This window comes from Devosia sp. ZW T5_3, from assembly GCF_044987315.1.
Classification (GTDB): Bacteria; Pseudomonadota; Alphaproteobacteria; order Rhizobiales; family Devosiaceae; genus Devosia.
Genome location: NZ_JBJDRE010000020.1, coordinates 1 through 57,671, shown reverse-complemented (window position 1 = coordinate 57,671; position 57,671 = coordinate 1). Strand labels below are relative to the sequence as shown.

At 63.6% G+C, this 57,671-nt stretch carries 49 protein-coding genes (1 of these 49 running past the window's edge); 17 read left to right on the top strand and 32 right to left on the bottom strand.

What is annotated here, in order from left to right:
• Nucleotides 1-184, top strand: partial view of a DUF2865 domain-containing protein gene (locus ACI3KW_RS20505; RefSeq protein WP_404849650.1) — the 3' portion only. It extends 962 nt beyond the left edge of the window; 184 of the gene's 1,146 nt are visible here — the last part of the coding sequence; the start codon falls outside the window, past its left edge; it ends in the stop codon at nt 182-184.
• On the opposite strand, the gene gltX is transcribed toward ACI3KW_RS20505, so the two are convergent.
• From gltX to rpiA, 7 genes are all read right to left on the bottom strand, one after another.
• Nucleotides 129-1,454, bottom strand: a complete 1,326-nt coding sequence (gene gltX / locus ACI3KW_RS20500) for a glutamate--tRNA ligase (protein ID WP_262168841.1) — start codon at nt 1,452-1,454, stop codon at nt 129-131. The genes ACI3KW_RS20505 and gltX overlap by 56 nt on opposite strands.
• On the bottom strand, nt 1,451-3,118 hold the full coding sequence (locus tag ACI3KW_RS20495) for an NAD+ synthase (protein ID WP_404849649.1): 1,668 nt from the start codon (nt 3,116-3,118) through the stop codon (nt 1,451-1,453). Before ACI3KW_RS20495 ends, gltX begins: the two co-directional genes overlap by 4 nt.
• A 124-nt stretch (nt 3,119-3,242) precedes the next feature.
• Entirely contained in the window at nt 3,243-4,154 is a 912-nt protein-coding gene (locus ACI3KW_RS20490; protein WP_262168843.1) for a hypothetical protein, read from the bottom strand.
• A 115-nt stretch (nt 4,155-4,269) separates the two neighbouring features.
• Nucleotides 4,270-5,646, bottom strand: a complete 1,377-nt coding sequence (locus ACI3KW_RS20485; protein ID WP_113123887.1) for a class II 3-deoxy-7-phosphoheptulonate synthase — start codon at nt 5,644-5,646, stop codon at nt 4,270-4,272.
• A gap of 730 nt (nt 5,647-6,376) precedes the next feature.
• Complete coding sequence (gene gor, locus ACI3KW_RS20480; RefSeq protein WP_404849623.1) at nt 6,377-7,756, bottom strand: glutathione-disulfide reductase; 1,380 nt, start codon at nt 7,754-7,756, stop codon at nt 6,377-6,379.
• Between the two features lie 113 nt (nt 7,757-7,869).
• Entirely contained in the window at nt 7,870-8,397 is a 528-nt protein-coding gene (locus ACI3KW_RS20475) for a DUF2059 domain-containing protein (protein WP_162740392.1), read from the bottom strand.
• Between the two features lie 22 nt (nt 8,398-8,419).
• On the bottom strand, nt 8,420-9,112 hold the full coding sequence (gene rpiA, locus ACI3KW_RS20470) for a ribose-5-phosphate isomerase RpiA (RefSeq protein WP_404849622.1): 693 nt from the start codon (nt 9,110-9,112) through the stop codon (nt 8,420-8,422).
• Nucleotides 9,113-9,366: 254 nt separating this feature from the next.
• On the opposite strand from rpiA, the gene ACI3KW_RS20465 reads away from it, so the two are divergent.
• Together ACI3KW_RS20465 and moaA are read left to right on the top strand one after the other, a co-directional pair.
• Nucleotides 9,367-9,960 carry a L,D-transpeptidase gene (locus ACI3KW_RS20465; RefSeq protein ID WP_262168851.1) on the top strand — a complete coding sequence of 198 codons (594 nt, stop codon included), beginning with the start codon at nt 9,367-9,369 and terminating at the stop codon, nt 9,958-9,960.
• 94 nt (nt 9,961-10,054) lie between these two features.
• Complete coding sequence (gene moaA / locus ACI3KW_RS20460) at nt 10,055-11,068, top strand: GTP 3',8-cyclase MoaA (RefSeq protein WP_404849621.1); 1,014 nt, start codon at nt 10,055-10,057, stop codon at nt 11,066-11,068.
• Nucleotides 11,069-11,071: 3 nt separating this feature from the next.
• Here the strand turns inward: moaA and ACI3KW_RS20455 are convergent, their stop codons facing one another.
• The 3 genes from ACI3KW_RS20455 to ACI3KW_RS20445 all read right to left on the bottom strand — a co-directional run bounded on the left by ACI3KW_RS20455 (nt 11,072) and on the right by ACI3KW_RS20445 (nt 12,627).
• The gene (locus ACI3KW_RS20455) at nt 11,072-11,473 is read right to left on the bottom strand and encodes a VOC family protein (protein ID WP_113123036.1); all 402 of its coding nucleotides are present in this window, start codon (nt 11,471-11,473) and stop codon (nt 11,072-11,074) included.
• 4 nt (nt 11,474-11,477) lie between these two features.
• A complete protein-coding gene (locus ACI3KW_RS20450; RefSeq protein WP_035097566.1) occupies nt 11,478-11,957 on the bottom strand; it encodes an Lrp/AsnC family transcriptional regulator in 480 nt (159 codons plus the stop codon).
• A 127-nt stretch (nt 11,958-12,084) separates the two neighbouring features.
• On the bottom strand, nt 12,085-12,627 hold the full coding sequence (locus tag ACI3KW_RS20445) for a thermonuclease family protein (RefSeq protein ID WP_404849620.1): 543 nt from the start codon (nt 12,625-12,627) through the stop codon (nt 12,085-12,087).
• 119 nt (nt 12,628-12,746) lie between these two features.
• Here ACI3KW_RS20445 and ACI3KW_RS20440 point away from each other — a divergent pair, with 119 nt between their 5' ends.
• Nucleotides 12,747-14,276, top strand: coding sequence for a sensor histidine kinase (locus tag ACI3KW_RS20440; protein WP_404849619.1), 1,530 nt, complete (start codon nt 12,747-12,749; stop codon nt 14,274-14,276).
• Here ACI3KW_RS20440 and ACI3KW_RS20435 read toward each other — a convergent pair.
• Together ACI3KW_RS20435 and cobT are read right to left on the bottom strand one after the other, a co-directional pair.
• Nucleotides 14,273-14,581: a HigA family addiction module antitoxin gene (locus ACI3KW_RS20435; protein ID WP_404849618.1), complete on the bottom strand. Its 309-nt coding sequence runs from the start codon at nt 14,579-14,581 to the stop codon at nt 14,273-14,275. The two genes, ACI3KW_RS20440 and ACI3KW_RS20435, sit on opposite strands and share 4 nt — an antisense overlap.
• Before the next feature lie 132 nt (nt 14,582-14,713).
• Nucleotides 14,714-15,736, bottom strand: coding sequence for a nicotinate-nucleotide--dimethylbenzimidazole phosphoribosyltransferase (cobT, locus tag ACI3KW_RS20430; RefSeq protein ID WP_404849617.1), 1,023 nt, complete (start codon nt 15,734-15,736; stop codon nt 14,714-14,716).
• A gap of 65 nt (nt 15,737-15,801) precedes the next feature.
• Here cobT and ACI3KW_RS20425 point away from each other — a divergent pair, with 65 nt between their 5' ends.
• Entirely contained in the window at nt 15,802-16,662 is an 861-nt protein-coding gene (locus tag ACI3KW_RS20425; protein WP_404849616.1) for an adenosylcobinamide-GDP ribazoletransferase, read from the top strand.
• A gap of 65 nt (nt 16,663-16,727) precedes the next feature.
• Nucleotides 16,728-17,414: a TIGR02281 family clan AA aspartic protease gene (locus ACI3KW_RS20420; RefSeq protein WP_404849615.1), complete on the top strand. Its 687-nt coding sequence runs from the start codon at nt 16,728-16,730 to the stop codon at nt 17,412-17,414.
• Here ACI3KW_RS20420 and dusA read toward each other — a convergent pair.
• Nucleotides 17,411-18,445: a tRNA dihydrouridine(20/20a) synthase DusA gene (gene dusA, locus ACI3KW_RS20415; RefSeq protein WP_404849614.1), complete on the bottom strand. Its 1,035-nt coding sequence runs from the start codon at nt 18,443-18,445 to the stop codon at nt 17,411-17,413. The genes ACI3KW_RS20420 and dusA overlap by 4 nt on opposite strands.
• 58 nt (nt 18,446-18,503) lie before the next feature.
• Nucleotides 18,504-19,316 (bottom strand): class I SAM-dependent methyltransferase, encoded by an 813-nt coding sequence (locus ACI3KW_RS20410; RefSeq protein WP_404849613.1) that lies wholly within the window; start codon nt 19,314-19,316, stop codon nt 18,504-18,506.
• Between the two features lie 156 nt (nt 19,317-19,472).
• Between ACI3KW_RS20410 and ACI3KW_RS20405 the strand changes: the two genes are divergently transcribed.
• From ACI3KW_RS20405 to ACI3KW_RS20385, 5 genes are all read left to right on the top strand, one after another.
• A complete protein-coding gene (locus ACI3KW_RS20405) occupies nt 19,473-19,922 on the top strand; it encodes a universal stress protein (RefSeq protein WP_404849612.1) in 450 nt (149 codons plus the stop codon).
• Nucleotides 19,923-20,006: 84 nt separating this feature from the next.
• Nucleotides 20,007-21,365, top strand: coding sequence for an FGGY-family carbohydrate kinase (locus ACI3KW_RS20400; protein ID WP_404849611.1), 1,359 nt, complete (start codon nt 20,007-20,009; stop codon nt 21,363-21,365).
• A gap of 81 nt (nt 21,366-21,446) precedes the next feature.
• Nucleotides 21,447-22,733 (top strand): NAD(P)/FAD-dependent oxidoreductase, encoded by a 1,287-nt coding sequence (locus tag ACI3KW_RS20395; protein WP_404849610.1) that lies wholly within the window; start codon nt 21,447-21,449, stop codon nt 22,731-22,733.
• Between the two features lie 51 nt (nt 22,734-22,784).
• On the top strand, nt 22,785-23,015 hold the full coding sequence (locus ACI3KW_RS20390; protein WP_404849609.1) for a type II toxin-antitoxin system CcdA family antitoxin: 231 nt from the start codon (nt 22,785-22,787) through the stop codon (nt 23,013-23,015).
• Complete coding sequence (locus ACI3KW_RS20385; RefSeq protein WP_404849608.1) at nt 23,015-23,311, top strand: CcdB family protein; 297 nt, start codon at nt 23,015-23,017, stop codon at nt 23,309-23,311. The genes ACI3KW_RS20390 and ACI3KW_RS20385 overlap by 1 nt, the downstream gene beginning before the upstream one ends.
• Here ACI3KW_RS20385 and ACI3KW_RS20380 read toward each other — a convergent pair.
• Nucleotides 23,308-24,222, bottom strand: coding sequence for a DMT family transporter (locus ACI3KW_RS20380; protein ID WP_404849607.1), 915 nt, complete (start codon nt 24,220-24,222; stop codon nt 23,308-23,310). The genes ACI3KW_RS20385 and ACI3KW_RS20380 overlap by 4 nt on opposite strands.
• Before the next feature lie 128 nt (nt 24,223-24,350).
• Entirely contained in the window at nt 24,351-26,867 is a 2,517-nt protein-coding gene (locus ACI3KW_RS20375) for a glycosyl hydrolase 2 galactose-binding domain-containing protein (protein WP_404849606.1), read from the bottom strand.
• A gap of 217 nt (nt 26,868-27,084) precedes the next feature.
• Between ACI3KW_RS20375 and ACI3KW_RS20370 the strand changes: the two genes are divergently transcribed.
• Complete coding sequence (locus tag ACI3KW_RS20370; RefSeq protein WP_404849605.1) at nt 27,085-29,055, top strand: putative bifunctional diguanylate cyclase/phosphodiesterase; 1,971 nt, start codon at nt 27,085-27,087, stop codon at nt 29,053-29,055.
• A 31-nt stretch (nt 29,056-29,086) separates the two neighbouring features.
• Here the strand turns inward: ACI3KW_RS20370 and ACI3KW_RS20365 are convergent, their stop codons facing one another.
• A complete protein-coding gene (locus tag ACI3KW_RS20365; protein ID WP_404849604.1) occupies nt 29,087-30,937 on the bottom strand; it encodes an ABC transporter ATP-binding protein in 1,851 nt (616 codons plus the stop codon).
• Nucleotides 30,938-31,260: 323 nt separating this feature from the next.
• Between ACI3KW_RS20365 and pepN the strand changes: the two genes are divergently transcribed.
• The 3 genes from pepN (at nt 31,261) to ACI3KW_RS20350 (ending at nt 35,918) form a co-directional block, all read left to right on the top strand.
• Nucleotides 31,261-33,900 (top strand): aminopeptidase N, encoded by a 2,640-nt coding sequence (gene pepN / locus ACI3KW_RS20360; protein ID WP_404849603.1) that lies wholly within the window; start codon nt 31,261-31,263, stop codon nt 33,898-33,900.
• Nucleotides 33,901-34,080: 180 nt separating this feature from the next.
• Nucleotides 34,081-35,739, top strand: coding sequence for an ATP-binding protein (locus tag ACI3KW_RS20355; RefSeq protein WP_404849602.1), 1,659 nt, complete (start codon nt 34,081-34,083; stop codon nt 35,737-35,739).
• A 32-nt stretch (nt 35,740-35,771) separates the two neighbouring features.
• Entirely contained in the window at nt 35,772-35,918 is a 147-nt protein-coding gene (locus ACI3KW_RS20350; RefSeq protein ID WP_404849601.1) for a hypothetical protein, read from the top strand.
• On the opposite strand, the gene ACI3KW_RS20345 is transcribed toward ACI3KW_RS20350, so the two are convergent.
• The 8 genes from ACI3KW_RS20345 to ccmI form a co-directional block, all read right to left on the bottom strand.
• Nucleotides 35,919-38,801: a bifunctional [glutamine synthetase] adenylyltransferase/[glutamine synthetase]-adenylyl-L-tyrosine phosphorylase gene (locus tag ACI3KW_RS20345; RefSeq protein WP_404849600.1), complete on the bottom strand. Its 2,883-nt coding sequence runs from the start codon at nt 38,799-38,801 to the stop codon at nt 35,919-35,921.
• A 236-nt stretch (nt 38,802-39,037) separates the two neighbouring features.
• Nucleotides 39,038-40,447 (bottom strand): ATP-binding protein, encoded by a 1,410-nt coding sequence (locus tag ACI3KW_RS20340; RefSeq protein ID WP_404849599.1) that lies wholly within the window; start codon nt 40,445-40,447, stop codon nt 39,038-39,040.
• Nucleotides 40,448-40,450: 3 nt separating this feature from the next.
• On the bottom strand, nt 40,451-41,122 hold the full coding sequence (locus ACI3KW_RS20335) for a response regulator transcription factor (protein ID WP_113123044.1): 672 nt from the start codon (nt 41,120-41,122) through the stop codon (nt 40,451-40,453).
• Between the two features lie 60 nt (nt 41,123-41,182).
• Nucleotides 41,183-42,727 carry a Do family serine endopeptidase gene (locus ACI3KW_RS20330; protein ID WP_404849598.1) on the bottom strand — a complete coding sequence of 515 codons (1,545 nt, stop codon included), beginning with the start codon at nt 42,725-42,727 and terminating at the stop codon, nt 41,183-41,185.
• A 167-nt stretch (nt 42,728-42,894) separates the two neighbouring features.
• A complete protein-coding gene (locus ACI3KW_RS20325; protein ID WP_404849597.1) occupies nt 42,895-43,365 on the bottom strand; it encodes a cytochrome c-type biogenesis protein CcmH in 471 nt (156 codons plus the stop codon).
• Nucleotides 43,362-45,335 (bottom strand): heme lyase CcmF/NrfE family subunit, encoded by a 1,974-nt coding sequence (locus ACI3KW_RS20320; protein WP_404849596.1) that lies wholly within the window; start codon nt 45,333-45,335, stop codon nt 43,362-43,364. Before ACI3KW_RS20320 ends, ACI3KW_RS20325 begins: the two co-directional genes overlap by 4 nt.
• A complete protein-coding gene (gene ccmE, locus ACI3KW_RS20315) occupies nt 45,335-45,811 on the bottom strand; it encodes a cytochrome c maturation protein CcmE (RefSeq protein WP_404849595.1) in 477 nt (158 codons plus the stop codon). Before ccmE ends, ACI3KW_RS20320 begins: the two co-directional genes overlap by 1 nt.
• On the bottom strand, nt 45,808-46,926 hold the full coding sequence (ccmI, locus tag ACI3KW_RS20310) for a c-type cytochrome biogenesis protein CcmI (protein ID WP_404849594.1): 1,119 nt from the start codon (nt 46,924-46,926) through the stop codon (nt 45,808-45,810). The genes ccmE and ccmI overlap by 4 nt, the downstream gene beginning before the upstream one ends.
• A gap of 93 nt (nt 46,927-47,019) precedes the next feature.
• Between ccmI and ACI3KW_RS20305 the strand changes: the two genes are divergently transcribed.
• Nucleotides 47,020-48,090, top strand: coding sequence for a hypothetical protein (locus tag ACI3KW_RS20305; protein WP_404849593.1), 1,071 nt, complete (start codon nt 47,020-47,022; stop codon nt 48,088-48,090).
• The gene (locus ACI3KW_RS20300; protein ID WP_404849592.1) at nt 48,087-50,054 is read left to right on the top strand and encodes an FAD-dependent oxidoreductase; all 1,968 of its coding nucleotides are present in this window, start codon (nt 48,087-48,089) and stop codon (nt 50,052-50,054) included. The genes ACI3KW_RS20305 and ACI3KW_RS20300 overlap by 4 nt, the downstream gene beginning before the upstream one ends.
• Here ACI3KW_RS20300 and ACI3KW_RS20295 read toward each other — a convergent pair.
• The 7 genes from ACI3KW_RS20295 to ACI3KW_RS20265 all read right to left on the bottom strand — a co-directional run.
• Complete coding sequence (locus ACI3KW_RS20295) at nt 50,051-51,229, bottom strand: hypothetical protein (RefSeq protein WP_404849591.1); 1,179 nt, start codon at nt 51,227-51,229, stop codon at nt 50,051-50,053. The two genes, ACI3KW_RS20300 and ACI3KW_RS20295, sit on opposite strands and share 4 nt — an antisense overlap.
• An 89-nt stretch (nt 51,230-51,318) precedes the next feature.
• Nucleotides 51,319-51,801, bottom strand: coding sequence for a hypothetical protein (locus ACI3KW_RS20290; protein WP_113123005.1), 483 nt, complete (start codon nt 51,799-51,801; stop codon nt 51,319-51,321).
• A gap of 57 nt (nt 51,802-51,858) precedes the next feature.
• Nucleotides 51,859-53,250 carry a sensor histidine kinase gene (locus ACI3KW_RS20285; protein WP_404849590.1) on the bottom strand — a complete coding sequence of 464 codons (1,392 nt, stop codon included), beginning with the start codon at nt 53,248-53,250 and terminating at the stop codon, nt 51,859-51,861.
• A 3-nt stretch (nt 53,251-53,253) separates the two neighbouring features.
• A complete protein-coding gene (locus tag ACI3KW_RS20280) occupies nt 53,254-53,913 on the bottom strand; it encodes a response regulator transcription factor (protein WP_113123003.1) in 660 nt (219 codons plus the stop codon).
• A 22-nt stretch (nt 53,914-53,935) separates the two neighbouring features.
• Complete coding sequence (locus ACI3KW_RS20275) at nt 53,936-54,229, bottom strand: hypothetical protein (RefSeq protein ID WP_113123002.1); 294 nt, start codon at nt 54,227-54,229, stop codon at nt 53,936-53,938.
• A 67-nt stretch (nt 54,230-54,296) separates the two neighbouring features.
• Nucleotides 54,297-55,052, bottom strand: a complete 756-nt coding sequence (locus ACI3KW_RS20270; protein WP_404849589.1) for a glycoside hydrolase family 108 protein — start codon at nt 55,050-55,052, stop codon at nt 54,297-54,299.
• The coding region (locus tag ACI3KW_RS20265; protein WP_404849588.1) for a glycoside hydrolase/phage tail family protein at nt 55,045-57,671 on the bottom strand (2,627 nt) is incomplete at its 5' end. The genes ACI3KW_RS20265 and ACI3KW_RS20270, both read right to left, overlap by 8 nt.

The window sequence follows — 57,671 nt, the reverse complement described above, 5'->3', positions numbered from 1 at the left end:
CGCGAGCCTGGTCGATGTGCCCTTGCCCCGGCCGCGGCCTGCGGGCCCGGGCGAAACCGTGGCGCGTGTCGTCGCGCCACCGCCGGGTGAGTCTCAGCTGCGGCTGGTGCAGTTCGGCGACAAGGTGGTCAGGGTAGTCGGTCCAGACACGCCGTACGCCCAACCAGCGGGAGCAGGCTCTTAAGCTCGGGGCCATCGTGACGGCCGGTTAGCGCCAGCCGCAGCGGCAGGAAGAGCGGCTTGCCCTTGCGGCCGGTGGCGGCTTTGAGCGCATTGGTCCACTCGCCCCAGGTTTCGAGCGACCACGGCTCGGGCGGCAGCAGCGCCTTGGCGAGCGCCAGGAAATCGCGATCTTCATCGGCAATGATAGGCTCGACCGGGCCGAGCACCAGCTTGGACCATTCGACGATATCATTGAACTTGTGCAGATTATCGCGCAGCAGCAGCCAGATGGCCTCGCCTTCCAGGCCCAGGCTGGTGAGGCGCGGCAAAGCGGCCTCGTAGGGCATGGCGTGCAGCAGGCGAGCGTTGAGATTGTCGAGTTCGACCGGATCGAAGCGCGCGGCGCCATGCGAGATCATGGAGAAATCGAGCTTGGCGGCGATATCGTCCAGCGAGGCATAGGGTTCGATGGGCAGGCTGGTGCCGGTGAGGCTCGCCATGATGGCAATGGCGAGGGGCTCGTAGCCTTCAGCGCGGAAATCGGACAGCGACTGGGAGCCGAGGCGTTTGGAGAAGCCCTGCCCTTCGGCGTCGGTCAAAAGGTTATGGTGGCCGAAAATCGGCACGGGGCCGCCCAGGGCCTCGAAGATTTCAATCTGGGTGCCGGTGTTGGAAACGTGGTCCTCGCCGCGGATGACATGGGTGATGGCAAGGTCGATATCATCGACCACGGAGGGGAGGGTATAGAGATAGGAGCCGTCTTCGCGCACCAGAACGGGATCGGACATGGAGGCGGTGTTGACGGTCTGGCTGCCCTTGATGAGGTCTTCGAACTGCACCGGGCGGCCATCGAGCTTGAAGCGCCAATGGGGCCTGCGGCCTTCGGCTTCGAGCTTGGCACGATCCTCTTCGGTCAGCTTGAGGGCGGCGCGATCGTAGATCGGCGGCTTGCCCATGGCGCGGGCGCGGGCGCGGCGGCGGCCCAACTCGTCTTCGGTTTCGTAACAGGGATAGAGCCGGCCGGCGGCGATGAGGCGGTCGCGGGCGGCGTCATAGAGCGCGGTGCGGTCGGACTGGCGGACCAGCAGATCCGGCGTAATGCCGAGCCAGGCCAGATCGGCCTCTATGCCATCGGCAAATTCACGGGTGGAGCGGGCCGTATCGGTATCGTCCATGCGCAGCACATAGCGGCCGCCATGGCGCTTGGCGAAGAACCAGTTGAGCATGGCCGGGCGGGCATTGCCCAGGTGAATACGGCCAGTGGGCGATGGCGCCCAGCGCACGATGGTCATCCGATGGTCCGGTCCTTGTAGCCGTTGGTAATGGGATATTTGCGGCCCAGCCCAAACGCCTTGGGCGTGAGCTTGGGACCGGGAGCCGCCTGGCGGCGCTTGTATTCGGCGATATTGAGCAGCCGCTCGATGCGCTGCACCAGAGCCTCGTCATGGCCCAGGGCGACGATCTCAGCGATCGACTTTTCTTCCTCGACCATGGCGGTGAGGATGGCGTCGAGCACCGGATAGGGCGGCAGGCTATCCTGATCGGTCTGGTTGGGGCGCAGCTCGGCCGACGGGGCCTTGGCGATGATGTTTTGCGGGATGACTTCGCCCGCGGGGCCAAGGCAATCGCCGGGGACATGGGCATTGCGCCAGGCGGCCAGGCGATAGACCTCCATTTTGAACATGTCCTTGAGCGGATTGTAGCCGCCGTTCATGTCGCCATAGATGGTGGCGTAGCCGACGCCCATTTCCGACTTGTTGCCGGTGGTGAGGAGCATGGAGCCTAGCTTGTTGGAGACGGCCATGAGGACGACGCCGCGCATGCGGGACTGGATGTTTTCCTCAGCCAGATCGGCGGGGCGATTGCCGAAGACTGGGGCAAGCTGCTCAAGCGCGGCATCGACGGGATCGCCGATGGAGACGATGTCGTAGCGCACGCCGAGGCGGGTGGCGCAGTCCTTGGCGTCCTTGAGGCTATCCTCGGAGGTGTAGCGATAGGGCAGCATAATGGTGTGGACGTTTTCGGCGCCGAAGGCGTCCACGGCCATGGCGGCAACCACGGCGCTGTCAATGCCGCCCGACAGGCCGAGCACGACCTGCTTGAAGCCGTTCTTGTGCACGTAGTCACGCAGGCCGAGCACGCAGGCGAGCCAGGGGGCTTCGTCGGTGGTGGTGAGTTCGGTGACGTGGCCATTGGTGCAGGTCCAGCCGTCTTGGCCGTCGACCCAGTCGGAGACGATGAAATCGGTGGCAAAGGATTTGCCTTGGAACACGAGCTTGTCGCCCGGCTCGATGGCAAAGGATGCACCGTCGAACACCAATTCGTCCTGGCCCCCCACCTGATTGAGATAGAGCAGCGGCACCCGATCCTCGGCCACGCGGGCGCGGACCAGTTCCTTGCGAACATGCTGCTTATTGGTCCAATAGGGCGAACCATTGGGGCAAAGCAGGATTTCGGCGCCGCGCTGGACGAGGTGATCGCAGACCCAGGGGTGCCAGATATCTTCGCAGATCGGGATGCCGACCGAGACGCCCTTGATTGTCACCGGTTCCTGCAGCACGCCGGGGACGAAATAGCGCCGTTCGTAAAAGACATCGTCATTGGGCAATTCGCGCTTGAGGCGCGTGGCGATGATCTCGCCATTTTCGGCGACGACGACGCTGTTGTGCAGGCCCGTCTGGTCGCGCCAGACGGTGGGGAGGATCAGCGCGACACCGGTGCCGGCGGTGTCGGCAACCAGATCGCGGGCGGCCTGCATGGCGTCATCGACGAATTTGGGCTTGAACAGCAAATCGTCGGGGAAATAGCCGGTGAGGAACAGCTCGGAGAGCAGCAAGATATCGGCTTTGGCGGCAGCTGCATCGCTCAGCGCCTGGCGGGCGAGCGCGAGATTGCCGGCGATGTCGCCGACCTTGGGATTGAGCTGGGCAAGCGCAATTCTGAGGCGGTCTGTCACGATGATGCTGGCCCGTGTGCTGGGAAAGAAGGTGACGCAGCGGCGCAAACCGCGCGCGGGCAAGACTTATCCGCTCACCCCGGCAAGGGCAAGCGGATCAAAGGTTGCAGATTGATGGCAGAGGCTAGAAGCGGCCGGTCAACTCGGCGAGGGCGCCGTAACGCAACAGGGAGAAACCGTTGAGGTTCTGATCGCTGTAGATGTAGCTATCCGGCGTGGATGCCTCCCACCATTTCTGACGGGAACTGCTTGGCCCGTCGAGCAGCCAGGCGCGGCCGCCGACGCGGATCGTCAGATTCTCGGTGGGGTGAAAGCCGAGCATGATCTGACCACTGGCGCCGTAGAGGGCGCCGCTGGTTTCGGTGCGGGTGCGGTTAACGGTGACGCCCTGAATGACGGTATCGGCCATTGGAATTTCGCTACTGGCGCCGTAGCCATAAGCATAGGGGATGGCTGCGACTTCGGCGTCGATATCGAACATTTCGTTGATATCGGCGTGGGCTGTTACGCCCAGGCGTAGGGAATGAATATTGAGACCATCGTCGTTCAGCACGTCGTAGCGGTTCCGGTCAGGCGATTCCCGATTGTATTGGTAGCCGACCAGAGCGCCGAGGCGGAAGGTTTCGTTGCCAAACGGGGTATAGCCGAAATCGGCGCCGGCATAACCGATCTGGCCGCCTTCGAATGGAGAAGGGACGCCAACATTGGTTTCGTAGTCGCCGGTTGTGTAGACGGCATAACCGGCCTGACCCTTCACAAAGGTGGATGTGTAGTCATCGTCGATCCGGAAGTGGCCTTCCAGAATATGACTGCGATCCTTGGTATCGTAGGAGGTGCCGCCGACATTGGCGTTCTGCTCGCCCAGCGAATACCAGTAGCGCAGGCCCGCTTCCATGCGGAGGGGGTTGTCTTCGCTCTGTCCCCATTCGTTGCCGTAGGAGGGCCGCATGTCCGGGAACATTGAATCGGCGCCCAGAGCGGGCATGGCCGTGCCGAGAGCCAATATCGCGGCGATGCTGGACAGGGAGCGGTTCATGACAATCTCCAGAACGTGGACCCTTTCTGGGTCGTTCAGGAAATTTATGGGTCATTAGGGTTAATGTTCCGCTAAACGGCGGATCGGGGTTTGGGCGGGGGCTAGCGCCCCTGCCCTATTCGCCGGCGATGCGGGTTTCGCGGGGTGGTTTTTGGGCGTGGACTTCTTCGGCGACGAGGAAGGCCAGTTCCAGGGCCTGGCTGGCGTTGAGGCGGGGGTCGCAATAGGTGTGGTAGCGATCCGAGAGGGAGGCTTCGGTGACGGCCGAGACGCCGCCGACGCATTCGGTGACGTCGTCGCCGGTCATTTCGATATGCACGCCGCCGGCATAGGTGCCCATGTCGCGGTGGATTTCGAAGAAGCTCTTCACTTCCGACAGCACACGCTCGAAGGGGCGAGTCTTGTAGCCGGTCGAGGCCTTGATGGTGTTGCCATGCATCGGATCGGAGCACCAGACGACGGTGCGGCCGGCGCGCTGCACGGTTTCAATCAGGCGCGGCAGGTGATCGTGGATCTTGTCGGAGCCGAAACGGGCGATCAGGGTGATGCGACCGGCCTCATCGGTGGGATTGAGGCGATCGAGCAGGCGTAGCAGGTCTTCGCTGCTCAGGGTCGGGCCGCATTTGATGCCGATGGGGTTCTTGATGCCGGCGAAATATTCGACATGGGCCGCATCGGGCTGGCGGGTGCGGTCGCCAATCCACAGCATGTGGCCGGAAGTGGCGTACCAGTCATTGGTAATGGAATCGCGGCGGGTCAGGGCTTCTTCATAGCCGAGCAGCAGGGCTTCGTGGCTGGTGAAGAAGCTGGTCTGGCGCAGGGCCGGCGTGTTGTCGGGATTGAGGCCGAGCGCGGCCATGAAGGTGATGGCATCGTCGATCTTGCGCGCGACTTCCTCGTAGCGCGGATACCAATTGGAGCCCTTCATGAACCCGACGGTCCATTCGTGGATGCGGGTGAGTTCGGCATAGCCGCCCATGGAGAAGGCACGCAGCAGATTGAGCGTGGCGGCCGACTGGCGGTAGGCCTGCAGCATGCGATCGGGATCGGGAACGCGGGAGGCTTCGGTGAACTCGATGGAATTGATGATGTCACCGCGATAGCTCGGGAGTTCCACGCCATCAATGGTTTCGGTATCGGCCGAACGCGGCTTGGCAAATTGGCCGGCGACGCGGCCGACCTTGACCACGGGCTTACTGGCGCCATGGGTCAGCACCACGGCCATTTGCAGGAAGACGCGGAAGAAATCGCGGATGTGATCGGCGCCATGCTCGGCAAAGCTCTCGGCGCAATCGCCGCCCTGCAGCAGGAAGGCCTCGCCACGGGCCACTGCGGCGAGCTTGGATTTGAGATCGCGCGCTTCGCCGGCAAAGACCAATGGAGGGAACGTGCCCAATTGACGCTCGGCCTCGGCCAGCGCGGCGCTGTCTGGATAGGCAGGCACCTGCGAGATGGGCTTGTCGCGCCAGCTATTGGGGGTCCAGGTGGTCATGTCGGGTCTCGCTCGCGCGGGTTACGGTTTGTTGCGGGCGGAATACCAAGGGCGGCGGGCCGGGACAAGGATATTCGCGGTCGGCTTTAGTATAGGGCGCACGGAAGCGCCGCCTGTGCTGCGGTTGTCGGGTAGACGGACGGACCCCGAGACCAGATTCGCCTCGTGAGTAAATAAATATGAGGCGCAACTTGCCTCGGGGCGCCGGGCCTTGGTCGGAAGGCAGCATCGCGACCCCAGCAGGTGACCGTAGCCCTCCCGCCCGCTGATCCGTCTGCGCATCCCGGAGCAAGGCGCGACCCCCAACTCCCCCGGCTGGCATCCGGACGCCGGTCGCTGCAGCGCCGCCCGTGTTCCGGATGATGGACGGATGATGCCACGGGATTTCGGCAGGGGGATAAGATGGATAAGGCGGAGGGTGGTGCGTGTGGCTCCATCATTTCCTCCCCATCATGGGGAGTGTTTACTTTGGACGCCTTCAAGAACGCGGTGTCATCCCGGCGCAGGCCGGGACCCATCCTGAGCTGTCCAAACTCGCCGCCAGATCGCCTGATAAGCACCATTCCGCCGCCCCGCTCACACGCCTTGCGGCCGCCGTAGCATCTCGGGATGGGCCCCGGCCTGCGCCGGGGTGACACTGTGGTGGGGCGAGTCCCGAGTAAACACCGTCCCCATCATGGGGAGCGATCAAGGTGGTGCGGGGCCGAGTGTCCGAAGCCGGGGCGTTACTTCAGCCGCCGACCTTCTGCCCATCCCGATAGACGTAGCTGGGGGCCTTGAAGGTCACCAATTCCTCGGCGGCGGAGGGATGGAGCGCGATGGCGCGGTCGAAATCGGCTTTGGTGGCGGTCATGCCCATGGGGATGGCGATGAGCTGGATCATTTCGGCGGCGCCCGGTCCCAGGATATGGCAGCCCAGCACCTTGCCGCCGTCCTTTTCGGTGATGAGCTTGAGCACCATGCGCTCCGTGCGGGTAGAGAGCGTGTTCATCATCGGGCGGAAGCGGGCGAGGTAGATATCGATATCGCCATGGGTCGCGGCTTCAGCCTCGGTGAGACCGATGACGCCGATTTCGGGCTCGGAAAAGACGGCCGTAGGGATCTGGGAGTGATCGACGGCGAGTTTGTTGTTGTTGAACACGGTTTCGGCGAAATACCAGCCTTCGCGGATGGCGACCGGAGTCAGCGCGGCGCGGCCGGTGACGTCGCCCACTGCGTAAATGGAGGGGCACGAGGTCTGCGAATAGGCGTCGACGGCGATGGCGCCGGCCGGGGTCAGCTTGACGCCGGCGGTTTCGAGGCCGAGGCCGCGCACATTTGGGTTGCGGCCAGTGGCGAACATGACCGCGCCATAGGGGGCGGTGACGCCGTCGCTGAAGGTGGCGGCAATGTCGTCGCCATGCCTGGCCAGCGACTTGATGGTGGTCTGGTAGATCAGCTTGATGCCGCGATCGATCAGGCCAGCCTCAAGGCCACGCCGCATGTCATCATCGAACCCGCGCAGGATGCAGTCGCCGCGATAGATGATGGTGGTATCGACGCCCAGGCCGGCAAAGATGGTGGCGAATTCGACCGCGATGTAGCCGCCGCCCTCGATGAGGATGGAATGGGGCAGTGCCGGCAGATCGAAAGCCTCGTTGGAGGTGATGCCCAATTGATGGCCGGGGATGGGCGGCACGAATGGAGCCGCGCCGGTGGCAACAAGGATGTATTTGGCGGTCAGGTCACGGTCGCCCGCTACGAGATGGACACTATTGGGACCGGTGACCAGCGCCCGATCTCTAATGATCTCGACGCCGGGCTTTTCGAGGTTCGACGTATAGGCGTGTTCGAGCCGGGTGATTTCCTTTTCCTTGGCGGCGACCAGGGTCGGCCAATCAAAGGAGGCGTCGACCTGCCAGCCAAAGCTGGAGGCGACATCGAACAGGTCGTTGAAGCGGCTGGCATAGACATAGAGCTTTTTGGGCACGCAGCCGCGAATGACGCAGGTGCCCCCGACACGGAATTCCTCAACCACTGCAACCTTGGCGCCGTAGGTGGCGGCCATGCGGGCGGCCCGCACGCCCCCTGAGCCAGCGCCAATGACAACGAGATCGTAAGTGTCGGACATGCTGGCTCCGCTGGCTGGTTATATCGGTCGATACCGATGAATATCGGATGGCGCTTCGCATAAAAAAAGACCCCGCACAAGGCGGGGTCCAATTCGGTCGTCGATAAGTGAGCCTAGAGCTGCACGCCCTGGGCGCGCAGTTCGGCGCGGACCTTGGCATAAAATTCCTGCTGCAGCGTATTGGTGAACACGGTCAGCACGCGCTGGATATCGGTATTCACCTCGGCATTGGCCTGGGACAGCTTCGAGCCGGTGGGCGATTCATAGAAGGTGACGATTTCCTGCAGTTCGGCCGCAGTGAAGCGCACGGCATAGACGCGAGCGAACTGATCGAGCAACTCGCTCTTGCGGCCCTTATATTCCTCGAGCGTCTTGGTGATGGCGGCATCGGTCTGCTCGCTCAGCTCGGGATTCTGCTGCACGATCTGGCGCATGGTATCGATCGCGGTCTGCACCAGCGTGATCTCATAGATGGCTGCGCGATCGGTCAGATCGATATATTTGCGCGCCAGCGCCAATTGTTCGGGCGCCACTTCCTGCGCAAAGGCCGGAACCGACAGGCCGAGCATGGAAACGCTCAAAGCAACTGCCACCAGCGCCTTGGAGCGCTTCAACACACCGGTCATCATCGAAATATCCATCCTGTTCGAATCCACCCTCATTTCATACCTGGATGGTTCTTACGCCATCCGGCATCGCGACATAAGCCTTCTTGCACATCTGGAGGAACAGTCCGTGCTGCACGACGCCGGCAATGTCCAGCAAATCCCGTGACAACGCTTCTGGCTGCGAAATGCGGCCAAAAAATGCATCAAGGATCAAGTGGCCGCCATCGGTGACATAGGGTGCGCCATCCTTGGTTTGCCGCAGTTTGAGGCCGCCTTGGGCACCATGGGCTGCCATCACCTCGGCAATGGTGCGCTGGGTGGCACCCAGGCCAAAGCGATTGACCTCGATGGGCAGCGGAAACTTGCCGAGCGTGTCGACCAGCTTGGAGCCGTCGGCAATCACGATCATGACATCGGAGGCCGCCGCGACGATCTTTTCGCGCAGCAATGCGCCCCCTGCCCCCTTGATGAGGTTGAGCGCCGGATCGATCTCGTCGGCGCCATCGACGGTGATGTCGAGCCGGTCGAGGGTTTCGAGGTTCGAGAGGGGAATGCCCAGGCCCTCGGCCTGCCGCGCCGTGACCTCGGAGGTGGGCACGCAGATGCAGTCGAAACCTGCGGCGACCTTGGCGCCGAGCAGATCGACGAAATGCCAGGCCGTCGAGCCGGTGCCCAGGCCCAGCCGCATGCCGGGCCGCACCTCAGTCAGCGCCATGGCTGCGGCCTGGCGCTTGAGATCATCATTCATGGCAGGGCTCTCCTCGTCATTGGCCGCCCAAATGCCGGGCGGACGCGGGCAAGTCAATGCACCGAAAGGAGTGGGATCACGGAACGGTGAGCCATTTTTGTAACTCCCTGGCAACACAATTTAGTGAACATGTCTGGAGTGTGGCGGAAACGGGGCAAGCGCCCTTCCTGCTGTTTTGTAAACCGCGTAAGCAAATCGTCATTGATCCGATGGGCGAATCGCCAGCCCATCTATTTTCAGAGGCCAGTCGTCAGATGTCCAAATTCAGAACAGCCGCGGCAATCGGGCTGTCGATACTTTTGTCGGTGTCATTGACCATGCCCAGCATGGCCGCTCGCGTCTACAATGCCGATACCAATACCTGGGAAGAGCCCAGCGTCGTTAAAACGCGCAATCGCGGCGGCAGCCCAATCAAGCGGGAAACGATCGAATATGCGAGCAATTACAAGCCGGGGACCATCGTGATCGAAACCGGTGAGCGCCGGCTGTATCTGGTGCTCGAAGACGGCAAGGCGATCCGCTATGGCGTGGGCGTGGGCCGCGATGGCTTCACCTGGTCGGGCCAGCACCGCATTACCCGCAAGGCCGAATGGCCGGGCTGGACGCCGCCGCCGCAGATGCGCAAGCGCGTGCCGGACCTGCCCGCCTATATGCCCGGTGGCCCGGACAATCCGCTGGGCGCCCGCGCGCTTTATATCGGCTCGACGCTGTATCGCGTACATGGCACGTCCGAGCCTTGGTCGATCGGTCAGGCGGTTTCCTCGGGCTGCATCCGCCTGACCAACGAAGACGTGACCGATCTTTATGAGCGCGTTCGCGTCGGTGCACTGATCGTCGTCAAGCACTAGCGGCGACTGAATTGTCATGAAGCCGTCTCTTCGGAGGCGGCTTTTTTGTTTGGGTGGCTTTGAAAGCACCTCGGAACCAACTAGATTTGTCGCCATGACGACTAATCCAGCACCGGCCCGCCCGCTCGTCGACCGTTTCGGCCGGCATATAACCTATCTCCGGATTTCGGTGACGGATCGGTGCGATTTTCGTTGCGTCTATTGCATGGCCGAGGACATGCAATTTCTCCCCAAAAAGGAGATTCTGAGCTTTGCCGAGATCGAGACCATTGCCACCGCTTTCGTGACGCGCGGGGTGACGCGGTTGCGGTTGACCGGCGGCGAACCTCTGGTGCGGCGCGACATTATCGAATTGGTGCGCAGCCTGGGCCGGCATATCGGGCATGGGCTGAATGAGCTGACCATGACCACCAATGGCAGCCAATTGGCCAAGCATGCCGAGGCGCTGGTGGAAGCGGGCATGCGGCGGATCAATGTGTCGCTCGATACGCTGGATGCGGAGCGTTTTCGCGCGATCACGCGGCGCGGGCGGATCGAGGATGTGCTGGGCGGGATCGACGCGGCGCAGGCGGCCGGCCTCAAAATCAAGATCAATATGGTGGCGATGCGCGGCGTCAATGACGACGAAATCGAGCCAATGATGGCCTGGGCGCATGGGCGCGGCATGGGGCTGACGCTGATCGAGGGCATGCCGCTGGGCGAAGTGGGCATTGACCGGGTCGACAGTTACCTGCCGCTGCGCGAACTGCGTGATCGGCTCGCCAAACGCTATACGCTGGAAAAGCTGGATCACCGCACCGGGGGCCCTGCCCGCTATGCGCGGGTAGCCGAGACCGGTGGCATATTGGGCTTTATCACCCCGATGAGCCACAATTTCTGCGAAAGCTGCAATCGCGTGCGGTTGACGGCGACCGGGCAATTGTTCCTGTGCCTGGGGCAGGAGGACCAGGTGAGCCTGCGCGATGCGTTACGCGAAGGTGGCGCTGAAGCACTGGACGCGGCACTCGACCAGGCCATGCTGATTAAGCCCAAGGGGCATGATTTCGTGATCGACCGCGCGCGGCCGGAACCGGCGCTGGGGCGGCATATGAGCGTGACGGGGGGGTAGCGCTCAACGCCCCTCTATGCGCTCGGCCAATTCCACCACGATGCCGTCGGGGTCGCGGCAGAAGGCGACGCGTTTGAACATTTCGGTGTTGTGGGCGGCGCGCGGGTATTCGACGATTTCGGTGCCGGTGGCTTCGAGCTCGGCGATCAGCGCATCCACATCGGTGACGGCCAGGGTGAGGTGGCGCATGCCGGCCTCGAGCGGGGGCACGTCGCGCGAGCGGGCGATGTGGCCGTTGGGGGCGAAGACTTCGAGCATGCCGCCGCCGGCATCGAGAAAGGCCATTTCGCCACGTGGCTGCTGCTTGCGCAGCACGAGCTTGAGGCCGAGCTGGCCGCAATAGAAGGCGATCGTCCGATCAAGATCGGACGAGGTGACGCCGATATGTTCAAAACCGACCAGCATGGATCTACTTGTCGTCGTCGACGACGATGGCGAAGTCGAGCGGTAGCGCCGTGGTGTATTTGATCTGCCCCATGGCGAAGGCCGAGCTGACATCGGTCAGGTTGATCTTGGAAATCAGGCGCTTGTAAAAGGTGTCATAGGCGCCGATATCGGGCACGACCACGCGCATCAGGTAATCGACATCGCCGCTCATACGATAGAATTCCACGACTTCGGGGAATTCGTCGATGACGCCGGCGAATTTGCGCATCCAGCCTTCATTGTGTTCGTTGGTCTTGACCGAGACGAACACGGTGACGCCGACATTGACCTTGGCCGGATCGAGCACGGCGACGCGGCGCTGGATGACGCCATCTTCTTCCATCTTCTGGATACGGCGCCAGCATGGGGTGGTCGAAAGGCCCACCTTGCGGCCGATTTCGGCCACCGGCATGGTCGCATCCTTTTGCAGAAGCGTGAGAATTTTCCGGTCGATCTTGTCCAATGCCATAAACGCCCCCGCGAAATGAGATTTCCAGGACAACGCCATTCCGTCCTGAATTTGGCAGATTAACTGCCACACCCGGCAGTCAAACGCAATAATCTTCCTCTTTTAAAGATGATCGTAATGATCATGTTTGTGGCCACAGGCTGCCGAGCCAACCAAATAAACTGCTGGGGCGTGGATGATCGTCGCGCCAATGACGCGGTGTGTCGAAACCGCCGGCCCAAATCCCCTTGCTGGCTGAGCGGGCGGACTGTTCCTCGCCCCAATAGCGGCCAGATGAAATCGCCAGCCCCTCGGCGACCATGGTCGCGGCAATATCCTTGCCGCCGACAGTGCAGACGGCCAGCAGGCGCCCATATTGGTCGTGATCTTCAGGGCGGCAATCGACCTTGCCGGACTTGAGCAATTGGGCCATCCGGTCGCGAGCCGTGCGGCCGCAGGGCCATTGCCTGCCGTTACGATCATCGCAAGTCTGGGCATATTCGGGAGCATCGATGCCGAGAAGGCGCACGCGCTCGTCGCCCAGGCGGAAGCTATCGCCATCGCTGGCACGGGCATTGCCGGCAATGGGCGGCGGCGCGGGATCGAGCCAAGCCGCGACGGCCGCGGCACCACCCAACAGGATGATCGCCAGCACGGCTCCGAAGCGCCCGCGGAAGGGTCGCATCCAACGTTTATATGAAGCCAGGATTTCACCACCCGTTAACTACGCGCCGCTAGTGTTTTGACCGTGAGCGTAGCGAATGCGTTTCTGGTTCGCATCATTTAGTAACGAGTAAAAGTTTCATGCCGCTTCAGTCGGCTGTCATCGACGCTGACGTTCGCTCGCAAATGGGGCGCGACGGCAAGCGCACGGCGCAAAAAACCGTTCTCGACGCGCGGCAACGCTTGATGTCGAGTTCGGGTACACGCGCGTCCTATGATTTCGAGCTGCTGCACGATTATGCGCAATCGCGCATCTCGGCGGCTTTGCCGATGGCCGCCATCGTGGTCATTCTCTCCGTTGTTGCCAGCCTCTGGGTTCCGGTGGTTTTCACCACGCTATGGGCCGCAGCGGTGTTGCTGGGCCTATTGATCGTGGTGATGGTGGCGAGCCGGTTCCGGCGCAGCGATCCGGCCAAGTTCAACGCCACCAACTGGACCACCACGTTCATCGCCGGCGAGATGATCTATGGCCTGTCCTGGTCGCTGCTGGCGCTATTTACGCTGGTGGCACCGGCCGAGACGCTGACGCCGGTGATGTTCGCCATGGTGCTGGTCAGCGTGGCTGCCAATGCGGTGACCACCAATACCCTGCCCCCTGCGACGCTGATGAGCACGCTGCCGGTGACGCTGACGGTGTCGGCAAACCTGATCGCAGTGGGCGGCACGCTCAATTATACGCTGGCGGCGGTGGCAATCTGCGGTGAGGTTTTCTTCGTTTACCTGGCGCGGCAATTGCACAAATCAGAGCTGGAAACGATCACGCACCAGGCCGAAAAGGACGCGCTGATCAACGAGCTCGAGGAAGCCCGACAGATGTCGGATGAGGCACGGCGCCATGCCGAGCAGGCCAATATCGCCAAATCGCAATTCCTGGCCACGATGAGCCATGAATTGCGCACCCCGCTCAACGCGATCATCGGGTTTTCCGAAGTGCTGAAATCGGAGCTGCTGGGGACCCATCAGGTGCCGCAGTACAAGGAATATGCCGGCGATATCCACGCCAGCGGGCAGCACCTGCTCAACCTCATCAATGAATTGCTCGACCTCAGCCGGATCGAGGCGGGCAAGTACGACCTCAATGAAGAGGCCGTGTCGCTGGTCGATATTGCCGAGGATTGCCGGCGCATGATGGAGTTGCGCGCCAAATCCAAGGGCATCGAGCTGGCCTATAATGTCGGCAATAACCTGCCCAAGCTATGGGGCGACGAGCGCGCCATCCGCCAGGTGGTGCTAAACCTGTTGAGCAATGCCATCAAGTTCACGCCGCAAAACGGCAAGGTGACGCTGGTAGTGACGCGTAGCGGCGATGGTGGCCAGCTGGTGTCGGTCAAGGACAATGGACCGGGCATTCCCGAGGACGAAATCGCCACGGTGCTGTCCTCATTCGGCCAGGGCTCGCTGGCGCAAAAGACCGCCGAACAGGGCGCTGGCCTGGGCCTGCCGATCGTGCAGAAGATCATGGAACTGCATCAGGGCAGGTTCGACCTGTTCTCCAAGCTGCGCTTCGGCACCGAGGTGATCGCCACCTTCCCCCGTGCGCGGGTGATGGATGCGCTGGCTCCGGTGGTGGAGAAGAAGAACCGGCTGGAGATTTACTCCGAGGCTGGTTAGGCGGCGTTGACGAGCGGGTGGGCGCGTTCGACCCGCTTGCGCTCATGCGGATCGTGCATCGCGTTCCACAGATCGGAGCGGCGCTGCACATTCAGCCAGAAATCGGGACTATTGCCGAAGACGCGCGCCAGAATGAGCGCCGTCGGAGCGGTAACGGAGCGTCGGTCGTTGCAAAGCTCGTTAACGTGCCTGCGCGGCACGCCCATTGCGTCAACCAACGCGGCCTGAGTCAGGCCCAACGGACCCAGGAATTCCTCAGTCAATATCTCGCCGATTGTCGCCGGCTTGCGCGCTGTCATCAACATGGCTCATTCACCCTGTTACCAACGGTGTCCTTCCGGCGAAGGGCGGAATCCATCCTGAGATGACAGCTTAGCCTAAAATCTCAGGATGGGCCCCGGCCTTCGCCGGGGCGACACCGAGTTTTAGTTGCCAGCCTAACTAGCCTTGCCGCTGACTTCAGCGCTTTCGAAGGTGGCCATGTTGTTGTGCAGGTGCAGGGCGGTCTTGGCCAGCACTGCAGCGAGGGCGGCGCCGCTCCCCTCCCCTAGCCGCATGCCGAGGTCGAGCAGGCCTTTTTGGCCCATGGCAGCGAGGGCGCGGACGTGGCCGGATTCGGCGGAGATGTGGGCGAAGAGGCAGTGATCGATGGCGGCCGGGTTGATCGCGTGAGCGATTGCCGCCGCCGAGGTGGCGACGAAGCCATCGACGATGACCGGGACCTTCTGGTGGCGGGCGGCGAGCAAGGCGCCGAGCATGGCGGCGATTTCGCGGCCGCCGAGGCGGGCGAGGATGGCCAGGGGATGGTCGAGCTCGTCCTTGTGCAGGGCCAGGGCGCGATCGACAGCGTCGGCCTTGCGGGTGAGGCCGGCATCGTCGATGCCGGTGCCACGGCCGACCCAATCGGCGCCGGTGCCGCCATAAAGGGCGGCGAAGATGGCGGCGGCCACGGTGGTGTTGCCGATGCCCATTTCGCCGATGCAGATCAGGTCGGGCTTACCGGCAATGGCTTCCATGCCATAGGCAATGGTGGCGGCGCACATGCGATCGTCGAGCGCTGCTTCCTGGGTGATGTCGCCGGTGGGCAGTTCCAGCGCCAGCTCGAACACACGCAGATTGATTTCATGCAGCGCGCAAATCTGGGAGATGGCGGCCCCGCCATTGGTGAAATTGGCGACCATTTGCGCGGTGACTTCGCGCGGGAAGGCGGAGACGCCCTGATCGGTGACGCCGTGATTACCGGCGAAAATGGTGACCATGGGATTGTCGAGGCGCGGCTTGGCGCGACCCTGCCAGCGGGCGAGGAATTCGACCAGAGTTTCGAGCTGGCCGAGCGAGCCGGCGGGCTTGGTGAGCTGGGAATCGCGCGCGCGCACTGCGGCGACGGCCGCTTCGTCGCCATCGGGAACGATGGTCAAAAGTTCGAGGACATCGGCATAGGCAGGGTTGAGGGCGGGCATGACAGGTCCGGCGGCAGGGTGCTAGGAAGGTGCGGACTTGTTGCGCAGAACGGGATGAAAAGCAATTGAACGGCGACGAGCCAGTCCAAGACCCCTCCCCCAGCATTGACGCCGCCGCGCGTGAGGCCAGCGTGCCGCATGAGCCGGCGGCGGGTATCGGGCTGAAGGACGATTTCATCATGGCGCTGCGATTTTTCTCGCGGCTGCCGACGGGGGATTCGCCGCATCAGAAGCCCGATCTGGGGCGGATTGCCATGGCGCTGCCGCTGGCGAGCGTGGCGATCGGCATTGGGCCGGTGGCGCTGCTGATTGGTGGGGTGCTGGTTGGGCTGCCGGCCTATTTTGCGGCGGCGCTGGCGGTTGGGGCCATGGTGCTGGCGAGTGGTGCGATGGCCGAGGATGCGCTGGCGGATGCGACCGATGGCCTGTTTGGCGGGCACATGCCCGAGCGGCGGCTCGAGATCATGAAGGACAGCCGGCACGGCACTTATGGGGTGGCGGCGCTGTGCCTGTTTCTCGTGCTGCGGGTGATGGCGGTGGGATCGATGGCGGAGACCGGCCCGCTGGCGGCGGGGGCGGCTTGGCTGGCGGCAAGCATTGTCGGGCGGTCGGCGGCGCTGTGGGTGGCGGTGGCACTGGCCCCGGCGCGGCGGGATGGGGCTTCGGCGACGGCGGGGCGATTGAGCTGGCGCAATTTTGCGGTGGGCATGGTGTTTGCCGCGGTGTTGCTGTTCGTGTTGGGCGGGCCGGCGTCGAGCATAGCGGGGCTGGTGCTAGCCATTGTGCTGAGCGTGGGGACCGCCTTGGGCTGGACGGCTTTGTGCAAGCGGCTGGTTGGCGGGCAGAGCGGCGACCTGATCGGGGCGCTGGCGGCGCTGATCGAGATTGCGGCGTTCACGGGACTTTTGGTTTTCGCACGCGGCTGAGGCCTTGAAATTACCGCATGAAATGACTTTATCGGCTTGAACGCACGAAAAGGGATGGCACAGGCATGATCTTTATCGGCATCGCCATCCTGATCGTGGCCGCCATCACCCTGATGATCAATGCCGATGCGGGCACCCTGGTGGGACTGAGCCAGGAGCAGACGGCGCGGCTCGTGCCATTGGTGGTCATTCTCATCGTCATCGCGGCGGGCGTGTTCTCGCGGCGAAGGAAATTTTCCGAATTGTTTGGCGGCGTGCTGCTGTGGGCGGGCATTTTTGGCGTCGCCATGCTGAGCTATGCCTATCGCGATGAGCTTACGGGCATTGCAGGCCGGGTGGCCGGGGAACTTCAGCCGGGCGTGGCGCTGGTGGATGCCGAGCGGGGCACGGCGACATTCCGGCGCGGTATTGGCGGGCATTTCGAGATCGCCGCGACGATCAACGGACATAGGACGCCGATGATCTTCGATACGGGCGCGAGCGCGGTGGTGTTGACGCTGGCCGATGCGCGGGAGGCCGGTATCGATACGGCCAATCTGCGCTTCACCATTCCCGTTTCGACAGCCAATGGCATGGGCCAGGCGGCGCGGGTGAAGCTAGACCAGCTTGAGGTTGGCGGCATCGTGCGCCAGGGCGTAGTCGCTTTCGTCACCGAAGAAGCGGCGCTGGAAACCAGCCTATTGGGCATGACGTTTCTGGAAACGCTCAGCCGCTACAGTGTGACGCAGAACTCGCTGGAATTGGTCGACTAGCTGGCGACCGCGAGAGCGGGACGATCCACCGCTTCATAGGCGCGCAGGATGACCGAGGCGTCGGCGCCGGGCTTGCAGGCATCCACACTCAGAATCTGGCGGAACTGGCGGGCGCCGGGCAGGCCGTTGGCGAGGCCGAGCATGTGGCGGGTGATGTTGTTGACGCGGGTGCCATTGCCGGCTTCGCGCCGGGCATAGTCGGCCATAGCCTGCATGATGGCTTCGAGCGTGACCGGCGGAGTGGTTGCGCCGAAGAAGCGGCTATCGACCTGCGCCAGCAGCATGGGATTGTGATAGGCGGCGCGGCCCAGCATGACGCCATCCATATGGGCGAGTTCGGCCTCGGCGGTTTCCAGCGTTTCGATGCCGCCATTGATCATGACGGGCAGCGGGGCCAGACGCGGGCGCAGGCGGTGCACGCGATCATAATCGAGCGGCGGGATGGTGCGGTTTTCCTTGGGGCTGAGGCCCTTGAGCCAGGCCTTGCGGGCGTGGACATAGAGAGCGTCGACGCCCGCCGCGACCATGGTGTCGGCGAAGCGATCAAGGCTTTCCTCGGTGTCCTGATCATCGATGCCGATGCGGCATTTGACCGTTACCGGGCGATCGGTGGCGTCGCGCATGGCGCGGACGCATTCGGCCACGAGGTCCGGCTCGGCCATGAGGCAGGCGCCGAACCGGCCCGACTGGACGCGATCGGAGGGGCAGCCGACATTGAGATTGATCTCGACATAGCCGGCTTTATGGGCAAGGCGCGTAGCGGCGGCGAGTTCGACCGGATCGGAGCCGCCCAGCTGCAGGGCGACGGGCTGCTCGAGCGGGTCGAAGCGCAAATGGCGCTGCGCATCGCCATGCACGATGGCGGCGCTGGTGACCATTTCGGTGAACAGCAGAGCATGGCGCGACAGCTGGCGATGGAGGAACCGGCAATGCCGATCCGTCCAGTCCATCATCGGCGCCACGGAAAATTTTCTGTCTAACCTGTTCATCGCACTATGCTTTTCGATCCACAGCCGCGACAGGCGTCGCATATGGGGCTCAGTTGCCGCCTTGATATAGGGTTTTCGTGGGAGGGAAATAGCCCAACGTTCAGGCCAGGGCCACGATTATGTGTGCCTGGATCTGTGCGGCGACCGCACCGCTGCCATGCCTGGCCGCCAGCGCGGCAGCGACTATGTCGGTTACGGAGGCCAGTTCACCCGGCTTTCTGGCCTCGATTTCGTTGCGCAGCAACGTGCCCTGGCAATAGGCGATGGCGGGAATGCGCGGGGAGGATGCGCGGCTTTGTTCGGCTCTGGTTTCGATGGCGATATCGGTGAAACCGGCGGCCTCCAGCTCGCGGCGGATCAGGGCTTTGTCGTGATAGCCATGCGGCGTGCGGGCCAGGAAGCGCGGCGGATCATTGGGGAAGATTTCGGCCAGGGCGTTCGTCACGTCATTGGCAAAGATGTTTTGCTCGATGCGGTCCCAGACGTTGAAGATGAAATGCCCGCCGGGCTTGAGGACGCGTCTTGCTTGCTGATAGCCCGCGACGCGGTCGGGAAAGAACATGGCGCCGAACTGGCAACAGACCAGATCGAAGGCCGCATCTTCAAAGGGGAGCACCAGGGCATCGGCCTGGCGCCAGGTGATCCGGGGGTCGGCAGGTTGTTGCGAGGCGGCGTAGTCGACCATTGGCTGGTTGAGGTCGGTGACGAGATAGCTGGCGCCCGGGGGCAGGACCGGCGCCAAAGCGCGCGTGACAACGCCGCTGCCGGCGGCGGTTTCGAGGACGGCACTGGGCGACAAGGAGGCGGCGCGCCGCGCCATATCGGCGGCGTATGCCTCAAAAATCAGCGGCACCATGTAGCGGTCGTAGTTTTCCGGGATCGAGCCGGCAAAGACCTTGTCAGTTTCCAGCACGACCGATCACCCGTTACCCGTTTGATGGCTCGCTTGAAGTCCCGGTGACGATAGCGCCGATCGGGTGGCGGGGCAATGATCCGGTCGGATTGGGCTGGATCAAGCGAGCCAGATAAGCATTATGCTAATAGCCGCCAGGCACCAGGAGAACGTGAGATGTATCAGCGCATTGTCGTCGCCATCGATGGGTCGGAACTGTCCGACAAGGCCTTTCGTCACGCGCTGGGGCTGGCGGGCCAGCTCAAGGCCAAGTTGATCGCGGTGACTGTGAGCGATCCGTCGCTGATCCTCACCTCGGGCACGGAGATGATGCAGGTCAATACTACGACCGTGATCAATGAATTGAACCGCGCCAAGGAAGAAGGCGCCGCCCGAATTCTGGGTGCGGCGAAGGAAGCGGCGGCCGCAGCGGGGCAGCCGATCGAGGCATTGCATGTGCCCGATAGCGAGACGGCGGACGGCATTTTGGAGACGGCCAAAAGGCAGGGCGCGGACCTGATCGTGATGGGTTCGCATGGCAGGCGCGGGCTGGGGCGGCTCTTGCTCGGCAGCCAGGCGGCGGAGGTGCTGGCGCATTCGAACATTCCGGTTCTGGTCGTCAAATAACGCAGACCTGCACTAACATGTTAGCGCTGGCGCAAGACGCGGAATTGCAGTATTGCCGCTGCAAATTCAAGCGAGCGCCAGACCATGACCACGCCCCGTTTCATCGCCGTCATCGATATCGGCAAGACCAATGCCAAGGTGGTGTTGATCGACCGCGACGATGCGCGACAGATCGGGGCGCGCAGCACGCCCAATACGGTCAAGCGGGACGGGCTTTATCCGCATGCCGATGTGGAGCGGCTGTGGGCGTTCATTCTGCAGAGCCTTGGCGAATTGCATGCCGAACACGGCATTGATGGCATTTCGATCACCACGCATGGCGCGACCGCCGCGCTGATCGGGGATGATGGGCTGGCCCTGCCCGTGCTCGATTATGAGCACGGTGCGCCGGGTGATGTGGCTGGCTATGCCGAGGCGCGGCCCGATTTCAGCGAGACCTTGTCGCCGCGCCTGCCGAATGGGCTCAACCTTGGGGCGCAGATTTTCTGGCAGAGCCGGACTTTTCCGGAGCAATTTGCGCAGGTGCGGCAGATTCTGACCTATCCGCAATATTATGCCTGGCGGCTGACCGGGGTGGCGGCGAGCGAAGTGACGTCGCTGGGCTGCCACACGGATTTGTGGGCGCCGGACAAGGCGGATTTTTCCTCCCTGGTGAGCAATGAGGGCTGGCGGGGGCTGTTCCCGGTGGTGAAGCCGGCTGCGTCGGTTTTGGGAAATCTGCTGCCGGAACTGGCGGCGGCGACGGGGCTGCCGGTGACGACGCCGGTGACCTGCGGCATTCACGATTCCAATGCGTCACTCGTGCCGCATCTGGGGACGCGGCAGGCGCCGTTCACCATTTTGTCCACGGGCACCTGGGCCATTGCCATGACGGTGGGCGGGGATACCGGGCGGCTGGATTCCGAGCGGGACAGCCTGGCTAATGTGGACGCCTTTGGCCGCCCGGTGCCGACGGCGCGGTTCATGGGCGGACGGGAATTCGACATGTTGGTGCCGGGGGCGGTCGAGCCTTCCGAGGCTGATATTGCCAAGATCATCGTAGCGGAAATTCAGGCGTTGCCGAGCTTTACGCCCGGTGTGGGGCCCTACCCCCATCATGAGGGGCGCTGGACGCATAATCCGGCTGGCTTGAGCATTGGCGAGCGCAGTGCGGCGGTGGCGCTGTATCTGGCGCTGGTGACGCGGCAATGCCTCGATTTGAGCGGGCTGGGGCGCGAAATCGTCATCGAAGGGCCGCTGGCGCGCAACACGCTGTTCGGGCGGGCGCTGTCGACGCTGGCAGGTGTGCCGGTGACGGCATCGGGTGACGCGACCGGGACAAGCCTTGGCGCGGCCATGCTGTTTGGCGGGCAGGCCGGAACGGCAAAGGCAGGCGTGGTGCTGGAACCACTCGCGGCAGACGGCTTTGATGCTTATGCCAGGAGTTGGCTCGCCAAACTCTAAGCACACGAGCCTTGCAGCAAGCGCTGTTGTGAAGCGGACCTTGTGTGCTTAGCTCAACAGCAGCACACAAGGAGACTTGATATGACCGCCGCCAAGCACCGAATTGTCATTATCGGCGGCGGCTTTGGCGGCTTGTCGGCGGCGCAAACACTGGCCGGCGCCGATGTGGACGTGACGCTGATCGACCGGCGCAATCACCATCTGTTCCAGCCCCTGCTCTATCAGGTGGCGACAGCCTCGCTCAGCACCTCGGAAATCGCCTGGCCGATCCGCAGCATTCTGCGCAAGCGGGATGATGTGCGAACGCTGCTCGCCACGGTGACCGGTGTCGATACCGCAGCCAAGACGGTTGCGATCGAGGACGGAGAGCCTGTTCCCTATGACAGCCTGATCATCGCCACCGGCGCGCGGCATGCCTATTTCGGGCATGACGAATGGGAGCAATTCGCGCCCGGGCTCAAGACGCTGGAAGACGCCACGACCATTCGGCGCAAGCTGTTGCTGGCGTTCGAGGCGGCGGAGCGGGAGAGTGATCCGGCCAAGCGACAAGCCTTGATGACCTTCGTTATCATTGGGGCCGGGCCGACTGGCGTAGAACTGGCTGGCGCCATTATCGAGCTGGCCAAGATCAGCCTCAAAGACAATTTCCGCGTGATTGAGCCGGAAAAAGCGCGCGTAGTCCTGATCGAGGGCGGCCAGAAGGTGTTGGCCAACTTCAAGCCGGAGCTGTCGGAATACACGCTGGGCGCGCTGCGGAGGCTGGGCGTTGAAGTGGAGCTGGGCGCGGCGGTGACCAGTGTCGATGCCAATGGCGTGGTTTATGGCGACAAGCGGATCGAGGCCAATACGATCATCTGGGCCGCCGGTGTGCAGGCGTCGCCGGCCGCCAAGTGGCTGGGCGTCGAGCCGGATCGGGCCGGGCGAGTGCGGGTCGAGCCGGATATGAGCGTGCCGGGGCTGCCGGAGGTGTTTGTGGTGGGCGACACCGCGAGCATTGCCATGCCCGATGGCAAGCCGGTGCCCGGCGTGGGCGACGCGGCCAAGCAGAGCGGGCGGCATGCGGCCAATGTCATCAAGGCGCGGCTGGCGGGTGACAATAGCGCCAAGCCGTTCCGCTACAAGCATGCGGGCGACATCGCCACGATCGGCAAGCGGGCGGCAGTGATCGATTTTGGCTGGATCCGGCTCAAGGGTTGGATCGCCTGGTGGGTATGGGGGCTGGCCCATATCTATTTCCTGATCGACACCAAGAACCGGCTGTTTGTAGCGATGAGCTGGCTGTGGATCTACCTCAGCGGCCAGCGCAGCGCCCGGCTGATCACGCAGGGCGGTGCGACCAAAAAGGCGCCGATCGAGGAAATAAAATAGCTTGTATGCGCATTAACATGCGCATATTCTACGCGAAAGACGGAGGCAGACATGGCCAATGCGGTTCGGCGGGCAACCAATGTGACGATCGACCAGACGCTGCTGGATGAAGCCAAGGGGCTGGGGCTCAACATCTCGCGGGCGGCAGAAACTGGCATTGAGACGGCTGTCCGTGCGGAGAAGGAACGGCTTTGGCAGGTTGAGAATACCGAGGCTATTCAAAGCTCCAACGATTATGTCGAGAAGTATGGGCTCCCACTCGCCAAATACCGCGTCTTTTGATGGCGCGGTTTGACATCTGCCGAGACACCGATGGGCAGACCTATCTTGATGTGCAGGCAAGCGTGCTATCCGGCCTCAATACGCGGCTGCTGGTGCCGCTCATGCCGCCAGATCAAGCACCAAGCCCAGCGCGCCGGCTCAATCCCATATTCGTTGTCGATGGCGAGCGGCTGGTTATGGTGACGCAGTATCTCGCTGCGGTTCCTACTTCTGAGCTTGGACCATCAATGGGCTCGCTCGTCGGATATGCCGACGAGATCAGCGCCGCACTCGATATGGCATTTTACGGCTTCTAGCCCTCCTCCGCCACCGGCGTGACCGGCTTGGCCAGTTGGCGTTCGCGGAGCCAGAGGTAGAAGCCGCTGAGGATCACGACGGGGGCGCCGAGATAGAACCAGAGGTCGGGCGGTTGCTGGAAAACCAGCCAGCTGATGATGGCGACGAAGACAATCTGGACATAGGCGAAGGGCGCCAGCGTCGAGGCCGGAGCGAAGCGGTGGGCGACGGTGATGAATTGATGGCTGGTGAAGCCGATCACGCCGATGCCGATAAAGACCAGCCATTGCAGCGGGTTGACTGGCCATTGCCAGGTGAAGAAGGCGAAGGGCAGGAGCACGATGGTCGCCAGGGCGGCGCCATAGAATTGCTGGGTCGCCACCGAATCCACGCCCGCCAGCTTGCGGGTCAGCAGGGCGTAAAGCCCGTAGAAGCAGGCGCCGCCCAGGGAGAGCAGCGTGGCAGGGTGGAAGGTTTCGCTGCCCGGACGCACGATGATCAGGACGCCGAGAAAGCCGACGGCAATCGCGGTCCAGCGGCGCCAGCCGACATGCTCGCGCAGCAGGAAGACCGAGAGCGCGCAGATAATCAGCGGCGTGGTGAAGGTGATGGCGCCGGTGACGGTCAGCGGCAGGTACCGCACGGCGGTGAAATTGCACAGCGTCGAGCCGATCAGGGCGCCGGAGCGGAGAATTTCGATCTTGAGATTGCGGGTGCGCCACAGCGCGGCGCCCTGGCGCGGCAGGTTGATCGCCGTGACGATACCAAGATGGATGACATAGCGCGCGAACATGATCTGCAGCGCCGGCAGGCCGATCAGGCCAAGCCACTTGGCCGAGCTGTCGAGACAGGTGAACAGGAAATAGGCACAGAACACGAGCCCAATACCCAGCAGGCGGCGCTCCTCAATGGGCGCGATATTCGTCGACATGGCAGGTCCAGATGGCGGCGCGGGGAGTGCGCGGCTGCCGCCCAGCGTTGGAAGATCGGTGGGGCGATGTCAATGTCGGCGGAGGATATTTCGCCCGGCCGGATGGTCCGGCCGGGCGCTTTGTGGTTTTAGAACGTATCGGCCAGCGTGCGCAGCTTGAGGCTGGCCGACAGGGCTGTCACCGAGGCGGTAGCGCCATGGCGCGGGGTGAAGGTGAGTTCGGTCTTGCGGCCGGGCAGCAGCGTCAGGGCGTTGTCGGAGAAATAGCCGGGCAGATCGACGGAGGCAGTGACGAAGAGTGCCGGCTTGTCGGTCGCAAGCGTCAGCAGCGGAGCGCCGTCGCGCTCCGACCATTCGGCGGTGACAGTGGGCGTGACCAGCTCGTAAGCCTTGTAGGGCTTGGGGAAATAGTCGTTTTCGCCGAGCAGCTTGCCCGACGCGTCCTTCCAGGAGAAGAACAGGAACTCGTCTTCGGCCAGATCGGCAAAATCCACGCTGGCGAGAGCGAGGGCGGCGTCTGGGCCGATTGCGGCATTGGTGGATGACACGACGCGATCGCCGCCGCCGATTTTGACGGCGCGAATTTCAAGCGCGACGCTGACCGGGCGGGCGGTATCGTTGATGCCCTTGAAGACGATGCGGTCGGGCGGCGCGCCTTCGACGGGGGTGCCGCGCGAATTCTTGAGCACTACGTCGTGCTCGGGCACGGCGACGACATTGACCGGCAGGAAGAAGCGCTTGGCCATATATTGCAGCAGTTTCCACTGCCCGCCGTAATCGAGGCTCGACCAGGAGGCGACCGGCCAGATGTCGTTGATCTGCCAATAGAGCGTGCCCATGCAACGCGGCTTGGTGGAGCGCCAATATTCGATGGCGGTCTTGATGGCGAGGCCCTGCTGGATTTGGCTCAAAAACACCATCTGATCGAAATCGCGCGGGAAGCGGAAATAGCGCGTCATGGTTTCGAGAATGCGGGCATTGCCGCCAGCATTGCGCTGGTGGTTTTCCATCACCGGGGAGGACGGATTGCGGTCCTTGGGCTCGGTGAAGGTCTCGATGACATTCATCGAGGTGAAGGACTGGAAGCCGAACTCAGACGCGAAGCGCGGATTGACGGTGCGATAAGCCTCAAAGCTCTTGGCCGAGTGCCAGACGTCCCAATAATGGGTGTCGCCACGGGTATCGGCATGCCAGCCGTCTGAGAAATCGAGGTAGCCCATGGAGGGCGAAGACGGCCAGAAGCGGCGGATGGGGTCTTCGTCCTCGACGATATTGCCGAGCATGGAATTGAGGCGGTCGTAATTGGCGACGTAGCGCTCAGGCGCGGCCTTGGTTTCCTCGTACCAGCCGAGGGAGCCGATCACTTCATTGTCGCCGCACCACAGGGCGATGGCGGCGTGGTGCGAGAGGCGGCGGATCTGCTGGGTGATTTCGGTGCGGACATTGTCGAGGAATGGGCGATCCGAGGGATAGCTCATGCAGGCGAACATGAAATCGTGCCAGAGCAGGATGCCGAGTTCGTCGCAGAGATCGTAGAAATAGTCGGGCTCATACTGGCCGCCGCCCCAGATGCGGAGCATGTTCATATTGGCGGCCTTGGCGCTATCGAGCAGGTCGCGAATGACGGCGGGGGTGATGCGGGATGGGATGGCGTCGGCCGGAATCCAATTGGCACCCATCATGGTGATGTCGCGGCCATTGATGCGGCATTTGAACGTGTGGTCGATCTCGTCTTTTTCGATGACCCATTCGAGCTTGCGCAGGCCGATCTTGCGGGTGGTCTTTTCGCCTTCGAGATTGGTCACGAGCTCATAAAGCGGCTGGGCGCCCTGCCCGGCTGGCCACCACAGTTTGGGATTGTGGATGGTCAGGTTGTGGGTGACGACATTGTCGCCTTTGTTGACCACGACCTTGTCGGTGATGGTCTGGCCATCGATGGAATGTTCGATCTCGACCTCTCCGTGGGCGAAGGCGAAGAGGTGGGTCTTGATGGCGAGTTCGACCGAGTGTTGGCCATGGGCCTGATCGACCTGCACGCTATCCTGGCGAGCGAGGCGCGATTTGCGCAGGCTCATGGTGCCATAGACGCCGATGGGCATGAGGCAGATGCCCCAATCCCAACCCGCATGGCACGCGGCCTTGCGGACGAAATTCATGTGGATGCCCTTCAGCCCGTTGGTCTGGTAATTCTTGGTGAAGGGGATCGGGAATGGGTGCGCGTCGGCACGGGCCTTGGCGACATCGGGGGTGATGTCGAATTCGATGCGCAATGTGTTCTCGCCAACACGGACCTTGCCGGTGACGTCGATATCGTTGCGGACGAAAGAATTCTGGGTTTTGGCGATGATCTCGCCATTGAGCAGGATGGTGGCGATGCAATCGACTTCGGCCAGGGTCAGCGTCAGATAGCCCTCGATATCGGCCGCCGTTGCGGTAAAATCGCGTTCGACATTCCAGGCCGTTTCACCGACCCACATGACGGTTTTTTCGTTTTCGCCGTAATAGGGATCGGGCAGGCGATCGGCTGCCAGCAGGGCCGAATGCACATCGCCGGGCAGCGTGATCGGCACCGCGATATCGCTGGTCGGTGAGGACAGGTTGAAGACGCCGCCCAGATCGAGGGCGGAATAGGCCGGTGCTGACATTGAGATCTCCTCCAAGACGCCGCGAGCGGGCATCTGTCCTTGCGAAGTGCTTATGCAATCGATTTCGGAAACGGTTTTTAGCCTGTTCGGACCGAATCGCCAATGGGCGAAAGCAGATTTTTGCAACGTTGCGGAAGCCGGCAACTAGGTCAGCACGGGTTACCGATGTATTAGGGGTTGATTGCGTAATATGCCCCGACGAGGGGGCTCGTAGACCATGTCGCTATTTGACAGATTGGCCGGGCGCTATGCCCCGCGGCCGAAAGACCAGGAGCTTGCGCTGGCCCAGGCGCGCTCCTTCATCCGCCAGGCTCCCGTGCTTTATGCCATCCTCGTGGCCAACAGCATTCTGCTGGCCGTAACGCAGAGCGCGGCGCCGGCCCTGTTGCGCTATGGCGTGCCCTGCCTGCTCATACTGGCGTGCCTTGCGCGGCTGGGCATGTGGTGGAGCAAGCGGCATAGCGATCTGACGGGCGAGCAAGCCGCTGCCTTGCTCACCAGCACGACCTATGTGGCCATTTCGCTGTCGCTGGCGTTCTCGGCCTGGGCGCTGGCGCTGTTTCCGCATGGCGATGCCTTTCAGCAGGCGCATGTGGTGTTCTACATGGCCATTACCAGCATTTGCTGTCTGTTCTGCCTCAGCTATCTGCGGGTCGCAGCGGCTTTGTCGGCATTGGGCGTGCTGTTGCCGTTCTTTGGTTTTTTCGCCTTTAGCGGCAATCCGGTACTGGTGGTGCTGGCGATCAATCTGCTGCTGATCACCCTGGCCTTGCTGGTGGTGGTGGCGGGCAATTCGCGTGATTTCGCAGCTCTTGTCGCTTCCCGTTCGGAGACGGCGCGGCAGCAGGATGAGGCGCAAAACCTCTATGCGGAAAACGAGCGGCTGGCGCATCTGGATAGCCTGACCGGATTGCCCAACAGGCACACTTTTCACCGCGAATTGCAGGCGCGGCTGGATGCGGCTGCCGCCGCTGGCAAACGGCTGAGCGTGGCGCGGCTCGATCTCGACAAGTTCAAATCGGTCAACGAGATTTTCGGCCACGCCGCGGGTGATCGTGTGCTGCAGGAAGTCGCCAACCGCACCCGCGCGCTGGGCGCGTATGTGGCCCGGCTCGACAATGCCCAGTTCGGATTGATTTGCGACGAACCGCGTACCGAGACGCAGGCTGCCGCCTGGGGCGAGACATTGTGCGCAGTGGTGCGGCGCCCTTTCGTCTTTGCCGAGGCGAGCTTGCATGTCACGGCGTCGGCCGGGGTGGCGCTGTCGCAACCCGGAGACCGGGCCGAAATCCTGTTCGATCGAGCCGACTATGTGACCTCGGTCGCCAAGCGGGAGGCGCGGGGGGGCGCCGTGGTGTTCTCCGCGCGGCACGAGGAGGAAATCAGCCGGGTGCGCGCCATGGAGCACGCCCTGCACACGGCCGACCTCGATGAGGAAATCTATGTGCTGTTCCAGCCGCAATTCGATATCTCGCTCGACCGCGTCACCGGTTACGAAGTGCTGGCGCGCTGGCGCAGTCCGGTATTGGGTGAGGTATCGCCAGCCGATTTCATTCCGATGGCCGAGCATTCCGGCATCGTGCCCAAGATCACGCAGGCCGTGGTGCGCAAGGCCCTGGCGGTGATCGACCAATTGCCGCCGCCGATGCGGCTCTCGGTCAACCTCTCGGCGCATGACGTCAGCTCGATGACGGCTATCGAGGGCATCGTGTCGCTGATCGGGAAGGCGGGAACGCCCTGCCGGATCGATTTTGAAATCACCGAAACGGCGGTGATGGGCGATATGCAACAGGCCAATGCGGCGCTGCTGGCGCTGTTGGCGCTGGGCTCGCGGATTGCGCTGGATGATTTCGGCACCGGCCATTCGAGCCTGACGCATGTGCAGAAACTGCCGCTGGACCGCATCAAGATCGACCGCAGCTTCGTGGCCGTGGTCAATAGCGACGCGACCAGTCGCGCCATTATCAAGACCACGATCGATCTGTGCCGCAATCTGGGTGTGTCCTGCGTGTTCGAAGGGATCGAGACGGAGGAACAGCTTGAGGCCTTGCTGGGCTTGGGCGGCTCGGTGATGCAGGGCTATCTGTTTGGCCGGCCGATGACCCAGCAGATGATGCTGGAAAAGCTATCGAGCCCGCAGCCGGGCTGGCAGGCCAGCCGCAATCGCCTGTTCGGCGCCGGAAAGTAAACGGGCCCCGCGATGGCAGGGCCCGTCTGGATTATTGCGCCGCTTCTTCGGGCTGGTCGGCGTCGATGAAGCCGCCCGACTGGCGGTGCCAGAGGCTGGCATAGATGCCACCGGTTTCGAGCAATTGGGCATGGGTACCCTGCTCGACCACGACGCCCTTATCGAGCACGACCAGACGGTCCATCATGGCGATGGTGGAGAGACGGTGGGCGATGGCGATCACCGTCTTGCCCTTCATCAGCAATTGCAGCTGCCCTTGAATCGCTGCCTCGACCTCGCTGTCGAGGGCGGAGGTGGCTTCGTCGAGCACCAGGATCGGCGCATTCTTGAGCAGAACGCGGGCGATGGCGATACGCTGGCGCTGTCCGCCCGAGAGCTTGACGCCCCGCTCGCCGACATGGGCATCGAACCCCCTGCGACCCTGCAGGTCGCTCAGCCCCTCGATGAAGCTTGTGGCCTCGGCAAGGTCGGCGGCTTCGCGCATCATCTCCTCGGTCGCGTCGGGGCGGCCATAGACGATGTTGTCGCGCACCGAGCGGTGCAGCAGGGAGGTGTCCTGCGTCACCACACCGATATTGGCGCGCAGGCTATCCTGCGTGACCTTGGCAATGTCCTGCCCATCCACGAAGATATGGCCATCGGCGCGATCGTAGAAACGGAGCAGCAGGTTGACGATGGTCGACTTGCCCGCGCCGGAGCGGCCGACCAGGCCGATCTTTTCGCCCGGGCGGATATGCAGGTTGAGATGGTCGATCACGCCGGTTTTCTTGCCGTAGTGGAACGAGACATTCTCGAACTTGATATCGCCCTTGACGGGGCCGATGGGCTGGGCGCCCGGAGCATCGGAGACGACGCGGGGAAGCGAGAACGACGCAATGCCATCCTTGACCGTGCCGATATTTTCGAACAGGGCCGACATTTCCCACATCACCCATTGGCTCATGCCCTGGAAGCGCATGACGAGGCCCAGCGAGACGGCCAGCGCGCCCGGGCTCATCAGCCCCTGCATCCACAGCCAGATGCCGGTTGCCCCTACCGCAAAGAGCAGCAGCGCATTGGACCACAGCACCAGCATGTTGAGCACGGTGAACAGCCGCATCTGCCGGTAGACGGTGTCCAAGAACTCGTCCATCGCCTCCTTGGCATAGCCCTCCTCGCGATTGGAATGGCTGAAGAGCTTGACCGTGGCGATATTGGTGTAGCTGTCGACGATACGGCCGGTCATCATCGAGCGCGCATCGGCCTGCGCCTGGGAAATCTTGCCCATGCGGGGGATGAAATAGAACATCATCGAGACATAGGCGGCGAGCCAGACCAGGAACGGAATGGCCAGCCGCCAATCGGCCGAAGCCGCCAGGATCACCGCGCCGGTGAAGTAGACGACGACATAGACCAGCATGTCGAGCAGCTTCATGACCACTTCGCGCACCGCGAGCGAGGTCTGCATCAGCTTGGCGCCAATGCGGCCGGCAAACTCATCCTGGAAATAGCTCATCGACTGGCGGATGAGGTAACGATGGCTCATCCAGCGGATGCGCTGCGGGAAATTGCCCAGCAGGGTCTGGTGCATGGTCAGCGTCGACACCAGCGCGAATGCTGGCAGGACGAAGATGACCATCGCGCCCATAAGGGCGAGCTTCCAGCCGTCGGTCTGCAGGAAGGTGTCGGGATTTGCCCCGGCCAGCCAGTTCACCACATCGCCGATAAAGCCGAAGATGATGATTTCGCCGATGGCCACGGCCGCGGCGGCAAACGCCATCAGCGCCAGCCACTTCTTGGCGCCCTGGCTGTAATAGAGGCAGAACGCCAGCAAGCCCTTGGGCGGCTCGGTTGGTTCCGTCGAGGGGTAGGCTTCCAGGCGCCGTTCAAACCAACGCAACATTGTTATTCACCATAGTTTCTGGCCCGCGGGCCCAGCGTTCATGGCCAGAGCCTCTAAGACCTCAAGCATGGTTGAGGTCAAGGCAGAACTGACCGATGGCGCGTAAAGCCGGACGGGAAATTTGGATACCGCGCTCGATACGCCCGCAATTGGCCAGAGGAGCAGCGTGTCGCGGCTTGTAGTGCCTTCGTCCCCATGCCGTCCACTTGGCGAGAAGAAAGAACCGATGCAGTCGCGAGCCCGTTAAGATACACCAAAGAACCGAGTCTGCTGTAGCCGGGCAGACACACTTATTTTCAGACTGTCAGTGACTGGATGTAGCCATGCGCACGGAAACCGAGCACACGATCTATCTCAAGGATTATGCCCCCAGCCCCTACAAAATCACGGCGGTCGATCTCGATTTCCGCATTCTGGCCGACACGACCCGGGTGCGTGCGCTGCTGACTATCGAGCCGCAAGCCGAGACGGTACCGGGCACACCGTTGGTGCTGGACGGGGATGGGCTCAAGCTCAGTTCGGTTGCTATCGATGGCGCGCCGCTGGCGCTTGTTGCCTATGCGGCCGATGACGATGGCCTGACCATTATCGAGCCGCCGCTACGCCGCTTCGTGCTGGAAACCGAAGTCACGCTCAAGCCTGAGGGCAATCTCAAGCTGATGGGGCTCTACCGCTCGAGCGGCACCTGGTGCACGCAATGCGAGCCCGAAGGGTTTCGGCGCATCACCTATTATCTCGACCGACCCGACAATCTGGCCACCTTCAAAGTCACCATGACAGCGCCGCGCGACCTGGCGCCGGTGCTGCTGGCCAATGGCAATCTGGTGGGTCAGGGCGATGCGGGCGACGGCATGCATTTTGCGGTGTGGGAAGATCCGTTCCCCAAGCCGGCTTATCTCTTCGCGCTGGTGGCAGGGGATCTCGGCTCGATTACCGACAGCTTCACCACCGCCTCGGGCCGCAAGGTGGACCTGGCGATCTATTGCGAGCATGGCAAGGAAGAGCAATGCCATTGGGCCATGGACAGCCTCAAGCGCTCGATGGCCTGGGACGAAAAGCGCTTCGGGCGCGAATATGACCTCGACATCTTCAACATCGTCGCCGTCTCCGATTTCAACTTCGGCGCGATGGAAAACAAGGGCCTCAATATCTTCAACGACAAGCTGGTCTTCGCCCAGCCGGCAACGGCGACCGATGCCGATTATGAGAATATCGAGCGCGTCATCGCACATGAATATTTCCACAATTGGACTGGCAACAGAATCACTTGCCGGGACTGGTTCCAGCTCTGCCTCAAGGAAGGGCTGACGGTTTATCGCGACCAGGAATTCACCAGCGACGAGCGCAGCCGGGCGGTGAAGCGCATTTCGGATGTGGTGACGTTGCGCTCGGCGCAGTTCCCCGAGGATGGCGGCCCGCTGGCCCACCCGGCGCGGCCGGACCAGTATCGCGAGATCAACAACTTCTATACGCCGACCGTCTACGAAAAGGGCGCCGAGATCGTCCGCATGCTGGCGACGCTGCTGGGCGAAGCCGGTTTCCGCAAGGGGATGGACCTCTATTTCGAGCGCCACGACGGCGACGCGACCACGATCGAGGCTTTCCTTGCCGTGTTTGCCGAAGCCAATGACGTAGACCTTGAGCAGTTCAAGACCTGGTATCTGCAGGCCGGCACGCCGCGCCTGACCATGAGCGACAGCTATGATGCAGTCAGCCAGACCTATACGCTCAAGCTGGGCCAGGAGACGCTGCCGACGCCGGGCCAGCCAACCAAGCAGGCGCTGGTGCTGCCCATCAAGTTCGGGCTGATCGGCCCCAATGGCAGCCCGATGGGCTGGAGCGCGGTGAGCGGCGGCGAGGTGCGGGACGACATGATCGTGTTGCGCGAGGCCAGCGCCGAGATCACCTTCAAGGGCATTGCCAACAAGCCGGTGCCCTCGCTGCTGCGCGAGTTTTCGGCGCCGGTGAACCTCGACACCAATCTGACGCAGGACGACCGCCTGTTCCTCGCCCAGCACGACAGCGATCCCTATGGCCGCTGGCAGGCTTTGCAGGATGTGGCGACCGCGCTGGCGGTGGACGCAGCGACGGGCAAGCCTTGGTCGGATGCGGCGGTTGCAGGCTTGAGCCGGGCCATGGCCGACACGCTGGCCAACAAGGACCTCGACGACGCGTTCAAGGCGCTGGCCCTCGGCCTGCCGGGCGAGGCGTTGATTGGGCGGACCATCGGCAAGGACATTGACCCGGCCCGCATTCATGAGGTCCGCAATGTCTTGACCAAGGCGGTGTTTGGCCCGCTGGGCCGGGAACTGTTGATTGCCTATACCAACCTGTCGAGCACCCTGCCCTATCAGCCGGACGCTGCGAGCACCGGCCGGCGCGCACTGCGCAATCGGGTTCTGGCGCTCTTGGTCGGTAGCGAGGCGGCGGGTGCATCGGCCCTGGCCGCCACACAATATAGCGAAGCGACCAATATGACCGACCGCTATGCGGCGCTAACCATTTTGGGCAGCGCCTGGACGGCGGAAGCGCCGACCGTGCTGGCCGATTTCCGCACCCGCTTCACCGCCAATCCGCTGGTGTTCGACAAGTGGCTGATGGTGTCGGCGCTGGCGCAGGATAAGGGTGTGCTGGAGCGCATCAAGGCAATCCTGGCGGCGCCCGACTTCCCCAAGTCCAATCCCAATCGGCTGCGCTCGCTGCTCGGCTCATTCGTGATGAGCAATCCAGCGCAGTTTACCCGTCCTGATGGCGCGGCGTTCCGCTTCATTACTGACGTCGTGGCCGATATCGACACCCGCAATCCGCAGGTCGCGGCACGGGTGCTGACCGGCTTCCGTATCTGGCAAATGCTGGAGCCGCAGCGTCGCGAAGCAGCCCGTTCCGCGCTTACCGCGCTGCAGGCGGGCGGCAAGCTCAGCCGCAACACGGCCGATATCCTGGCGCGCATGCTGGCGGAGTAACGCAAGCGGAAAATAGAAGAATTTTTCTTCTGCCGCTAAGTGATTCAAACGACTCTCGAATTTGCCCAACGGCGTCCAGGCCCCCATTGGGGGGTCTGGACAAGGCACCCCGGCTTGATTCATGCTTTGTTAAGGGCAAATCGGGTTAGGGCAAACCCATATCATTTACAGGAGCATTCCATGCGGTCGGCGGAGCAATCCGGCGCCGGCGCCGAAGGATTCGGCGCGGGCCAAGTACAGTCCGAGTTTGACCGCCCCAAGGGCCGCGTGGCCGCTCCCTCTTCTCTGGCCGCTCGTTTCCGGGTCTCTCCCATCACGGCTGCCGTGGCGCTGACCTCGCTGCTCGCGGCGACCCTGTTTTTCATCTATGACAGCGCTCGCACCCTCGATGACGTGCAGCGCGAGCTGGCCATGATCGGCACCGCCATCGCCGCTGACATTGCCGACGTTTCCCCGGAATCCGCAGAAGTGGCGCTCAAGGACTCGGCGGGCCGTTATGCCAGCATCATCAAGGCCAGCCTGACCGGCGCTGACGCCGCCGCACCGACCCTGTTCGGCCAGGCCGTGCCCCTGGGCTCGCATGGCACGCTGGCTCTCGAAGCCGCGCAAATGCCGGCTTTGACGGGCATGGCCACCCGCAGCGGCGTTGCCTTCGGGCTGGCCGCACTCATCACCCTGCTCGTTGCATTCAGGCGCCGTCGAGCAGGCATGCCTGACCTGCTACAGCGCCAGAATTACCAGACGCTGGCCGCCGCCATCCCCATGGGCGTGGCCTGCTGGACCCGGATGGGCGAGCTGATCGTCTGCAATGATCGCTATCGCGACCGGTTGAACCTGGCAGGCGTCAAGGTCAGCTATCATGATGCGGTCAAACGCCTGATCGCTCGGGGCTATATGAAACCGATCAGCGAGGACGAGCATAGCCGCCTGCTCGAGCTGCATGGCGAAGACGGCTCATGCCTGCTGATCGACGAACGCCCGCTGGACGACGGCGCGTTCATGACGCTGGTCAGCGACATTACCGAACGCAAGCGCACCGATACCCTGCTCGCCGCGATCCGCGAGGAGCAACGCCATCTGGCCCGGCGCTATCACGAGGAAAAGCTGCGGGCCGAGGCCGCCAGCCACGCCAAGACCAATTTCCTCGCCCATCTCAGCCACGATATTCGCACGCCGCTCAACCACATTATCGGCTTTGCCGAGCTGATGCGGCACCAGACCTATGGGCCGCTGGGCGATGCGCGGTATGCCGATTATGTCAATTCAATCAAAAGCTCGGGCGAGCATCTGCTGGCTTCGTTCGCCACCATTCTTGATCTGGCGGAGCTTGAGGGTGGCCGTAAGGAATTGCGCAGCGAGCCCGTCTCGGTCGACGCCCTGCTCGATAGCGTGGTGCAGCGCTTCCGCGGCCAGGCACAGCGCGCCGGCGTGAGTTTTGCCCTGCGCCAAGGCTGCGGCGCCATCGTCACCGGCGACCGGCTTGGGCTGCAGCGCATGGTCGGCAATATCGTTGAGAACGCTATCCGCTTCACCCCGGCGCGGGGCCGGATCACCCTCGCCGCCTTCGCCGCCACCGATGGCGTGGTGATCGAAATCACCGACACCGGCATCGGCATGGATGAGGAGCGGCTGGCTTCGCTGTCGCAGCCCTTCGCGCTTGGCGATGCCACCTTTACGCGCGATGGCGTGGGTCCCGGACTGGGCATTTCGATTGCGCGCGCCATTGCCGAACTGAGCGGGGGGCGGCTGGCGATTGATTCCAGCCCCTCGCTGGGGACCACTGTGGCGATATCGCTGCCGGCGCAGCTCGCCAGCCAGGCGCTGGAGGTCGCGGCCTGATGCTCAACCGGGATTGGCATAAGACCCACCGCATGCCTGAGCACCCGACGCTCGACCAAAGAGTGGACTGGCATCTGGCGCATGCCATTGCCTGTGGCTGCCGGGAAATGCCCGACACGATCAAGCGCGAGATCGAAAAGCGTGGCCTTGCCGTTCCGGAGCGGAACCGGCCGAACTAGCTACAGCCCCTTGGCCTTTTCATACCAGGCATCGGCCGCTGCCTGCACTTCAGCACGCATGGCTGCCAAATCCAGTTCCAGCCGCCCGAAATCGGGGTAATGGGTCAGGCCCGCCAGCAATTCCTTGAAGGCTGCGGTCCACGCCTCCTCCTTGAACGGGCTGACCAGGGCCGAGCTCATCACCTGCAACACGGTGGAATAGACCTCGTGGATTTCGGCCAGCCGCATGCCCTGCGGCACCAGCCCCGTCTGACCGAGCCGGGCGAGGACTTGCGCCGTCAAAGCCTGCGGCAGCGCCACGGTCGCCCCAGCAACCAATTGGGCGGATTGGGCGATGAATTCGAGATCGACCAGGCCACCCTTGGCGAGCTTGAGATCGAAGGCATGGCGGGCAGGACGCTCCTTGGCCATCAGCGCCCGCATGGCGACGACATCGGCAATCGTTGTGGCGGCGTCGCGCGGCTGGGCCATGACCTGCCCAACGGCGGCATCGACCTGAGAACCAAAATCGCCATCGGCGGCGATCACGCGGGCGCGGCTGAGCGCCAGATGCTCCCAGGTCCAGGCATTGTCGCGATGATAGGCGCGGAAACCAGCAATAGCCGTGGCGAGCGGGCCGGCATTGCCGGAGGGCCGCAGCCGCATATCGGCCTCATAGAGCACGCCTTCGGCGGTGGGCGCGGTGATGGCGCTGACAAGGCGCTGGGTGAGGCGAGTATAGTAATGATTGGTGCTCAGCGGCTTGTCGCCGGTGGATTCCCCGTCGGGCGCATCATAGAGCAGGATGAAATCGAGATCGGAGGTCACCGTCATTTCACGGCTGGCCATTTTGCCGAAGGCGAGCAGGGCCACGCGGCCGCCCGGCATGGCGCCATGGCGGCGTTCGAATTCGGTGCGCACGCTGCCGAACAGGCGATTGAGCAGGGTTTCCGCAAGGGCGGTGAACTGCTCCCCCGCCCCGCTGGCGCTGACCGTGCCCGAGAGCAGGCCTGCCGCGATGAGGAATTTCTGCTCCTGCCCGATAATGCGTGCACGGTCGATGATTTCCTCATAGGAGCGCGCTTCGGCCAGGAACGCGTCGACCTTGGCGACCAGCACGTCGCGATGGGTCACGTCATTGGCGAAGGCGGGGTCGATCAGGCCATCCATGACATGGGCGCGGTGGATCACCGCTTCGGCCATGCGCGGCGCCGAGGCCAGCAGCTGCACCAGTAGCGTGCGCAGATGCGGATGGCTGCGCAGCAGCGCGAAGAGCTGGACGCCGGTCGGTAGGCGCGAGAGGAAATTGTCAAAGCGCGCCAGCGCTTCGTCGGCATTGCCGGCGTTGCCCAGGGTCACCAACAGGGCCGGCAGCAATTCGGTGAGGTGGGCGCGGGCGGCAGAGGCGCGGGTCGCAGGGTAGCTGCCATAATGCCATTTGCGCACGGTTTCGATAGCCTGATGCGGATCGGCAAAGCCCATGGCGGCCAGGGTTTCGAGCGTGCCCGGATCGTCATCGCTGCCGGTAAAGACCAGATTGCCTTCGCCGCTGCCCAGGGTTTCGCCCTCGGTGAAGAGTTCGGAGTAATAGCCGACGACGCGCTCTAAAGCCGCGCGATAGCCGTTTTCAAACTGGATCAGGTCGGGCTCGCCCATCAGGCGGCCGATGATAGCGACCTCATCGGCAGTGGCGGGCATGACATGGGTCTGCTCGTCGCGCAGCATCTGCAGGCGATTTTCCACGGCGCGCAGGTACCAATAGGTCTGGGTCAGCTCGGTCGACGCCTTGGGCGTGATCCAATTGGCGTCAGCCAGCGCAGCGAGGGCGTGCGCGGTCGGCTTAACGCGCAAAGCCTTGTCGCGGCCGCCGGCGATCAATTGCTGGGTCTGGGTGAAGAATTCGATCTCGCGAATGCCGCCACGCCCCAGCTTGACGTTGTGGCCCTCGACGCGGATATCGCCGACATTCTTGGCGATATTGATCTGACGCTTCATGGCCTGGATATCGGCAATGGTCGCGAAATCCAGATGCTTGCGCCAGACATAGGGCGCCAATTCCTTGAGGAAGGCTTCGCCCACCTGCTTGTCGCCGGCGCAGGCGCGCGCCTTGATCCAGGCGGCGCGCTCCCAATTCTGGCCGCGGCTTTCGTAATAGGCCAAAGCGGCGTCGAAGGAGATGGCGACGGGCGTCGAGCCCGGATCGGGGCGCAGGCGCAGATCGGTGCGGAAGACATAGCCATGCTCGCGCCGCTCCTCCATCAGCCCGACCAGCTTCTGGATCATGCGAGAGTAGACCTTCGTCGCCTCCGCCGGATTGGCAAGCACACCCTTGTCGGGGTCGTAGAAGACGACGATGTCGATATCGGAGGAATAGTTCAGCTCCTGCCCGCCATGCTTGCCCAGGGCGAAGATAGCGAGGCCTGACTGTGCCGCGGTGGCCCGCTCCGGCGGGATGGCCAACAGCCCTTTGGTGCTGGCCTGACGCATCAGGAAATCCAGCGCTGCATCGAGGGCGGCGTCGGCAAGGTCGGACAGTGCAGCGGTGGCTTGTGCCGTGGTCCAGACGCCGCCGGTTTCGGCCACTGCTGCCAGCAGGGCCGTACGGCCCTTGGCGATGCGCAGGACGGGTGAGAGCGCGGCCTCGTCAGCGGCCTCACGGCCCGCCGTTTCGACGGCGGCGGTGATATCGGCAAAGGCGCCATCGGCGGTGTCGGAGAGGGCTCCGGCCAGCCAATCGGCATTGGTCTGTGCCAGGTCGAGCAGATAGGGCGCTGATTCAAGTAACGGCCCCAGCGTCTTGGCAGCGTTGGCAATTATGCCGCGTTGGTCGGCCGGGAGCTCAGCGAGCCAGGCATCAAAACGGGGATGAGCGATCGGCGGCAGGGAGCGGAGCGAAATGACCATGAAAAAGGGATAGCTTGGGGACGTGACGCGAGCAAGCCGTGGGCGCTTCTTCCTTCTCCCCTTGAGGGAGAAGGTGCCCGAAGGTTCACCGAATTCGCGTTTGCGAATTCGGTTGGGATGAGGGGGTGTTGCTGCAAGCATCCAAGCATGGGCGGGCGCAGAACCCCTCACCCTGTCATTTCTGCTGAACGCAGAAATGCCGTCCCTCTCCCTCAAGGGGCGAGGGGAAGAAAGGGCTAGGCGCCTGGTAGATCGATCACGGCGCGGACGCCAGGGGCATTGTCTTCGATCCGGAAGGTCCCGCCATGCAGCCGCGTCACCGCGTCCACCAGCGAGAGCCCCAAGCCGGACCCCGTTTCGGAGCGGCTTTTTTCCAGCCGGACGAAGCGTTCCAGCACCCGTTTGCGGTCTTCCTCGGGAATGCCGGGGCCATTGTCGGCCACTTCGATCAGCACGCGTCCGCCATCGGTGCGCAGGCCCACATTGATGCGGCCCGTGCCTTCGCCTTCGGGCTTGGCGTATTTGACGGCATTTTCGAGCAGGTTGACCATAGCCTGGCCGATCAGTTCGCGATTGGCCCGCAGGTGGACGCCTTCGGCAATAGCGGTTTCGACCACAATGCCCTCGTCCTCGGCTACCGGGCCGTAAAGCTCGGCTACATCGGCCACGACGGCGCTGATATCGACATCGCTGAAGGCGCCGGAAGGGGCGCCGGCTTCGGCGCGGGCGATCATCAGCAGGGCATTGAAGGTCTGGATCAGGCGGTCGCTCTCGGCGATGGTGGTTTCGAGCGCGGCCTGTCGCGACTGGTCGCTGGCGCCGTCGCGCAGCGCCGACTCGGCCTGGTTGCGCAGGCGCGTCAGGGGCGTCTTGAGGTCGTGGGCGACATTGTCGGTCACTTCCTTGAGGCCCTGCAGCAGGGCTTCGATGCGATCAAGCATGGCGTTGAGATTGGTGGCGAGGCCGTCGAACTCGTCCTGCCGCTTAGTGATCGGAATGCGTTCGGAGAGATTGCCCGACATGATCTTGGTGGAGGTGTCGCGGATGGTGTCGATGCGACGCAGCACGCGGCGCGCGGTGACCCCGCCGGCAATCAGCGAGAACAGGATAATGCCCAGCACGCCGAACATGAAGCTCTGGATGATGATGGCCGAATAGCCGCGCCGCTCCACCACGTCGCGCCCCACCACGAGGCGCAGGCCATTGCTCAATTCCACCGAGCGAACCAGGGCATAGCCCGACCGTGGCGGGCGGATATCGGGCAGGCCGGATTCGGCGAGCGGATTGGACCGCTCATAGGCAAAGCTGTAGACGCCGGGCGTGATCAGCACTTCGGGCGGCACATCGGTCATGTTGCCCAGTAGATACTGCCCGGTTGCGTCGCCCAGATAATAGACGCCGGGGCCGGGCTGGCGGGAGATCCGCTCCACCGCGAAGGCCAGGGCGCGAATGCTCTGATTGGCATCCATGCGCTGGAACAGCCGTACTTCGCGGTCGATGTCATCGCTTTGCTGGCGCTGAATCTGCACGCTGGACTGCCAGCCGATAAAGGCCAGCAGCATAATGGCAAAGATGACGAAGATCAGGATGAACGTCGCCGTCAGCCGGACCGTCGATGTGCGCCAGAGTTGGACGAAGCGGTTCAATATCTACTCGCGGATCATGTAGCCGGCGCCGCGCACGGTATGCAGCAGCGGGGAGGCATGGCCCTTGTCGATCTTGGAGCGCAGGCGCGACATGTGCACGTCGATGACATTGGTCTGGGGGTCGAAGTGATAGTCCCAGACGTTCTCGAGCAGCATGGTGCGCGTCACCACCTTGCCGGCATTCTTCATCAGATATTCGAGCAGGCGGAATTCACGCGGTTGGAGCAGGATGGTCTCGCCATCGCGCTCGACCTTGCGGGAGAGCCGATCCAGTTGCAGGCCGGCAACCTCATAGCTGGTGGCCGCTTCGGCGGGGCTGGAGCGGCGCGCCAGCACTTCGATGCGGGCCAGCAATTCGGTAAAGGCATAGGGCTTGGTCAGATAATCGTCGCCGCCGGCGCGCAGGCCGGTCACGCGGTCGTCGACTTCGCCAAGGGCCGAGAGAATGAGAACGGGAGTCTTGTCGTCTTCGGCGCGCAGGCTCTCGACGATGGACAGGCCATCGCGGCGCGGCAGCATGCGGTCGACGATCAGCACGTCATAGTCCATGCCCGAGGCCATGGCATAACCGGTTTCGCCATCAGCGGCGTGGTGGGTGATGTGTCCGGCTTCATCGAGCGCCTGGATGAGATAGCTCGCGGCCTCGCGATCATCTTCGATGAGCAAAATCTTCACCGCACACTCCATCCAGATTGAGAAGACGGCCCCGGACTAAACTCCGGGGCCGGATTTGGCTTAGTTGCCGAGCGGCAGGCCGATGAAGCGGGCTTCGCCATCGCGGCTGGCCTTGACCAGGGCGGTATTGAGCCCACGGGCCTTGACCGCGTCCAGCGCCGATTCAAATTCCTGCACCGAGGATACCGGCTTGTTGTCGACTTCGAGGATGGAGTCGCCAACGGCGAGGCCCTTGGAGGCAGCCTGGCTATCGGCATCGACGTCCTGGATCAGCAGACCGCCCGAGCCGTCAGAGTTCGGCACCAGGGTGATGCCAACGCTGGACGGTGTGGGCGCAACCGGAGCCGGCGGCGTCGGGGTGTTCTGCTCGTTCTGGGCGACCTCTTCGTTCAGCTTGCCCAGCTTGACCGACAGCTTGGTTTCCTTGCCGTCGCGCCAGATGGTCAGCTCGACAGTGGAATCCGGTGCCTTGTTGGCAATGGTGCGGCTGAGGCCGAGCGCATCGTCGATCGGGGTGCCGTCAACGGCGGTGATGATATCACCGGACTTGACGCCAGCCGGACCGGCAGGACCATCGGGAGCCGCATCGCGCACGATAGCGCCCTTGGCATTGGCGAGGCCCACGCCATCGGCGATATCACGGGTCACGTCCTGGATGGACACGCCGAGATAGCCGCGGGTCACCGAGCCGCTTTCGATCAACTGGCCGGCAATGGCCTTGACCGTGGCAGCGGGGATGGCAAAGGCGATACCGACATTGCCGCCATTGGGCGAATAGATGGCGGTATTGACGCCGACCACTTCGCCCTTGCTGTTAAAGGCCGGGCCGCCGGAATTGCCGCTATTGACCGCAGCGTCGATCTGTAGGAAATCGCCGTAATTCGAGCCGCCGATATTGCGGCCGGAGGCGGAGATCACGCCGGCCGTCACTGTGCCGCCGAGGCCGAACGGGTTACCGATAGCCACCACCCAATCGCCGACGCGGGGCGGTGCTTCGTCGAATTTGACGAAGGGCAGATCGGTGCCTTCGATCTTGACCACGGCCAGATCGGTACGCTCGTCGGTGCCGACGATCTTGGCTTCCTTTTCGGTGCCGTCATCGAACACCACGGTCACCTTGGTGGCGTCGGCCACGACGTGATTATTGGTGACGATATAGCCGTCGCCGGAGATCACGAAGCCCGAACCGGCTGCCATGTAGCGGCGCGGCTCCTGCTCAGGAGCGCCACCCTGTGGGCCATTGCCACCGCCCTGCCCGTTGCCGAACTGATTGAAGAAATCATGGAACGGGTGATCTGGCGGCAGGTCGGGGAACTGGAATTGGAACTGGCCGCCGCCACGCTGCACGTTGCGGGGCGCGGAGCTATCTTGGGCTTCGACCAGAATGGAGACCACGGCGGGCTTGACGGCCTCGACCAGATCGGCAAAGCCGGCCTGGGGAACTGCGGTCGGGGGCACGACGATCTGCGCCGCCGGCTGAACCTGGGCGTTGGCCACCTGGCCCGTCAGAACATAGGCGGTGCTGACGCCACCAATGCCCACCATGAGAGCCAGGGTCGAAGCTCCGAGCCAGCGGCGGGTACGCGAAAGAATAGTCGGGCGCATGGAATTCAATCTCCTTGGGCAAGCCTCAACAGCTTATAGCGATGGTTATGAGCCCCGCGATCTTTCTAAGATGTTGCGCCAACATTAAGGTTTCGCAATGTTGCTGGCGGGAATGCGGCGGGCTTTCATCAAGGTTCCGCCACACTCCGCGGGGCCCGGCAAAACGCTCAATCGGCGCGGTCGTTCCCGTCTTGCAGTTCAGCCAGCACCGCGGCTTCGTCATCATCCAGATCAGCGTCATCGGCAGGGCTGCGTCGCCGCGCGGCAATTACCAGTGTGCCCAGCCCCACCAGCAACAGCAGGGGCGCCGCCACCCAGAGCAGGATGGTGTGTTCGTTGACGCGTGGATTGAGCAGGACATATTCGCCATAACGATCGACCAGATATTGACGCACCTGCTCATCGCTATCGCCGGCCACCAGTCGCTCGCGCACCAGCACGCGCAGGTCGCGCGCGAGATCCGCATCGCTGTCGTCGATGGATTGATTCTGGCAGACAAGGCACCGCAAGCCCGCCGAGATATCGCGGGCGCGCTGCTCCAGCACCGGATCGGGCAGGACTTCGCCCGGCCCCACCGCCAGCGCGGGGAGAGCCAGGCTCATGGCCAGTCCGAACATAAGCGCGCGGAGCCAGGTCATTCGGCCGGCTCCGGATTTGCCTGCGCAACCCGCTTGGGCACACCGACGCGCATGCGCCGGTCGGTCAGCGACAGGAAGCCGGCTCCGGCCATCAGCAAGGCGCCCAGCCAGATCAGGGTGATATAGGGCTTGTACCAGACCCGCAGCACATGGGTATCGTCGAGCGGTTCACCCAATTGCAGATAGAGCTGGGAGAAACCGTAGGTCTCGATGGCCGCTTCGGTGGTCGGCGTGCCGGTGGCGACATAGGTGCGGCGTTCCGCGATCATCGGGCGCGTTTTGCCATCGGGCGCGGTGATGGTGAAATGACCCTCATCGGCGACATAGTTCTGCCCGGCGGTCTGGCCGAAACTGTCAAAGGCGATGGAATAGCCCGATAGCTCGGCCGTCTCGCCCGGATTGAGCGTGGTGACCAATTCGGTTTCCCAGGCTGTCGTGGCGACGATGCCGAGCACGGTGACGCCCATGCCGAAATGCGCGATGGCCGTGGAAAAGGCCGAGCGCGGCAGGCCCGCCAGACGGCGCCAGCTTTCGCCCAGCGGAATGCGGCCCAGCTTGCTGCGATCCACCAGTTCGGCAATGGCGCCGAAAGCCACCCAGAAGCCGAGCAGCAGACCCAGTGGCGCCAGCGAAATCGAAATGCCGCCAAGCGCCGAAATCAGGATGGTGAGAAAGATCGCCAAAGCCGCCGCGCCCATCAGGCGCTGCGCGGCGGCCATGATGTCGGCCCGCTTCCAGGCGAGGAAGGGCCCGAAGGGCAACACCACCAATAGCGGCGCCATCAGCGCACCAAAGGTGAGATTGAAGAAGGGTGCCCCGACCGAAATGGTCGTGCCCACCAGCGCATCGAGCAGCAGCGGATAGAGCGTGCCGACCAGCACCGCACCGACGGCCGTGGCGAGGAACAGGTTGTTGACGATCAGCGCCCCTTCGCGGCTGACCGGCGCAAACAGCCCACCCTGGCGCAGCGAGGATGCCCGCAGCGCAAAGAGGAAGAACGCACCGCCAATGACCAGCCCAAGCAGCGCCAGGATGACGAGGCCCCGCGTCGGATCGCTGGCAAAGGTGTGCACCGATGTCAGGATGCCCGAACGCACGAGGAAGGTGCCGAGCAGCGACAGCGAGAAGGTGATGATGGACAAAAAGATCGTCCAGATTTTTAGGGCGTTGCGCTTTTCCATCACCAGCGCCGAATGCAGTAGCGCGGTTCCCGCCAGCCACGGCATGAAGCTGGCATTTTCCACCGGGTCCCAGAACCACCAGCCGCCCCAGCCCAGTTCGTAATAGGCCCAGTAGGAGCCCATAGCGATGCCCAGCGTCAGGAAGGTCCAGCTCAGCATGGTCCAGGGCCGCACCCAGCGCGCCCAGGCCTGATCGATGCGGCCCGAAATCAGCGCCGCAATGGCAAAGGAAAAGCAGATCGAGAAGCCGACATAGCCCGCGTAAAGCAGCGGCGGATGTATGGCGAGGCCAATATCCTGCAGCACTGGATTGAGGTCGTTGCCCTCAAGCGGGGGCGGCACCATGCGGGCGAAGGGATTGGAGGTGAACAGCGTAAACCCGCCAAAGGCCGCGACCAGCAGGCTTTGCGTCGCCAGCACCAGCGTCATCAGATCAGATGGCAGGCGCCGGCCAAAGGTTGCCACCATGGCCCCGAACGCCACGAGGATCAGGATCCACAGCACCATGGAGCCTTCATGATTGCCCCAGACACCGGAGATTTTGTAGATCAAAGGCTTGAGCGAATGCGAATTGTTGACCGCCAGCGCCAGGCTGAAATCGGAGGTGATGAAGGCCTGAATCAGCGCCGCGAAGGCCGCCGCCACCAGCACGAATTGCAACACCGCGCCCTGGCTCAACACCAGCGCAACGCGCTGCCCCCGCCGCCAGAATATGTAGCCGCCAATGGTGGAGACCGTGGCGACGGCAAAGGCGAGGATGAGGGCGAAGTGGCCGAGTTCGATGCTCATCAGTTGCCAGTTGCCTCCGGCCGCCATTCGCCCTGCGCCTTCAGCGCTTCGACGACTTCCTTGGGAATGTAATTCTCGTCATGCTTGGCCAGCACATTGGTGGCGGTAAAGCCGCCTTCGGGCGTCATGCTGCCTTCGGCCACCACGCCCTGCCCCTCGCGGAACAGATCGGGCAGGATGCCGGTATAGTGCGCGACAATGTCATGCCCGCCATCGGTGACGGTGAAGGTATTGTCCTGCCCGCTGCGGGTCCAGGTTCCGTCCTTGACCATGCCGCCCAGCCGGATGGGATGGCCCGGCGCAACATCGCGCGCGATGACATCGGAGGGGGAATAGAAAAACACGATCTGGTCACGCAGAGCCACCAGCACCAGTGTGGTCGCCAGCGCCACGACCACAGCGAGCCCGGCGATGATGGCGAGCCGCTTCTGCTTGCGCGACCAGCCCTTTTTGCGGATGGCGGCAGGCATGCTCATGGGGTCGCTCCATTCAGGGTCAGTCCGGCATTGAGCGCGATGGAATCCAGTTCACCACGATCGAATGCCTTTGGATAGGCCACGACGGCATCGTCATAGGCCATCTGGGCCTGCGCCTTGTCGCCAAGCACGAGATAGGCGCGCACCAATTGCGTCCATTCCTCGACCGAACCGCCTTGCGAAGCCAGCCGGTCGGCCAGTCCGCCCACCATCTGGGCGATCATCTGGGATTCGCCGGGACTGGGCCCAGCGGGTGCGCCATCATTCTGGGCAACGGCCAGCCCCTGCTGCGCCGCGGCCAGCCAGGGCTCGGTCCCCTGGGACAGCGCCAATGCGCCCTGCCAGGCCGTGGCCGCCTCGTCATATTGCCCGGTGCGGGTCAGCTCGGCCGCCAGATAAAGCCGGGGCAGCGGATCGCTGGGATCACTGACCGACGCTGCACGCAGCAAAGTCATGGCTTCGTCCGAGCCCGCACCATTGGAGTCAAGCAGCAGCGCTTCGGCCAGGCTGGTCTGCAGTTTCGGCGTGGGGCCGCTCAATTCGATGACCCGGCGATAGGCCTTCGCTGCATCGGCAAAGCGGCCCATTTCGGTATAGGCGGGCGCAATTACCGCCCAGCCGCGTACGTCATCGGGCTTGGCAGCCAATTGCTGCTCGATGCGAGCGACGGCCGTTCCAAGATCGAGCGACTGGGTGGCGATCTCGGTGCGGCCGGCCAAGGGTTGGCTGGGCAGGTTCGGATTGCCCAGCGCGGCATAGATGGCAAAGGCCAGGATGGCGATGCCGGCCAGCCCTACCAGAAGCGGCGTGCGCCCCAGGTCACCAGCGGCGATGGTCTTGCCGGTTTCCGCTTTGAGTCGAATGATTTCGCGCGCCAATTCGCTTCTGGCGGCATTGGCTTCGGCCTCGCCCAGCTTGCCGGCGGCCAGGTCCGCATCGATTCCGGCGAGCACCAGACGAAAATGGCTGTTGCTATCCCCCGTTTCCGGCGCGCTCACGTTGACCGCGCGTCCACCCGCCGCGTAAAAAAGTGCGGCGCAGGCTATGGCGGTAACGGCAATGGCGATGAACCAGAACAGCATGGATCCCAAATGCTTGACGCCGCCCAGCGGCAAGAACGCGCCATCTATAGGCCGAATACAGCGAAAAGCTACCCTCACACACATCATTGAGCCGGACGCATTGCCACAGGCCTGGCACCTGTCGGCATGAGCCAGATCCAAGCCGATTTCGCCATTCTGGGCAGCACCCCGCAAGCGCGGCTGATCGCTGGGCTGCTGGCCGGAACGCATGTCAAATCGGTGGTTTTTGCCGGGGAAAGCCAATCCGGTTTCCGCCTGCCGCGCGATCTCGATCTATCGATTGCGCCGCTGACCCGGCCGGAGAGTTGGGCCCTGCTGCGGGCGGCGCAACCATTGGTGCAAAAGCTGATCACCCGAATCGGCGGCCGGGCCAGTTGCAGCCGTCTCGATCCGGTGCTGTTCGCCGACGGCGCCGAGGGACAACAGGCGCTCGCCCATATTCGGCACATGGCCGAGGGCTTTGGCCTCGCCGTCGAAAAACTGCGGCCCAGTGCCCTGGCCAAAGGGCGCGAGGGCGTAGTGTTCCGCGACGCCACCATGATCCACCGCGTCGTAGTCGAACCGGCGCTCGACCGATGGATGCTGCAGCAAGGCGTGCACATACTCGATCCGCGCAGTGACGTCATGGTCCGTGCCGATGGCAGCGGGGAAATCCGCGCCGGGGAAACGGCTATATCTGTAACGCAATGCGTGCTGGCCGACGATGCGGCGATCCTGCGTCATCTACCCGCCGAAAGCTGGCCCGCTTTGCTGCTGCGCCGGCCCGCCACGACCATCCTCACCGAGCCGACCAGGCGGATCGCCGCGCCGGTCATGCTCGAAATCGATAGCGGGCTCACCCTCTGGCAGCGCCCGGAAAGCGGCATCGTAGCCTTTGGCACTGGGCTGATGGATCATGTGCTTGGCGAAGTGAGCGCGCTGCTCGGCGGCGTGGTGCACCGCGCCGGCCAATCGCAATATGAGAGCCTCGCCACACGCGACGGCGCACCCGCCGCCGGCAGGATTGATGGCAGCGGCGCCGATGTACTGGCCGGTTTCGGGCCCAGCGGCATGTTCTTTGCGCCCGCCCTCGCCCGCTGGCTGGCAGGCGTTGCAACGGAAGACGAAAATCGGTGGCTGGCAGCCCGGCTGGTCACGCGCTCGGCCCACACCTCGCCGGTTGCGGAATATGCCGCACCGCTGGAGGCAATGCCATGACCGGCCAGCCCAATCGATTGGCAGCAGCCACACACCAATTTTCCGGCAGCCTCATCGACCGCAGCAAGCCGCTCAAATTCCGGCTCGACGGCAGGATCATCGAGGCCTTTGCCGGCGATAGCGTGCTCAGCGCCGCGCTGGCAGCGGGTATCGACACAGTCGGCCAACGCGGCGGCTGGCCCATGGCGCTCAGCGCCCGCTTCGCCCCGCCCATCATTCCCGCGCACCGGGCCGGCGGAGCGCAACGCGCCCTTCCCATGGCCCGGGTGCCAGTCACCGAAGGCGCGGACTATCTCACCGTTGCTGATCCAGCCCAGCGGCACGGCCTGCTCGGCCGCATCCTCCGCCCCGCCTGCTCGCTCGGCCTCAAGCTCGATGGCGGGCAAAGCCTCGCCCAACCCTGGCTCGATAGCCCCACCGAAACGGAACTGGAATACGACCTCGTCGTGGTCGGCGGCGGCGTTGCCGGAATGGCGGCAGCATTGGCGGGGAGCAAGGCGGGCCTCTCGGTCATATTGATCGAGGCCTCATCAGTGCTCGGCGGCCATTCTCGCCTGTTCGGTACGCAGGATGGCGAGGAAACGCCCGACCAGAGCATCGAGCGCCTATCCTCCGCCATCATCAAAGCAGGCATCGCCGTCCAACTCGGCGCCGAAGTTACCGCCCTGCGACCGGGTCTCATCCGAACCCATATCGTCGATGCCGCCGAGGGCCATGCCGTCCTGATCCACGCACCCCGCATCATCCTCGCAACCGGCGCCATCGAGCGCCTCCCAATCTTCCCCGGCAATCGCCTGCCCGGCGTCATGGGCACGCTCGAAGCCTTCGAGCTGGCCAGCCACTATGGCGTGTGGCCGGGCCGGACCGCGGTGATCGCCACCGCCAGCAGCCCGGCCTATCGCCTCGCCATGCTGGCCCGCGATGCCGGAATATCGGTCACCCGCATTCTCGACGCCAGGCCGCAGCCGCAATCGCGGTTCATCGAGTTCGCCAAAGCCTATGGCATCACCATGGCGCCGGGTTTTCTGCCCGCATCGGCGGCCACAAACAACGGCCGGGGCATCACCCTGACGTCGCACCTGTCCGCCGGGCGGCAGACCACGCCAGACGCCCAGTTCAGCGCCGACCGTCTGATCATCTGCGGCGGCTGGCAGCCCGATCTCACGCTCTGGCACATGGCCGGCGGGCACAGCCAATGGAACGCCCAAGCCAACCGGCTGGAACCCTTGGAAGGTCCCAGCGGCGTCACCCTTGCCGGTTCGGCGGCCGGCTATTTCAGCCGTCACGCCGCCATCGATAGCGGCGCTGATGCCGTGGACATGCTGCTGGGCCGCGACCGCAAGCCGGTGCGTGAAGTCATCATCGACGCGATCCACGAAACGCCGGACGCCCCCTGCCCGATCGGGCCACTTACGCCCGAAGTGGCAGCACCAGCCATGCTCGACGGCGGAGTGCGGCTGATCGAGTGTCCGCAGACGCCGACCAAAGCCCGCCTATCCTGGCGCAAAAAGCCGCGCCTCTGGTCGCTGGCCGACACGCCGCGACCCCTCGATATCGCAGCCATAGCCGCGGGTGTGCAACTAGGCGTCATCCCGGCTGATAGCGCTGGCATTGTCGCTCAAGAGCGCGTCGGCATGGTGGTCATTGGCACCAGCGCCGCCCCGCCGCGTCAGCCGATCAAGCCGCCCCTCGTGCCGGCCTTCCTCGCTGCTCGCTTTGGCAACGGTGCCGAACTCTGGCTGGTCGCGCCGGTCGAACCACGCATACTCGACCCCGGCTGCCTCATCCACCGGTCTTCCAGCGACCACGACCCGCAACATGCCATCGGCGTCATCCTGCGCAGCAGCGACAAAGGCGCCATCGCCCTCGTTACAAGGCAGGCGCCGGAAACGCTCTCGCTACGCGACCATGGCCGCGCCATCGCAATCCGGCTGGTGACGCCGTATGTGGAGGAAGTGGCTTAGCCCCGTCGCTCGGCCGCGGCGCGGGCGCGGCGGAGTGTTTCGGCATATTCGGGGTTGAACCGGATCTCGGCCATCTTGATGCCCGCTTCCATCCGCGTGCCGACGATGGCATCGGCCGGGTTCTGCCGCAGCAATTCGAGATTACGCTGCAGGTGCATTTCCAGCGTCTGTCCTGATTGGCTCCAGGCCTGATCGAACAGCGCATTGAGCGCCAGGCTGTCGCGACAATCGCGGATCGCCGAGAGCAGATAAATTCCGTTCAGCGCCGCCAGCAGCCGGTCATTATCCAGCCGGTCGGCACCCTCGCGCGGCTTGCGCAGCGCCTGGTTGATATCGGGCACCACATCCTTGAGCCGCGGTTCAACACGGTCGGAGATTTGCTTGGTCAGGGTCGACAGTACCATCGACCAGCGGCTGCCGCGCGCGAATTCGATATTACCGGTCAGCGCCCGGATCAGCCGGTGAAAACGGTCCAGCGCCCGGCACATCAGGTCGATATCGGAGAACGGCCCCGTGGGCTGCAGCAGATGGAGCTGGTTCTGCGCATGGGCCAGAATGGCGTCGATCACCGGCCCGAAGCCGGCCCGCGCTACCGTACCCTCATTGGAATTGCCCGACAGGCGGATGATCGCCCCGACCACCCGGGTCGGATTGGTGATCTGCCCCATGGCCGCATGGAACAGCAGCGCCGCGAGCGGCGGATCCTGCAGGGGCATGGAATGGATGGCCGTGCTCAGCGCCGTCTCGTCGGCAATGGTATTGACCGCGCGGCCAAAGGCCTGCGCCTTGTCGAGCACGGCGCGATTGCGCAGCGCTCCCATGATGACCGGCAGGGCGGCACGCGCCTCGTCATTACCCAGCGCAGCGCGCAGCCGGCGGCCCGAGTCGAAATCGGCATCAGCACCCGCCACGGCGTCCCGCATGCGCGCCAGCACTTGCGGCATGGCAGCGTCGAGGTCGGCGATATCGATATCCCCGCAGAGATCGCGATTGACCCAGGTCCACACCGCCGCGGCCTGGCTGCGCGCCACCGAGCCCGGAAAGGGAAACACCACGGGATCGTCCACAATCACCGCATCGATCAACCCGGCAAAAGGCTGGGACGGCGAGGCATCGCCACGCGCAGCTTGGCGCGGTTCGGCGGCATCAGCGGGGTGGTTGGTGGCTTGGGACATCACGCGGTCGGTTTGGGAAGCAAATCTCCCCAAACCCTATCGTGGCTTGGTAAACAATCCTTACCTGCCCGCTGCGATCAGCAGATCGATCAGGCGGCGCCGGAGCCCGGCACCACGGCCCAATTGCCGTTCTGCTCGCGGCAGGCGGTGCCCTTCTTGGTGAAATCCTGGCCGTTGACCTTCACCGAGTGGGTGAAGTCGCGGCAATCGAGATTGTTCACGCGGACATAGGGGCCCACCGACACCGAGCCGGTCGTGCCCTTGTCGCCAGCCCACTGGCGCGGTGCGCCGGGGCGGCCGAACTGCAGCGCATAGAACTGGGCGCTATTGGCTTCGGCGGAATCCTTTGCCGTCATCGAGGCCAGGGCGGCCGAGTCGACAAAGCCATTGGCAACGCTGGTGGTCGCCAGGGCCTGCTGGGTGGTCTGGGCCGGGGTGGGCACATTCGGCATCACGATCGCCGGGGCTGCCACGATCGGCGCCTGCTGGATCGGCGCAGTCGGCGCCGTGCTGGCGCAGGCGGCCAAGGTCAAGGCAAACAGCGGTGTGGCGAGAAGGGCGATACGGTTCATGTCTTGGTTCTCGTTATCGGTCAGTGGCTCTTGTTGATGTATTGCGGCTAAAATGCGTCAACTTGCAACCGGTTTGGCCATTGAGCCCAGCCGGGCCGTCGGCAAGCGCAATTCTACCAGAAGACCGCCCAAAGCCGAGCGTTTCAGCTCCAGGCTGCCGCCATAGACATCGACCAATTCCTTGACGATATCGAGTCCCAGCCCGCTGCCCGGCGTTTTCTCGTCCAGCCTGACACCGCGACGCAACACTTTCTGGGCGTCTTCCTCGGAGAGGCCGGCGCCATTGTCGTCAATACGGATCAGCAGAATGGTGCCCGTATCGCCCCGCTCGGCGTCCAGCCGCACCCCCACCTGCCCCTTGGACCATTTGCAGGCATTGTCGAGCAGATTGCCCGCCATTTCCTCCAGATCCGCCTCGTCGCCCCGGAACCAGGGTAGCGAGGCATCGGGCCGCTGAAAGGCGACCGTCACGTCGGGATGGATCTTGCTCATGACCCGGGTCAACCGCAGCATGACCATGGTGGCGTCGGCCCGCTTGCCAACCACGGAGGTGCGCGCCGCCAGCCGCGCCCGCTCCAGATAAGTCGCAACCATGGTGCTCATCTTGTCGCTTTCGGCCAGCACCACATCGGCCAGCACGCCCTTTTTGGCGCCCGCCTCATTGCGCAGCACCGCGATCGGCGTCTTCAGCCCATGGGCCAGGTTGCCCACCTGGTTACGCGCCCGCTCGATGATCTGCGCATTAGAGCGCAGCAACTCGTTGACCTCCTCGGCCAGCGGCGCAATCTCGCGCGGATAGGTGCCCGCCACCACGCCCGTGTCACCGGAGCGGACATTTTCGATGGCCTTGCTGAGCCGGGAAATCGGCCGCAGGGCGAAGCGAGCGACGATGAAGCTCATCACCGCCAGCATAACGCAGACCGCGCCGAGCACGATAAAGGCCTGGCCGCGGAAATCGTCCACCAGTTCAAGGATTTCGCTGAGATTGCCGGTGACCACGATCTGATAGGTGGTTGGTGCCACCGTCACCGCCCGCTCGACCACGCGCATGCGGGTGCCAAACACATCGTCCATCACGGCCGTGCGACGGCCCAGCACATCGGGCGGGCCCGTCACCACTGGCAAGTCTATGCCCACCACCGATGTCGACAGATTATAGAGCGTGCCGTTGGCGTCGCGGATGGCCCAATACCAGCCCGAGCGCGGCCGGTCGAACCGCGGATCGGTCAGCGCGATTTCCGGGCTCACCGGATCGCCTGCCTCGAGCAGGGCGCCGGTCAGGCTCTCGACGTGAAATTCCAGCGTCTGCGATAGCGAGGTGTCGAGCGCGCGCGAATAAAGGTCGGTCAGCAGGAAGCCGGTGGCCACCAGCGCCAGGATCAGCCATCCCGCCGACAGCCAGAACAGCGATGCCGCAATGGAGCCCTTGCGCATCAGGCCACCCAGCACTGGCTAGTCCTCGGCGATCTGATAGCCGAGGCCTCTGACCGTTTGAATGCAATCCTCCGGCAGCTTCTTGCGCAGCCGGCCGACGAACACTTCGATCGTGTTGCTGTCGCGGTCGAAATCCTGATCGTAGAGATGCTCGGTCAGTTCGGTCCGCGAGATCACCTTGCCTTTGTGATGCATGAGATAGCTCAACAGGCGTAATTCATGGCTGGTGAGTTTGACCGATTGGCCACCCACCGTCACCTTGCCCGAGCGCGAATCCAGCCGCACCGATCCGGCAACGATTTCGTTGGAGGCTAGGCCCGCCGCGCGGCGCACCAGCGCACGGAGGCGCGCCAGCACTTCTTCCATGTGGAAGGGCTTGGCGACATAATCATCGGCGCCGGCATCGATCCCCTGCACCTTGTCGCTCCAGCGATCGCGCGCCGTCAGCAGCAGCACCGGGGTGGTCTTGCCCGCCCGGCGCCATTCCTCGAGCACGCTCAGCCCGTCCATGCGTGGCAGGCCGATATCCAGCACAATGGCGTCGTAGGGTTCGGTATCGCCGAGGAAATGGCCTTCCTCGCCGTCAAAGGCCACATCGACCGCATAACCGGATTCGGTCAGCGCTTCCTTGATCTGGCGATTGAGATTGGTATCGTCTTCGACAACCAGAATTCGCATCGATGGCCCCCCGGATGCCGTGTTATTGCGCGTTCAGAACCAGATTCTGGGCCTGACCGTCGCGGCTCAGCACGCCGATAATATAGACCAACCGGCCGCCCTGGTCACATACCTGCACATTGAGCACCTCGACACTGCTGTCGACGCCCGCCGATGCCAGCACGGCATCGAGCGAGACGATCTGCCCGGACGACACCGCTTCCTGGATCTGCCGCTTATCGAGGCATGCCTGGGCACTCGCCGTGCCGGTAGCGGCAAAGCCGATGGCCAGGGCAAGGACGGTTGCGGACAGCAATTTCATGATCAAGGTTTTCATGAGGGCAATCTATGGCGGCGTTGCTGAATGGGACATGAATATGGCGGTCATGTCCAGTTGGTGTGGGTCACGCCTTGCCGATATCCCCTTTAAGTCCTTTGCGCAGGAAAATTATGGCAAGCGCTTCCATAATCATCTGCCCGGCCGAGGCCCCGTCCAGTGCCGGCAACTCGACCCCCAGCAATTGCGCAGCGGCTGCCAACAGCATGATGACGGCGACGACATAGGTTTTGTATCCGTTGAGAAAATCCACAGCGATGCTCCAGTTTGAAGAAGGTGAAATCGGGGCAAGAGGCGTGCCCGCAGCCGCCAGCGCCGCCTTGCGGACCGCCGCAACACGATTGGTCCAGCCCTTGCCGAAAGTGGGGAAAGTCGACAGCCGATTGAGAAAGCCAAGCCGCCGGTCACAGAGTGCCGTGATCAGTCCTGCCACCTCCCGCGCCCGCACTGCCGCCAGCGTCAGCGGCCCGACCTGACCATCGGCCAGCACGCCCAATTCGGCCTGCAGCGTGCGGACTGCTCGGTCCGGCCCGGAATTGACGGCAAAATCGAACAGCGCCAGGTCGAGCCCCGAAGGCAGGTTTCCGGCCTTGCTGCGATCCCAATAACTCGCCCGATAGATGCGCGCCGCTTCAGCCCGTCCCAGGGCCTTCACCTCGGCCTTGGGCAGGTTCCACCACGGCGAGATATTGCGCCAGCGCGCCAGCGTCTTGTGCGTGATCCCCAGATTGGTCGCCCCGCCGGGATCACTGGGGTGGTCCACATAGCCGCCCTCATGCCGCAGCACCTCGTCGAGGCAGATGTCAAAGCGCGTCCTAGCCATGAAATTCTCCTGTCGCGACATGCCCCACGCCCAGCACTGAACTGATCTGCGCCACGCTGAATCCAAAACCGGCCGGCAGAGCGCCAAAATCGGCCATCTGCTCGGCCGCCCCATAGCTCACCGCTGGCGTGGCGCTGGTCAGCGTGCGCCCCAGCATCGACCCATTCATAATGGCCACCCGATACGCCTCCGGCTGATGCTCAAGCGGGGATTCCACCGCGCCCCAGCCATCCCCATCCGCCCGGCTGCGCCGCAGCCATGACAGGATCACGCTGCCATCCGGCGCCCGCCGCGCCCGCAATTGCGCCGGCGGCAACGGCAGTGCCGGAGCCATCCCGGTCGTGACCGGCCACACCGTGCCCGTCACATCGCTGCTGCCCGCATAAATGCGGAACGCCCGTTCCTCGCCCAACAACTGCGGCTCGACCGGCAGGCTCACCACCCGGTCGTCCAGCACGATCACCCGGCATCCGGCCGCCGCCGCCACGGGCTGCGTTCCCTCCAGCCCCCGCAACAACCGGCTGAGCCGGAAATGCCCCGGCGCCACCAGATCGGCCACCTCAAAGCCGATGACCTCCCAATTGCCCCCGCTCTCGACCGCAATCCGGTTGCTGCCCGCCAGCACGGCCAGTTCGTCCACTGCGGCCAGATGCCCGCTCAGCAGGCTCACCTCGATCGCATTGCCCAGGTCCCAGATACCCAGGGGCCCTATGTCGAATGCCGCGACCGTCTCCCCGATTGCCGCTCGCCGGGTGAGATCCGCCACTGCAGCACCCGTCGTCTCGTCGGTCACCAGCAAATGCCCCGGCCATGGCTGCGCATAGCCCGCCACCACCAGCCGCGACCGTCCCGGGTCGTCCGGCAATGGCGGCAGATGCGCCAGGGCCACCAGCGGCAGCACTTCGACAAATTCGCCGCCGCCCGGTGCCAGCGGCCGATCAATCGCCGTTGCCACCGACGTATTGCTCGGCAGGGTCCGCGCCTTGATCTGCCGGCTCAATCCATCGCGAATTTCGGCGATCTCGAACGGCCCCTCGGCCAGCCCAGCAATGGCAATCAGATCGCCCGGCTGCAGCGCCAGCAAAGACGGCGGCAGGGCAAAATCCAACGTCTCTCGCGCCGCTGCCCGGCTATCGAGCACCCGCTCGGCTGCCAGCCGCGCAGCCGCCCCATCCAGCACCAGCGCCACCGCCTCGCCCACCAGCGGACCATCCGCCTTGGCCAAAGCCGTCACCGTGCCGGTCAGATAATCGCGCTCCCGATCGACATAGCTTAGCGCCAGCCGCCCCGGTGCCTCCCTGGCATCACCGCGCCGCCGCGACAGTGTCGGCCCTTCCCCGGCCGCCAACTGCAATGGATCAAGCGTCAGTGTATGCACCCGTCGCGCCACCCCGGCATGCAGGCCATCCACCGTACTGCGCAGGCTCAGCCCCGTCGCTTCGAGCAGTGGTTCCAGCGCCTCCCGTCCGGTCGTGGCCGTACCCAGCACATAGCCCGACACAAACGGCGCCGCCGGTTCCGCCGTCAGCGCCACGCCATGCTCACTCGCAATCGCCGTTGCCAATTCATCGCTGGCCAGCCCACCCAGCCGTCCCGTCAGCCAATGACCCGTGCGATGGTTGGGGCCATCGGCCCACACGTCCACCTGTGCCGGAAATGCCGGATAGGGCCGCGCATCCCAGGTCCAGAGATACACCCGCGACACGTCGATCATACCGGCCGGATTATTGGCCGGATCGCGCCAGTAGTTTTGATGTGCCCGCAAAAACTGCCGCTGCATCAGCGGGTCCGGCAAGCCACTCGAAAAATACGGCCGCCCGCTTTCGGCGCTCTTGTCGTCGCCGAAAATATTGGGCTGGTTGGCCCCCTTATCGACCGCGCCACACCCGAGTTCGGTCAGCCAGATTGGCTTGCTACCCGGCACCCAGCCCGTCGGCGTCGGCTTGCGCACACCACCTGGCCGGTCATGATGCCACTGGCTCCACCAGCTGCGGATATCCTTGAAGCGCCACACCCAAGGTTCGCCGTAAGTCCCGTCGCTGATCGGCGACCGCAGGCCCGCCGCCCGGTCGGCCTCGCTGGCATAATACCAGTCAAACCCCTCTCCACCGGCAATATTGCCCTTGAGATATTCCAGGTCATAGCCATTGGCCGAGAGCGCGGCATCGGCATGCCCGGCCCCGTCGCGCCAATCGGCCAACGGCATGTAATTGTCGATGCCCACCGCATCGATATGCGGGCTCGCCCACAGCGGATCGAGATGAAAATACTTCTCGCCATCCGGCTGATAGCCCGAATATTCGCTCCAATCGGCCGCATAGCTGAGCTTGGTCGCAGCCCCCACAATGGCCCGCGCTTCAGCCGCCAGCCCCACCAGCGCCTCAACAAACGGAAAGCTGTTGCCGGCCCCCCGCACGCTCGTCAGTCCACGCATTTCCGAGCCGATCAATAGCGCATCGGCCCCGCTCGCTTTGGCAATCCCGGCATAGTGCAGCACCATCTGCCGATACCCGTTGGCCACAAACGCCGATACCTGCGCCGCCGCCACGCCTGTCTGGTCGGGCGACCCCGCCCGTCCAGACAGGCGTGGCGGCGGCGCAGGTATCGGCGTTTGTGGCC

What these genes read in the sequence shown, in the direction of transcription:
- ACI3KW_RS20395 (WP_404849610.1), top strand. Translation starts at nt 21,447, where the DNA reads ATGACCGCCGCCAAGCACCGAATTGTCATTATCGGCGGCGGCTTTGGC.
- pepN (WP_404849603.1), top strand. Translation starts at nt 31,261, where the DNA reads ATGCGCACGGAAACCGAGCACACGATCTATCTCAAGGATTATGCCCCC.
- ACI3KW_RS20390 (WP_404849609.1), top strand. Translation starts at nt 22,785, where the DNA reads ATGGCCAATGCGGTTCGGCGGGCAACCAATGTGACGATCGACCAGACG.
- ACI3KW_RS20280 (WP_113123003.1), bottom strand. Translation starts at nt 53,913, where the DNA reads ATGCGAATTCTGGTTGTCGAAGACGATACCAATCTCAATCGCCAGATC.
- ACI3KW_RS20370 (WP_404849605.1), top strand. Translation starts at nt 27,085, where the DNA reads ATGTCGCTATTTGACAGATTGGCCGGGCGCTATGCCCCGCGGCCGAAA.
- ACI3KW_RS20375 (WP_404849606.1), bottom strand. Translation starts at nt 26,867, where the DNA reads ATGTCAGCACCGGCCTATTCCGCCCTCGATCTGGGCGGCGTCTTCAAC.
- ACI3KW_RS20300 (WP_404849592.1), top strand. Translation starts at nt 48,087, where the DNA reads ATGACCGGCCAGCCCAATCGATTGGCAGCAGCCACACACCAATTTTCC.
- ACI3KW_RS20270 (WP_404849589.1), bottom strand. Translation starts at nt 55,052, where the DNA reads ATGGCTAGGACGCGCTTTGACATCTGCCTCGACGAGGTGCTGCGGCAT.
- ACI3KW_RS20350 (WP_404849601.1), top strand. Translation starts at nt 35,772, where the DNA reads ATGCCTGAGCACCCGACGCTCGACCAAAGAGTGGACTGGCATCTGGCG.
- ACI3KW_RS20365 (WP_404849604.1), bottom strand. Translation starts at nt 30,937, where the DNA reads ATGTTGCGTTGGTTTGAACGGCGCCTGGAAGCCTACCCCTCGACGGAA.
- gltX (WP_262168841.1), bottom strand. Translation starts at nt 1,454, where the DNA reads ATGACCATCGTGCGCTGGGCGCCATCGCCCACTGGCCGTATTCACCTG.
- ACI3KW_RS20400 (WP_404849611.1), top strand. Translation starts at nt 20,007, where the DNA reads ATGACCACGCCCCGTTTCATCGCCGTCATCGATATCGGCAAGACCAAT.
- ACI3KW_RS20445 (WP_404849620.1), bottom strand. Translation starts at nt 12,627, where the DNA reads ATGCGACCCTTCCGCGGGCGCTTCGGAGCCGTGCTGGCGATCATCCTG.
- ACI3KW_RS20290 (WP_113123005.1), bottom strand. Translation starts at nt 51,801, where the DNA reads ATGAACCGTATCGCCCTTCTCGCCACACCGCTGTTTGCCTTGACCTTG.
- ACI3KW_RS20440 (WP_404849619.1), top strand. Translation starts at nt 12,747, where the DNA reads ATGCCGCTTCAGTCGGCTGTCATCGACGCTGACGTTCGCTCGCAAATG.
- ACI3KW_RS20295 (WP_404849591.1), bottom strand. Translation starts at nt 51,229, where the DNA reads ATGTCCCAAGCCACCAACCACCCCGCTGATGCCGCCGAACCGCGCCAA.
- ACI3KW_RS20330 (WP_404849598.1), bottom strand. Translation starts at nt 42,727, where the DNA reads ATGCGCCCGACTATTCTTTCGCGTACCCGCCGCTGGCTCGGAGCTTCG.
- ACI3KW_RS20485 (WP_113123887.1), bottom strand. Translation starts at nt 5,646, where the DNA reads ATGACCACCTGGACCCCCAATAGCTGGCGCGACAAGCCCATCTCGCAG.
- ACI3KW_RS20345 (WP_404849600.1), bottom strand. Translation starts at nt 38,801, where the DNA reads ATGGTCATTTCGCTCCGCTCCCTGCCGCCGATCGCTCATCCCCGTTTT.
- ACI3KW_RS20325 (WP_404849597.1), bottom strand. Translation starts at nt 43,365, where the DNA reads ATGACCTGGCTCCGCGCGCTTATGTTCGGACTGGCCATGAGCCTGGCT.
- ACI3KW_RS20305 (WP_404849593.1), top strand. Translation starts at nt 47,020, where the DNA reads ATGAGCCAGATCCAAGCCGATTTCGCCATTCTGGGCAGCACCCCGCAA.
- ACI3KW_RS20405 (WP_404849612.1), top strand. Translation starts at nt 19,473, where the DNA reads ATGTATCAGCGCATTGTCGTCGCCATCGATGGGTCGGAACTGTCCGAC.
- dusA (WP_404849614.1), bottom strand. Translation starts at nt 18,445, where the DNA reads ATGCGACGCCTGTCGCGGCTGTGGATCGAAAAGCATAGTGCGATGAAC.
- ACI3KW_RS20275 (WP_113123002.1), bottom strand. Translation starts at nt 54,229, where the DNA reads ATGAAAACCTTGATCATGAAATTGCTGTCCGCAACCGTCCTTGCCCTG.
- moaA (WP_404849621.1), top strand. Translation starts at nt 10,055, where the DNA reads ATGACGACTAATCCAGCACCGGCCCGCCCGCTCGTCGACCGTTTCGGC.
- rpiA (WP_404849622.1), bottom strand. Translation starts at nt 9,112, where the DNA reads ATGAATGATGATCTCAAGCGCCAGGCCGCAGCCATGGCGCTGACTGAG.
- ACI3KW_RS20435 (WP_404849618.1), bottom strand. Translation starts at nt 14,581, where the DNA reads ATGTTGATGACAGCGCGCAAGCCGGCGACAATCGGCGAGATATTGACT.
- ACI3KW_RS20455 (WP_113123036.1), bottom strand. Translation starts at nt 11,473, where the DNA reads ATGCTGGTCGGTTTTGAACATATCGGCGTCACCTCGTCCGATCTTGAT.
- ACI3KW_RS20420 (WP_404849615.1), top strand. Translation starts at nt 16,728, where the DNA reads ATGATCTTTATCGGCATCGCCATCCTGATCGTGGCCGCCATCACCCTG.
- cobT (WP_404849617.1), bottom strand. Translation starts at nt 15,736, where the DNA reads ATGCCCGCCCTCAACCCTGCCTATGCCGATGTCCTCGAACTTTTGACC.
- ACI3KW_RS20355 (WP_404849602.1), top strand. Translation starts at nt 34,081, where the DNA reads ATGCGGTCGGCGGAGCAATCCGGCGCCGGCGCCGAAGGATTCGGCGCG.
- ACI3KW_RS20465 (WP_262168851.1), top strand. Translation starts at nt 9,367, where the DNA reads ATGTCCAAATTCAGAACAGCCGCGGCAATCGGGCTGTCGATACTTTTG.
- gor (WP_404849623.1), bottom strand. Translation starts at nt 7,756, where the DNA reads ATGTCCGACACTTACGATCTCGTTGTCATTGGCGCTGGCTCAGGGGGC.
- ACI3KW_RS20490 (WP_262168843.1), bottom strand. Translation starts at nt 4,154, where the DNA reads ATGAACCGCTCCCTGTCCAGCATCGCCGCGATATTGGCTCTCGGCACG.
- ACI3KW_RS20320 (WP_404849596.1), bottom strand. Translation starts at nt 45,335, where the DNA reads ATGAGCATCGAACTCGGCCACTTCGCCCTCATCCTCGCCTTTGCCGTC.
- ACI3KW_RS20475 (WP_162740392.1), bottom strand. Translation starts at nt 8,397, where the DNA reads ATGGATATTTCGATGATGACCGGTGTGTTGAAGCGCTCCAAGGCGCTG.
- ccmE (WP_404849595.1), bottom strand. Translation starts at nt 45,811, where the DNA reads ATGAGCATGCCTGCCGCCATCCGCAAAAAGGGCTGGTCGCGCAAGCAG.
- ACI3KW_RS20380 (WP_404849607.1), bottom strand. Translation starts at nt 24,222, where the DNA reads ATGTCGACGAATATCGCGCCCATTGAGGAGCGCCGCCTGCTGGGTATT.
- ACI3KW_RS20385 (WP_404849608.1), top strand. Translation starts at nt 23,015, where the DNA reads ATGGCGCGGTTTGACATCTGCCGAGACACCGATGGGCAGACCTATCTT.